Annotated in this window: 52 protein-coding genes and 1 pseudogene (1 of these 53 running past the window's edge); 19 read left to right on the plus strand and 34 right to left on the minus strand. The window is 72.5% G+C overall.

Annotated features, from left to right (window positions below; genetic code table 11):
• Positions 1–208 precede the first annotated feature (208 nt).
• The 4 genes from ACFC09_RS33785 (at position 209) to ACFC09_RS33800 (ending at position 5,186) form a co-directional block, all read left to right on the plus strand.
• Complete coding sequence (locus ACFC09_RS33785) at positions 209–2,437, plus strand: acetate--CoA ligase family protein (protein ID WP_376534620.1); 2,229 nt, start codon at positions 209–211, stop codon at positions 2,435–2,437.
• Positions 2,434–3,330, plus strand: coding sequence for an enoyl-CoA hydratase/isomerase family protein (locus ACFC09_RS33790; RefSeq protein ID WP_376534622.1), 897 nt, complete (start codon positions 2,434–2,436; stop codon positions 3,328–3,330). The genes ACFC09_RS33785 and ACFC09_RS33790 overlap by 4 nt, the downstream gene beginning before the upstream one ends.
• Before the next feature lie 144 nt (positions 3,331–3,474).
• Complete coding sequence (locus tag ACFC09_RS33795; RefSeq protein ID WP_376534624.1) at positions 3,475–4,410, plus strand: hypothetical protein; 936 nt, start codon at positions 3,475–3,477, stop codon at positions 4,408–4,410.
• 176 nt (positions 4,411–4,586) lie between these two features.
• Positions 4,587–5,186, plus strand: coding sequence for a flavin reductase family protein (locus ACFC09_RS33800; protein ID WP_376534626.1), 600 nt, complete (start codon positions 4,587–4,589; stop codon positions 5,184–5,186).
• Positions 5,187–5,394: 208 nt separating this feature from the next.
• On the opposite strand, the gene ACFC09_RS33805 is transcribed toward ACFC09_RS33800, so the two are convergent.
• Entirely contained in the window at positions 5,395–6,744 is a 1,350-nt protein-coding gene (locus ACFC09_RS33805; RefSeq protein ID WP_376534628.1) for an MFS transporter, read from the minus strand.
• 71 nt (positions 6,745–6,815) lie between these two features.
• Here ACFC09_RS33805 and ACFC09_RS33810 point away from each other — a divergent pair.
• Positions 6,816–6,977 (plus strand): annotated as a pseudogene (locus ACFC09_RS33810) (AraC family transcriptional regulator); the annotation flags it as partial.
• Positions 6,978–7,195: 218 nt separating this feature from the next.
• Here ACFC09_RS33810 and ACFC09_RS33815 read toward each other — a convergent pair.
• The gene (locus ACFC09_RS33815) at positions 7,196–7,825 is read right to left on the minus strand and encodes a class I SAM-dependent methyltransferase (RefSeq protein ID WP_376534630.1); all 630 of its coding nucleotides are present in this window, start codon (positions 7,823–7,825) and stop codon (positions 7,196–7,198) included.
• Between the two features lie 75 nt (positions 7,826–7,900).
• Positions 7,901–8,386, minus strand: a complete 486-nt coding sequence (locus ACFC09_RS33820) for a glycine-rich domain-containing protein (RefSeq protein ID WP_376534632.1) — start codon at positions 8,384–8,386, stop codon at positions 7,901–7,903.
• A 27-nt stretch (positions 8,387–8,413) separates the two neighbouring features.
• Here ACFC09_RS33820 and ACFC09_RS33825 point away from each other — a divergent pair, with 27 nt between their 5' ends.
• Together ACFC09_RS33825 and ACFC09_RS33830 are read left to right on the plus strand one after the other, a co-directional pair.
• Positions 8,414–9,124 (plus strand): helix-turn-helix domain-containing protein, encoded by a 711-nt coding sequence (locus ACFC09_RS33825; RefSeq protein ID WP_376534634.1) that lies wholly within the window; start codon positions 8,414–8,416, stop codon positions 9,122–9,124.
• A gap of 213 nt (positions 9,125–9,337) precedes the next feature.
• Positions 9,338–10,474, plus strand: a complete 1,137-nt coding sequence (locus ACFC09_RS33830) for a GlxA family transcriptional regulator (RefSeq protein ID WP_376534636.1) — start codon at positions 9,338–9,340, stop codon at positions 10,472–10,474.
• Here the strand turns inward: ACFC09_RS33830 and ACFC09_RS33835 are convergent.
• From ACFC09_RS33835 to ACFC09_RS33845, 3 genes are all read right to left on the minus strand, one after another.
• Positions 10,396–11,445, minus strand: coding sequence for a Zn-dependent alcohol dehydrogenase (locus ACFC09_RS33835; protein WP_376534638.1), 1,050 nt, complete (start codon positions 11,443–11,445; stop codon positions 10,396–10,398). The two genes, ACFC09_RS33830 and ACFC09_RS33835, sit on opposite strands and share 79 nt — an antisense overlap.
• Positions 11,445–12,593: an acyl-CoA dehydrogenase family protein gene (locus tag ACFC09_RS33840; protein ID WP_376534640.1), complete on the minus strand. Its 1,149-nt coding sequence runs from the start codon at positions 12,591–12,593 to the stop codon at positions 11,445–11,447. The genes ACFC09_RS33835 and ACFC09_RS33840 overlap by 1 nt, the downstream gene beginning before the upstream one ends.
• Positions 12,594–13,135: 542 nt before the next feature.
• Positions 13,136–14,047 (minus strand): SDR family oxidoreductase, encoded by a 912-nt coding sequence (locus ACFC09_RS33845; protein WP_376534642.1) that lies wholly within the window; start codon positions 14,045–14,047, stop codon positions 13,136–13,138.
• Between the two features lie 84 nt (positions 14,048–14,131).
• Here ACFC09_RS33845 and ACFC09_RS33850 point away from each other — a divergent pair, with 84 nt between their 5' ends.
• A complete protein-coding gene (locus ACFC09_RS33850; RefSeq protein WP_376534644.1) occupies positions 14,132–15,058 on the plus strand; it encodes a cyclase family protein in 927 nt (308 codons plus the stop codon).
• A 206-nt stretch (positions 15,059–15,264) separates the two neighbouring features.
• Here the strand turns inward: ACFC09_RS33850 and ACFC09_RS33855 are convergent, their stop codons facing one another.
• The 4 genes from ACFC09_RS33855 to ACFC09_RS33870 form a co-directional block, all read right to left on the minus strand.
• Positions 15,265–15,729, minus strand: a complete 465-nt coding sequence (locus ACFC09_RS33855) for an ATP-binding protein (RefSeq protein ID WP_376534646.1) — start codon at positions 15,727–15,729, stop codon at positions 15,265–15,267.
• A 560-nt stretch (positions 15,730–16,289) separates the two neighbouring features.
• The gene (locus ACFC09_RS33860; protein ID WP_376534736.1) at positions 16,290–17,372 is read right to left on the minus strand and encodes an acyl-CoA dehydrogenase family protein; all 1,083 of its coding nucleotides are present in this window, start codon (positions 17,370–17,372) and stop codon (positions 16,290–16,292) included.
• Between the two features lie 8 nt (positions 17,373–17,380).
• Complete coding sequence (locus ACFC09_RS33865) at positions 17,381–18,514, minus strand: acyl-CoA dehydrogenase family protein (protein ID WP_376534648.1); 1,134 nt, start codon at positions 18,512–18,514, stop codon at positions 17,381–17,383.
• Positions 18,514–19,713: an amidohydrolase family protein gene (locus ACFC09_RS33870; protein ID WP_376534650.1), complete on the minus strand. Its 1,200-nt coding sequence runs from the start codon at positions 19,711–19,713 to the stop codon at positions 18,514–18,516. Before ACFC09_RS33870 ends, ACFC09_RS33865 begins: the two co-directional genes overlap by 1 nt.
• A gap of 171 nt (positions 19,714–19,884) precedes the next feature.
• On the opposite strand from ACFC09_RS33870, the gene ACFC09_RS33875 reads away from it, so the two are divergent.
• On the plus strand, positions 19,885–21,426 hold the full coding sequence (locus ACFC09_RS33875) for a class I adenylate-forming enzyme family protein (RefSeq protein ID WP_376534652.1): 1,542 nt from the start codon (positions 19,885–19,887) through the stop codon (positions 21,424–21,426).
• Between the two features lie 206 nt (positions 21,427–21,632).
• On the opposite strand, the gene ACFC09_RS33880 is transcribed toward ACFC09_RS33875, so the two are convergent.
• From ACFC09_RS33880 to ACFC09_RS33910, 7 genes are all read right to left on the minus strand, one after another.
• Positions 21,633–21,992, minus strand: coding sequence for a hypothetical protein (locus ACFC09_RS33880; RefSeq protein WP_376534654.1), 360 nt, complete (start codon positions 21,990–21,992; stop codon positions 21,633–21,635).
• Positions 21,989–22,228: a hypothetical protein gene (locus ACFC09_RS33885; protein ID WP_376534656.1), complete on the minus strand. Its 240-nt coding sequence runs from the start codon at positions 22,226–22,228 to the stop codon at positions 21,989–21,991. Before ACFC09_RS33885 ends, ACFC09_RS33880 begins: the two co-directional genes overlap by 4 nt.
• Positions 22,225–22,473: a hypothetical protein gene (locus tag ACFC09_RS33890; protein ID WP_376534658.1), complete on the minus strand. Its 249-nt coding sequence runs from the start codon at positions 22,471–22,473 to the stop codon at positions 22,225–22,227. Before ACFC09_RS33890 ends, ACFC09_RS33885 begins: the two co-directional genes overlap by 4 nt.
• Before the next feature lie 124 nt (positions 22,474–22,597).
• Positions 22,598–23,209, minus strand: coding sequence for a hypothetical protein (locus ACFC09_RS33895; RefSeq protein ID WP_376534744.1), 612 nt, complete (start codon positions 23,207–23,209; stop codon positions 22,598–22,600).
• Positions 23,157–23,381 (minus strand): helix-turn-helix transcriptional regulator, encoded by a 225-nt coding sequence (locus tag ACFC09_RS33900; RefSeq protein WP_376534660.1) that lies wholly within the window; start codon positions 23,379–23,381, stop codon positions 23,157–23,159. The genes ACFC09_RS33895 and ACFC09_RS33900 overlap by 53 nt, the downstream gene beginning before the upstream one ends.
• Positions 23,382–23,515: 134 nt before the next feature.
• Positions 23,516–24,028, minus strand: coding sequence for an EF-hand domain-containing protein (locus ACFC09_RS33905; RefSeq protein ID WP_376534662.1), 513 nt, complete (start codon positions 24,026–24,028; stop codon positions 23,516–23,518).
• Between the two features lie 124 nt (positions 24,029–24,152).
• Positions 24,153–24,533 (minus strand): STAS domain-containing protein, encoded by a 381-nt coding sequence (locus ACFC09_RS33910; protein ID WP_376534664.1) that lies wholly within the window; start codon positions 24,531–24,533, stop codon positions 24,153–24,155.
• A 305-nt stretch (positions 24,534–24,838) separates the two neighbouring features.
• Here ACFC09_RS33910 and ACFC09_RS33915 point away from each other — a divergent pair, with 305 nt between their 5' ends.
• Positions 24,839–25,477 (plus strand): sigma-70 family RNA polymerase sigma factor, encoded by a 639-nt coding sequence (locus ACFC09_RS33915; protein ID WP_376534666.1) that lies wholly within the window; start codon positions 24,839–24,841, stop codon positions 25,475–25,477.
• On the plus strand, positions 25,474–26,820 hold the full coding sequence (locus tag ACFC09_RS33920; RefSeq protein WP_376534668.1) for a zf-HC2 domain-containing protein: 1,347 nt from the start codon (positions 25,474–25,476) through the stop codon (positions 26,818–26,820). The genes ACFC09_RS33915 and ACFC09_RS33920 overlap by 4 nt, the downstream gene beginning before the upstream one ends.
• Positions 26,821–27,005: 185 nt before the next feature.
• Here the strand turns inward: ACFC09_RS33920 and ACFC09_RS33925 are convergent, their stop codons facing one another.
• The gene (locus ACFC09_RS33925; RefSeq protein ID WP_376534670.1) at positions 27,006–28,535 is read right to left on the minus strand and encodes an MFS transporter; all 1,530 of its coding nucleotides are present in this window, start codon (positions 28,533–28,535) and stop codon (positions 27,006–27,008) included.
• Between the two features lie 70 nt (positions 28,536–28,605).
• Here ACFC09_RS33925 and ACFC09_RS33930 point away from each other — a divergent pair, with 70 nt between their 5' ends.
• A complete protein-coding gene (locus ACFC09_RS33930) occupies positions 28,606–29,607 on the plus strand; it encodes a GlxA family transcriptional regulator (RefSeq protein ID WP_376534672.1) in 1,002 nt (333 codons plus the stop codon).
• A gap of 62 nt (positions 29,608–29,669) precedes the next feature.
• Here the strand turns inward: ACFC09_RS33930 and purU are convergent, their stop codons facing one another.
• Together purU and ACFC09_RS33940 are read right to left on the minus strand one after the other, a co-directional pair.
• Complete coding sequence (purU, locus tag ACFC09_RS33935) at positions 29,670–30,551, minus strand: formyltetrahydrofolate deformylase (protein ID WP_376534674.1); 882 nt, start codon at positions 30,549–30,551, stop codon at positions 29,670–29,672.
• 46 nt (positions 30,552–30,597) lie between these two features.
• Positions 30,598–31,098 carry a hypothetical protein gene (locus ACFC09_RS33940; RefSeq protein ID WP_376534738.1) on the minus strand — a complete coding sequence of 167 codons (501 nt, stop codon included), beginning with the start codon at positions 31,096–31,098 and terminating at the stop codon, positions 30,598–30,600.
• Between the two features lie 117 nt (positions 31,099–31,215).
• Here ACFC09_RS33940 and ACFC09_RS33945 point away from each other — a divergent pair, with 117 nt between their 5' ends.
• Entirely contained in the window at positions 31,216–32,529 is a 1,314-nt protein-coding gene (locus ACFC09_RS33945) for an ABC transporter substrate-binding protein (RefSeq protein WP_376534676.1), read from the plus strand.
• Positions 32,530–32,713: 184 nt separating this feature from the next.
• Here the strand turns inward: ACFC09_RS33945 and ACFC09_RS33950 are convergent, their stop codons facing one another.
• Positions 32,714–34,522: a hypothetical protein gene (locus ACFC09_RS33950; protein ID WP_376534678.1), complete on the minus strand. Its 1,809-nt coding sequence runs from the start codon at positions 34,520–34,522 to the stop codon at positions 32,714–32,716.
• A gap of 243 nt (positions 34,523–34,765) precedes the next feature.
• Complete coding sequence (locus ACFC09_RS33955; RefSeq protein ID WP_376534680.1) at positions 34,766–36,151, minus strand: transcriptional regulator; 1,386 nt, start codon at positions 36,149–36,151, stop codon at positions 34,766–34,768.
• Between the two features lie 274 nt (positions 36,152–36,425).
• Between ACFC09_RS33955 and ACFC09_RS33960 the strand changes: the two genes are divergently transcribed.
• The 3 genes from ACFC09_RS33960 (at position 36,426) to ACFC09_RS33970 (ending at position 39,657) form a co-directional block, all read left to right on the plus strand.
• Complete coding sequence (locus ACFC09_RS33960) at positions 36,426–37,079, plus strand: bifunctional DNA primase/polymerase (RefSeq protein ID WP_376534682.1); 654 nt, start codon at positions 36,426–36,428, stop codon at positions 37,077–37,079.
• A 203-nt stretch (positions 37,080–37,282) separates the two neighbouring features.
• Positions 37,283–38,074: an ABC transporter ATP-binding protein gene (locus ACFC09_RS33965; protein ID WP_376534684.1), complete on the plus strand. Its 792-nt coding sequence runs from the start codon at positions 37,283–37,285 to the stop codon at positions 38,072–38,074.
• Entirely contained in the window at positions 38,071–39,657 is a 1,587-nt protein-coding gene (locus tag ACFC09_RS33970) for a transporter (protein WP_376534686.1), read from the plus strand. The genes ACFC09_RS33965 and ACFC09_RS33970 overlap by 4 nt, the downstream gene beginning before the upstream one ends.
• Before the next feature lie 396 nt (positions 39,658–40,053).
• Here the strand turns inward: ACFC09_RS33970 and ACFC09_RS33975 are convergent, their stop codons facing one another.
• Both ACFC09_RS33975 and ACFC09_RS33980 read right to left on the minus strand, forming a co-directional pair.
• Complete coding sequence (locus ACFC09_RS33975; RefSeq protein ID WP_376534688.1) at positions 40,054–40,911, minus strand: alpha/beta fold hydrolase; 858 nt, start codon at positions 40,909–40,911, stop codon at positions 40,054–40,056.
• 627 nt (positions 40,912–41,538) lie between these two features.
• Positions 41,539–42,231, minus strand: coding sequence for a metal-dependent transcriptional regulator (locus ACFC09_RS33980; RefSeq protein WP_376534690.1), 693 nt, complete (start codon positions 42,229–42,231; stop codon positions 41,539–41,541).
• 276 nt (positions 42,232–42,507) lie between these two features.
• On the opposite strand from ACFC09_RS33980, the gene ACFC09_RS33985 reads away from it, so the two are divergent.
• A complete protein-coding gene (locus tag ACFC09_RS33985; protein WP_376534692.1) occupies positions 42,508–43,263 on the plus strand; it encodes an SIS domain-containing protein in 756 nt (251 codons plus the stop codon).
• A 55-nt stretch (positions 43,264–43,318) separates the two neighbouring features.
• Here the strand turns inward: ACFC09_RS33985 and ACFC09_RS33990 are convergent, their stop codons facing one another.
• Together ACFC09_RS33990 and pdxH are read right to left on the minus strand one after the other, a co-directional pair.
• Positions 43,319–44,746, minus strand: coding sequence for a PAS domain-containing protein (locus ACFC09_RS33990; protein ID WP_376534694.1), 1,428 nt, complete (start codon positions 44,744–44,746; stop codon positions 43,319–43,321).
• Positions 44,747–45,260: 514 nt separating this feature from the next.
• Entirely contained in the window at positions 45,261–45,935 is a 675-nt protein-coding gene (gene pdxH, locus ACFC09_RS33995) for a pyridoxamine 5'-phosphate oxidase (RefSeq protein ID WP_376534697.1), read from the minus strand.
• A gap of 257 nt (positions 45,936–46,192) precedes the next feature.
• Here pdxH and ACFC09_RS34000 point away from each other — a divergent pair, with 257 nt between their 5' ends.
• The gene (locus ACFC09_RS34000; RefSeq protein WP_376534699.1) at positions 46,193–47,293 is read left to right on the plus strand and encodes a citrate synthase 2; all 1,101 of its coding nucleotides are present in this window, start codon (positions 46,193–46,195) and stop codon (positions 47,291–47,293) included.
• Positions 47,294–47,426: 133 nt separating this feature from the next.
• Here the strand turns inward: ACFC09_RS34000 and ACFC09_RS34005 are convergent, their stop codons facing one another.
• The gene (locus ACFC09_RS34005; RefSeq protein ID WP_376534701.1) at positions 47,427–48,533 is read right to left on the minus strand and encodes an isopenicillin N synthase family dioxygenase; all 1,107 of its coding nucleotides are present in this window, start codon (positions 48,531–48,533) and stop codon (positions 47,427–47,429) included.
• A 443-nt stretch (positions 48,534–48,976) separates the two neighbouring features.
• Complete coding sequence (locus tag ACFC09_RS34010) at positions 48,977–49,360, minus strand: winged helix-turn-helix transcriptional regulator (protein ID WP_376534703.1); 384 nt, start codon at positions 49,358–49,360, stop codon at positions 48,977–48,979.
• A 101-nt stretch (positions 49,361–49,461) separates the two neighbouring features.
• Between ACFC09_RS34010 and ACFC09_RS34015 the strand changes: the two genes are divergently transcribed.
• Entirely contained in the window at positions 49,462–49,863 is a 402-nt protein-coding gene (locus ACFC09_RS34015; RefSeq protein WP_376534705.1) for a RidA family protein, read from the plus strand.
• A gap of 71 nt (positions 49,864–49,934) precedes the next feature.
• On the opposite strand, the gene ACFC09_RS34020 is transcribed toward ACFC09_RS34015, so the two are convergent.
• The 6 genes from ACFC09_RS34020 to ACFC09_RS34045 all read right to left on the minus strand — a co-directional run.
• Entirely contained in the window at positions 49,935–50,543 is a 609-nt protein-coding gene (locus ACFC09_RS34020) for a TetR/AcrR family transcriptional regulator (protein ID WP_376534707.1), read from the minus strand.
• Positions 50,531–51,265, minus strand: coding sequence for an enoyl-CoA hydratase family protein (locus ACFC09_RS34025; RefSeq protein WP_376534709.1), 735 nt, complete (start codon positions 51,263–51,265; stop codon positions 50,531–50,533). The genes ACFC09_RS34020 and ACFC09_RS34025 overlap by 13 nt, the downstream gene beginning before the upstream one ends.
• Complete coding sequence (locus ACFC09_RS34030; RefSeq protein WP_376534711.1) at positions 51,262–52,845, minus strand: 4-coumarate--CoA ligase family protein; 1,584 nt, start codon at positions 52,843–52,845, stop codon at positions 51,262–51,264. The genes ACFC09_RS34025 and ACFC09_RS34030 overlap by 4 nt, the downstream gene beginning before the upstream one ends.
• 26 nt (positions 52,846–52,871) lie before the next feature.
• Positions 52,872–54,038, minus strand: coding sequence for an acyl-CoA dehydrogenase family protein (locus ACFC09_RS34035; RefSeq protein ID WP_376534714.1), 1,167 nt, complete (start codon positions 54,036–54,038; stop codon positions 52,872–52,874).
• 109 nt (positions 54,039–54,147) lie between these two features.
• The gene (locus ACFC09_RS34040) at positions 54,148–55,992 is read right to left on the minus strand and encodes an acetyl/propionyl/methylcrotonyl-CoA carboxylase subunit alpha (protein WP_376534716.1); all 1,845 of its coding nucleotides are present in this window, start codon (positions 55,990–55,992) and stop codon (positions 54,148–54,150) included.
• Between the two features lie 10 nt (positions 55,993–56,002).
• Positions 56,003–56,363: the end of an acyl-CoA carboxylase subunit beta gene (locus ACFC09_RS34045; protein ID WP_376534718.1), read on the minus strand. Its footprint extends 1,280 nt past the window's final position; the window shows 361 of its 1,641 coding nt (coding positions 1,281–1,641); its start codon lies beyond the right edge, outside the window; its stop codon occupies positions 56,003–56,005.

The following is a 56,363-nucleotide window of genomic DNA, read 5'->3' on the forward strand; positions in this document are numbered from 1 at the left end:
GAACATCCCGCTTCGCTGGACGCTCCCGAAAAACATGACCAACCCCCATGAACCAACCCTGCCGGGATTGACGAAACAGATAGGGGCACCCCCCCGTTCGCCGACTTTGCCTGCACACCCGTTCCTGACACTTCCTGACACTGTGTCAGTTCCAGTAATCTGACAGTGCGTCAGTTAATTGTGCTGTCACACAGGAGCGGGCGGAACGATGCTTGGATCTACCCACGGCACCCTCACCACCGACTCCCGCCGGGCCCGGATCATCGCCTGCGGTGAGCAGCGGCCCGGACCCGCCGTCCACGGCCGGGCGGCCGACGCGGACGACCTCGACGTCAGCGGCCGGCCGCTGTACGCGGACGTACCCGATCTGGACCGGTTCTTCCGGCCCCGGTCCGTCGCCGTGATCGGCGCCTCGGACACGGAGGGGCGGCCGAACACCGGTATCACCCGGCAACTGCTGGCCTGGGCCGAGCGGGTGGGGGCGCGGGTGCACCCGGTGCATCCGACCCGGCCCGCCGTCTTCGGCATCCCCTGCGCCGCCACCGTCGCCGACCTGCCCGGACCGGTCGACCTCGCGGTGCTGCTGGTCGCCGACCCGCTGCCGCTGGTCGCGGAACTCGCCGAGGCCAAGGTGCGGTTCGCGGTCGCCTTCGCCTCCGGGTTCGCGGAGACCGGCGTGGCGGGGGCCGCGGCCCAGGCGGAACTGGCCGACGCGGTCCGGGCGTCCGGGCTGCGGCTGCTCGGCCCGAACACCAACCTCAACGCCTTCGAACGGTTCCGGGACGACCTCGACGGGCCCGCCATCGCCCTCATCACCCAGTCCGGGCACCAGGGACGGCCCGTCTTCGCCCTCCAGGAGCTGGGCGTACGGCTCTCCCACTGGGCGCCCACCGGCAACGAGGCCGACCTGGAGACCGCCGACTTCATCTCGTACTTCGCCGAGCGCCCCGAGGTCGGGGCCATCGCCTGCTACGTGGAAGGTCTCAAGGACGGCCGTTCCTTCCTGCTGGCCGCCGACCGGGCCGCCCGGCACGGGGTACCGGTGGTCGCGGTCAAGGTGGGGCGTACGGAGGCGGGCGCGCGCACCGCCGCCTCCCACACCGGCAAGCTGACCGGCGCGGACGACGTGATCGACGCGGCCATGCGGCAGTACGGGGTGATCCGCGTCGACGGGCTCGACGAACTCCAGGACACCGCCACCCTGCTGGCTCGGGCACAGCCGCCGCGCGCCGACGGCGTCGTCGTCTACTCCATCTCCGGTGGCACGGGCGCACACGTCGCCGATCTCGCGACCGGTGCGGGACTGCGGCTGCCGGTGCTGTCCGAGGGCCGGCAGGCCGAGCTGCACCAGTGGATACCCGAGTACCTGAGCGTGGCCAACCCGGTCGACAACGGCGGCCATCCGGTCGGCGACGAACGCGGCCGGAAGATCATCGAAGCGATCCTCGCCGACCCCGGGGTGGGGGTGCTCATCTGCCCGGTCACCGGGCCGTTCCCACCGCTGAGCGACCGGCTCGTACGGGATCTGGTGGACGCGGCGGAGACCACGGACAAGCTGGTGTGCGTGGTGTGGGGGTCGCCGGTGGGCACCGAACCGGCCTACCGCGAGGTGCTGCTCGGCTCCTCCCGGGTGGCCACCTTCCGCACGGTCGGCAACTGCCTCACCGCGGTCCGCGCCTACCTCGACCACCACCGCTTCACGGCCGCCTACCGCTCCCCGTTCGACGAGGCGCCGCGCTCCCCCTCGCCCTCCTTCCGCAAGGCGCGGGCGCTGCTGCGGCCGGGCGAGCAGCTGAGCGAGCACGCGGCGAAGCAACTGCTGCGCGCGTACGGCATCCGGGTGCCGCGGGAACAACTGGTCAGCAGCGCGGCGGGCGCCGTGCGCGCGGCGGCGCAGGTCGGCTATCCCGTGGTGATGAAGGCGTCCGGGACGCGCATCGCGCACAAGACCGAGCTGGGCCTGGTGCGGATCGGACTGACGTCGGCGAGCCAGGTGCGGGACGCCTACCGCGAGCTGACCGACACCGCGCGGTACGAGGACGTCGAACTGGACGGGATCCTGGTGTGCCAGATGGTCGAGGCGGGCGTGGAGATGGTGGTCGGCGTCACCCACGACGACCTGTTCGGGCCGACCGTGACCGTGGGGCTCGGCGGGGTACTGGTCGAGGTGCTGCGGGACACGGCCGTACGCGTGCCGCCGTTCGGCGAGGAACAGGCCCGGGACATGGTCCGCGAGCTGCGCGGGCGAACCCTGCTCGACGGGGTGCGGGGACGGCCGCCCGCCGATCTCGACGCGCTCGTCGAGGTGGTCCTGCGGGTGCAGCGCATGGCCCTGGAACTCGGCGGTGAACTGGCCGAGTTGGACATCAACCCACTGGTGGTGCTGCCCAAGGGGCAGGGCGCGGTGGCGCTGGACGCACTGGCGGTGTGCCGGTGACCGCGGGGACGTCCGGAAGGGGGATCCGGCACGAGGTGCGCGCGGGCGTCTCGCGCATCACCCTCGACCGGCCCCAGGCCCTGAACGCCCTCACCCCCGGGCTGCGCGACCGCGTCATCGAGCTGCTGGCGGACGCGTCCGCCGATCCGGACATCCGGGCCGTGGTCCTCACCGGGACGGGCCGCGGCTTCTGCGCGGGAGCGGATCTGCGCGGCGGCGGCGCGGCGGGCGGTGAACGGGTCGCCGGTAGTCGAGCCGCCGGTGAACGGGTTCCCAGTGAACGAGCCGCCGGTGAACAGGTCCCCGGTGAACGGGTCGCCGGTGAACGGGTCGCCGGTGATGTGGCCCGGATGCTGCGGCTCGGGGCGCAGCGGCTGGTCGCGGCCGTACTGGACTGCGAGAAGCCGGTGCTGGCCGCGGTGAACGGTACGGCGGCCGGGCTCGGCGCGCATCTCGCGTTCGCCTGTGACCTGGTGCTGGCCGCCGAGTCGGCCCGGTTCATCGAGGTGTTCGTGCGCCGCGGCCTGGTACCGGACGGCGGCGGCGCCTACCTCCTCCCCCGCCTGGTCGGCCCGCAGCGGGCCAAGGAGCTGATGTTCTTCGGCGACGCGCTGCAGGCGGCGGACGCCGAACGGCTCGGACTCGTCAACCGGGTCGTACCGGACGAGGAGTTGGCGGGTGCGGCCGAGGAGTGGGCGGCGCGGCTGGCCGCCGGGCCGACCCGGGCACTGGCGCTCACCAAACAGCTCGTCAACGCCTCCCTCGACGGCGACCGCGGCGCCGCCTTCGCCGCCGAGGCCGCCGCACAGGAGATCAACATGACGACGGCGGACGCCCGGGAAGGCGTGGCGGCGTTCGTGGCGCGTCGGGACACCGAGTTCCGGGGACGCTGAGCTTGTTCTGTATCTACCAAGATCTCCCGGGTTTCCACGGGCGGCCTTCTGTAGAGATCGCTGCGGTCGTGATAGGTGAACCGGGCCGGGGGCGTGGACGTTGCACAAGAGGAGACCACTGTTACCAGAGACCAGGAGAGTCGCGTGTCCGAGTACAACCAGTATGCGGGGCGGCCGTACGGCCAGTATGAGTGGGAAGTACCTCTGGAGTGGCCGAGGTCACCGTATCCGGAAAGCGCCGGCCCGGCACTCCCACACGAAACGCCGGAACAGAGTAGCCACGAACAGCGCAACACATACAACCCGACATCAGTAGCGCAGCATGCCCCTTATTCGTCGTATACCCCCGAACGGGCGTATCACGCATGGAAGGAAACTCAGCCGGACCTGCGTCCCGCCCCGACATGGTGGGTCATTGCCGGGCACGTCGGGCGCCGTAGGCCACGTCACCTGACGCGCGGACATCTCCGGGCCTTTGAAGTGAGCGAAGGCATCCCCTCCGGGACATTGGAATACGTCCGCGGCAAAGATAAGAGGCCTGCTGGGGTCCAGGTGGCGAAAGGGGCAACCTGGACGCCCGGAGCGTACCAGGCGCCAGCAGATCTCGATTCGCAGACTTTGGCCGTCACCGCGTACATCAACATGAAGTCGACGAGCCAGACCGAAGCATACCGGCAATGGGACAACCTGCCACCGCATCTACGACCAGCCCCAAACGAGAAAGTTATACAGGGCTACAAAGAAAAGAAATGGGGTTTGACTTATAGAGATTTGGACGACTTCGCGCTTGCGAAGAATATCCCCCGGGGGGATATGATTGTTCATAAAGATTCCACACGTCACATAAAAAGTATAGAGATGAAGCAGTGGCCGCCGCTCAATACCTTTTACACCGCTCCATCGCAGCAGGATGTCTATCCAGTTCCCGTGCTCGGCACTGCGGAGTACAGCATGCCGCAAGGGGAGGGGCGTCATATTCCCTCGTCGCCTTCCCAGCAGGCTGGCCCACCTTCGCCCTCCGCCACTGGATGGGGGCATTTCGGGTCCGGTTCGGGCACACGGCACGGGCCCCACAGATGACGGGCGAGGGATATACCCGGGAGCCGAGAAGGGTGCGCTGCGCCCCGGGTCCGGTTCCCCTTCCAGACTTCCGGGGATGCCGTCTTCCGGGGACGCCGTCCCAGTGCCGACCCTCCCCATCCGGCCCGGTACCGGCCCTTCCCATCTGATGACCAGTCAGCTTCAATGATGGGGTGATGGGACACGCAGGGATGGCGGCAGCCGCCGTCCGTTACCTCAGGCCCGTACCGCACACCGCCGGCCCGGTCGAGCCACTGCCGCGCCCCGACCTGCGGTGCGTGCGCGACGACGAGCCGGTGCCGGTGGACCGTACGGAGTTCCGCAGGGTGCTGGGGAACTTCGCGACCGGCGTCACCGTGATCACGGCGCCGGCCGCCGAAGGCGAGACCTCCCCGGCGGGGTTCGCCTGCCAGTCCTTCTCCTCCCTCTCCCTCGATCCTCCGCTGATCGCCTTCATGGTCGGCCGTACGTCGACGACGTGGCCGCGTATCGCCCGTGTGGGCGTCTTCTGCGTCAACGTGCTCGCCGCCGGCCAGGGCGAGTTGTGCCGCGCCTTCGCGGTGAGCGGCGCGGACAAGTTCGCGGGCGTGCCCCACGACGCGGCGCCGGTCTCCGGCTCCCCCCGGCTGACCGGCGTCGCCGCATGGATCGACTGCACGATCCACGCGGTGCACACCGGAGGCGACCACCTGATCGTGGTGGGCCGGGTGGATGCCCTGGGGGCACCCGAGACGGAGTGCGCGCCCCTGCTGTTCCACCGGGGGCGGTTCCTTTAGGGCACGCACGCCCCGCGGGTGCGGCGGGTCGGGCGGGTGCGGCAGGCCCCAACGGGTACGGCACGCCACCGCGGGTGCGCGACGCACTCGCCGGGCAGACCACGTCGGGAGCGACGGGTGGGGGTCGACGGGCGGGGGTCGACGGGCGGGGCCGGCCGGTCCCCGTCGGTGGGCGGGCGGGCCGTGGCGGTCAGGCTGACCGTGCCGGTCAGGCGGGCTGTGCCGATCCTGCGGTGCCCGGCTGCGGGATCTCCGGCCGGCGTCGGATCACCAGGGCCATCAGGGCCGCCGCCGCGCACAGGGTGCCGGAGGCGTACCAGACCATGTCGTAGCTGCCGAAGACGTCGCGGGCGACTCCGCCGAGGAAGGCCACCAGGGCCGCGCCGACCTGGTGGGAGGCGAGCACCCAGCCGAAGACTATGGCACTGTCCGCGCCGTACTGCTCGCGGCACAGGGCGAGGGTGGGCGGCACGGTGGCGACCCAGTCGAGGCCGTAGAAGACGATGAAGAACACCATCGGCGGATGGACGCTCGGCCCCAGCAGCATCGGCAGGAAGAGGAGCGAGATCCCGCGCAGGGCGTAGTACACGGCGAGCAGGCGGCGCGGTTCGAAGCGGTCGGTGAACCAGCCGGAGGCGACCGTGCCGACCACGTCGAACACGCCGATGACCGCGAGCAGCGAGGCCGCCGCCGTGATGGGCATGCCGTGGTCGTGGGCGGCGGGCACGAAGTGGGTCTGGACGAGGCCGTTGGTGGAGGCGCCGCAGATCGCGAAGGTGCCGGCGAGCAGCCAGAAGGGTCCGGTGCGCACGGCGGAGGCCAGTACCGTGAGCGCGCGCCGGGCGGCGCCGGTGACCGGCGGCGGCTTGGGCACGAACTCCGGTGCGCCGTACGGCTTGAGGCCCACGTCGGCCGGATGGTCGCGCAGCAGCAGCCAGACGAACGGGACGACCGCGAGCGCGGCGAGCGCGACGGTCACGGCGGCCGGCCGCCAGTCGTAGGTCTCGACCATCCAGGACAGCACCGGCAGGAAGATCAGCTGACCGGAGGCGGAGGCGGCGGTGAGGATGCCGGTGACCAGGCCGCGGCGCTCGGTGAACCAGCGGTTGGTGACGGTGGCGGCGAAGGCGAGGGCCATGGAGCCGGAGCCGAGCCCGACCAGCAGGCCCCAGCAGAGCAGCAGTTGCCAGGCCGTCGTCATGAACACGGTCAGACCGGAGCCCAGTGCGATCACGGTCAGCGCGACGGCGACCACCCTGCGGATGCCGAAGCGGTCCATCAGCGCGGCGGCGAACGGCGCGGTGAGCCCGTACAGCGCGAGGTTGACGGAGACCGCCGCGCCGACCGTCCCGCGTGACCAGCCGAATTCCTGGTGCAGCGGGTCGATGAGCAGGCCGGGCAGGGAACGGAAGGCCGCCGCGCCGATGATGGTGACGAAGGTGACGGCGGCGACGAACCAGGCGCGGTGCACCGGCGTACGGCGTCCCCGCCACGGACGCTTCGCCCCGGGCCCGCCCGGCCGCCGGACGGTCGCTGCGGCATCGCTTGTCTGTGTCACGTCATAGAGCATCCGGCGCGGGATCACCTCCGACGAGTGGCCCGGAGGACAGCATTCGCTAGGATCGGGCCATGACCGCCGACCCGGATCTCCCAACACCTCCGGACATCCCGGAACCTTCGGACATCCCGGAGTTCCCGGAGTTCCCGGAGTTCCCGGAGTTCCGCCCGCACCGCGTCGCCGTCCTCGCGCTGGACGGGCTGCTCCCGTTCGAGCTGGGCATCCCGCACCGGAGAGGGGCGAGGACGTGACGCGGCCCCAACCCCACGGAACAGGCTGCACAGGCCCGCGTACTCGAACTGGGGGCGGAGGGGATGAGCTACCGGGCCATCGGCGCGCGGCTCGACACGGAGGGCCTGCCCCACGCAGGGCCGCGAAGTGGAGCGCCATGACGGTTCGCTCCGTCTGCCAGAAGGCCGGGATCTGCTGAGCCAGGCGCACAGCCGCGCGGTCAGTCCGCCAAGGCACGGACAAGCATCGTGCCCACAACCCTGCCCTCTGGCGGGTCGATCAGAGACACACGCACGTCGGAGAATCCGCGCCCGGTCAGGATGCGCCCCCACTCATCCGGGGTGCGGTCGTGCCGCAGTCCGGCTTTGGCGGGCTTGGGTCCCTGGCTTCCTGGGGGCAAGTGCGAGAAGGCCAGGATTCCGCCCGGCGCCAGGCGCGAGCGGATCAGCGGGAGCAGAGTGTCCGGATCGACGAACCACACGGCACCGAAGATCGAGAGCACGACATCGAAGGTCGCGTCCGTCTCGTTCAGGAACGCCGTCGCCTCCGCCGTACGGAACTCAAGGCCCGGCAGATCGCCCCAGCGCTCCCGCGCGACGGCCTCACGGGCGGGGGCGATATCCACCCCTTGACCAGTCGCACCAAGCGTCACGAGGTGCGCGAGGTTACTACCGCTCCCAGAGCCGAGTTCCAGCACCCGGCGTCCGGCCACGGGACCCAGAACGTTCTCGTTCGGCCCGTGATCGGCGTACTGGGTCCAGTTCAGCCAGGTCGTATCACCCTTGGCGTTCACGGTCCTGCGTGGCTTGCTCCCGACGGCGTACCTGTCCCAGGACTCAGCCAATGACATGCGGTGATCCTTTCCGGCATGAGGGGCCCACCCCCAACGTACGGGGGCAGGCCCCAACTCATGTGCTGGCCACCACTACTTGGGTGAGTCGTGGCACCCGGCGTGGCACTGGTTGCAGCCGGCCGCGTCCTCCATGCCCCGCAGGTCGGGGTCGATCCCGAACCCCGCCGCCTTGATGGCCTTGATCGTCTGTTCCAGGACGAGCGGGCCGCCGGTCTTGAGGTCATGGCCGTCCAGCGTCGCCTTGTCGTCGCTGACGCACCGGACACCAGCCGCCGACCCCGGAAGTTCCGGCACGTGGTGGATGTACCGGCCGAAGTGGCGGCTGGTGAAGTGGTGGTACAGGATCGAGTCGAGCATGAACGAGTGCCATGCCTCGTCCACCTGCTTGGACGGGCCCATGAGAAGGTCCGGGTTCTCGCCGCACGTGACCAGATAGGCGATGGCCTGTCCGAACTTGGCCTCTGCCAGTTCGCGCGTGTTCTCCGGGTTGCGGAGGAGGAGGGCCACCTCCCGCTCCCACACGTCCGGGGTGACGTACGCCTTGGGGTCGCGGATCACTACTGCCGTGCCTCCGTACGCAAGTCGATGAACCTCAGCCAAGACGAGTTCGCCCGGCGCTTACGTGACGCGGGCGAGGAGTTGGGGGAACCGAACGACGCCTCCAAGCGACTCGTGCAACGCTGGGAGTCCGGGGAGACCAGGACATGCCGCCCGCTGTACGCGCGGGCACTGAAGCGGTTCACCGGCCGCGCACCCGAGTCGCTGGGGTTCGCAATCCCGATGACACGCGTCCACTCGGACGGGACAGGAGGCCACGACATGGAGGCTGGGGCAGTCGGCACGACCGACGCTGCCACAAACCCTGAGCCAGAGCCGCAGAGCGATCACGCGGGCATCTGGCTGTCCCGGTACGAGTTCTACTCGTCCAGCCGTGACGAGACGTTCGACTGTAAGCACCACGTCGTGATCGTCCAGCACGGCAACCGGCTGACAGCCCAGAGCCTGCCCGGAGCGTCGACCAACCCGGACAGCCCGCTGTCCCTGGATCTCACTGTTGATCGGAACGTCGTCACTGGTACGTGGACCGAGCAGACGGCGGCTGACGGGTACTACCAGGGCGCCAGGTACCACGGTGCGATTCAGCTACTCGTCGAGCCGACGGGCCGACGTATGGCGGGCAAGTGGGTCGGGTTCGGCAAGGACTTCGATGTGAACACGGGCCCGTGGGAGCTGCGCCTACTCGACCGATCGACAGGCCGCGCGAGTATCGAGCGGTACTCGGCCATCCCGCAGTGAGGGATCGGGGCGCTTACCTCACCATGACGGCGGCGACGAACCAGGCGCGGTGCACCGGCGTACGGCGTCCCCGCCACGGACGCTTCGCCCCGGGCCCGCCCGGCCGCCGGACGGTCGCTGCGGCATCGCTTGTCTGTGTCACGTCATAGAGCATCCGGCGCGGGATCACCTCCGGCGAGTGGCCCGGAGGACAGCATTCGCTAGGATCGGGCCATGACCGCCGACCCGGATCTCCCAACACCTCCGGACATCCCGGAACCTCCGGACATCCCGGATCTCCCGGAGTTCCCGGAGTTCCCGGAGTTCCGTCCGCACCGCGTCGCCGTCCTCGCGCTGGACGGACTGCTCCCGTTCGAGCTGGGCATCCCGCACCGGATCTTCGGCCGCCCCAAGGACGCCCTGGGACGGCCGCTGTACGAGGTCGTCACCTGCTCGGTCCGGCCGCCGGGGCCGGTGACGACGGACGCCGACTTCACCATCCACGTCACGCACGGGCCCGAGGCCCTGGCCACCGCGGACACGGTCGTCGTCCCGGCCTCCTACGAACTGGGCCCCGTCTTCGAGCAGGGCGTGCTCACCGAGGAGCTGGCCGCGGCGCTCGCCCGCATCCGGCCCGGCACCCGGCTCGCCTCCATCTGCACGGGCGCCTACGTCCTGGCCGCCGCCGGCTACCTCGACGGCCGTCCGGCGACCACCCACTGGGCCGACACCGACCGCTTCCAACGGCTGTTCCCGCAGGTCGACGTGGACGCCGACGTGCTGTTCATCGACGACGGTGACGTGCTGACCTCGGCGGGGGTCGCCGCCGGGCTCGACCTGTGCCTGCACATCGTGCGCCGCGACCACGGCACCGCCGTCGCCAACGAGGTGGCCCGCCGCACGGTCGTACCGCCGCACCGCGACGGCGGGCAGGCGCAGTACATCCACCGTCCGCTGCCTGACCCGCAGCTGGCCACCACCACCGCCGCCCGCGCCTGGGCACTGAGCCGTCTGCACGAGCCGATCCAACTGCGCGACCTGGCCGAGCAGGAGGCCATGTCCGTACGCACCTTCACCCGCCGCTTCCGCGAGGAGGTCGGTGTCAGCCCGGGGCAGTGGCTCACCCAGCAGCGGGTCGAGCGCGCCCGGCACCTGCTGGAGTCCACCGACCTCTCGGTCGACCAGGTGGCACAGGAGGCGGGTTTCGGCACGGCCCAGTCGATGCGCCAGCACCTCCAGACGGCGCTCGGCCTCACCCCCACCGCCTACCGGCGTACCTTCCGACCCGATGGTCAGAAGGTCAGCACCGCGCGCGCCAGCCGTCCCGCCTCCGCGTCCGCGCGCGCCTTGTCGAAGTCCTCGACCGGATAGGTACCGGTCACCAACTCGTCGAGCAGCAGCCGCCCCTGGCGGTACAGCTCGGCGTACAGGGCGATGTCGCGCTGGGGGCGGGCGGAGCCGTAGCGGCAGCCGAGGATGGACTTGTCCAGGTACATGGACGAGACCAGGAAGGACGCCTCGGCCGTGGCGGGCGGCACCCCGAGCAGGATCGCCTGGCCGTGCCGGTCGAGGAGGTCGATCGCCTGGCGGATCAGCTCGGTCCTGCCGACGCACTCGAAGGCGTGGTCGGCGCCGTTCGGCAGCACCTCCCGGACACCGTCCGCCGAGGTCAGGAAGTCGGTCGCGCCGAACTGCCGGGCCACCGCCTCCTTCGCCGGGTTGGCGTCCACCGCCACGATCCGCAGCGCGCCCGCGATCCTGGCACCCTGGATGACGTTCAGGCCGATCCCGCCGGTCCCGATGACCAGCACACTGTCGCCGCGCTCCACCCGGGCCCGGTTGAGCACGGCGCCCACGCCGGTCAGCACCCCGCAGCCGATCAGCGCGGCGCTCGGCAGCGGGACGTCCGCGGGGATCCGGACCGCCTGCACCGCCTTGACGAGGGTGCGTTCCGCGAAGGCCGAGTTGGACGCGAACTGGAACAGCGGCTTTCCGCCCCGGGTGAACGGCCGGCCCGGACGGCCGATGGCCCGGCGGCACATGGTCGGCCGGCCCCGGTCGCAGTCCGCGCAGGTGCCGCAGTTCGCGAGCGTGGACAGCGCCACGTGGTCGCCGGGCGCCACGTGGGAGACCCCGGCGCCGACCGCCTCCACCACCCCCGCGCCCTCGTGACCCAGCACCACCGGGACCGGGAAGGGTATGGTCCCGTCCACCACCGACAGATCGCTGTGGCACAGCCCGGCCGCGGAGACCGCGACCAGTACCTCACCGGGTCCCGGATCCCGGATCTCCAGGTCCTCCACGACCTGGACCCGCTCGCCGTCGAACACCACACCGCGCATCACACGGCTCCCTTCGGCTCCCTCGGCAGACCGAGCACGCGCTCGGCGATGATGGTGCGCTGGATCTGGTCCGAGCCGCCGTAGATGGTGTCGGCCCGGGAGAACAGGAACAGGTGCTGCGCGGGGTCCAGTGCGTACGGTTCCTGCGGGGACCAGTCCGCCGGCCCGGCGGAGGCCGCCGCGCCCCGCACCCGTACGGCCAGTTCGCCCAGCCGCTGGTGCCAGCCCGCCCACAGCAGTTTGGCCACGCTGGGCGCGCCCGGATCGCCCGAACCGCCCAGGGTGCGCAGGGCGTTCCAGCGCATGGTGCGCAGCTCGGCCCACTGCCGGACGATCAGGTTGCGGACGACCGGGTCGGCCGCCGCGCCGTTCTCCAGCGCCGCGCGCACGACCTGCTCCAGTTCCTTCGCGAAGCCGATCTGCTGGGCGAGCGTCGACACCCCGCGTTCGAAGCCGAGCAGGCTCATCGCCACCCGCCAGCCCGCGCCCTCGCCGCCGACGACGTGTTCCACGCGCGCGTGCGCCCCGTCGAAGAAGACCTCGTTGAACTCGCTCGTGCCGGTCAGCTGCCGGATCGGGCGGACCTCGATCCGGCCCGGCTGGTCCATGGGGACCAGCAGGAAGCTGAGCCCGTGGTGGCGGCGGGAGTCCGGGTCGGTACGGGCCAGTACGAAGCACCAGTCGGCCTCGTGGGCCAGGGAGGTCCAGATCTTCTGGCCGGTGATGCGGTAGCCGTCCGGCCCGCGTACGGCGGTGGTGCGCAGACCGGCCAGGTCGGAACCGGCGCCGGGTTCGCTGTAGCCCTGGCACCACAGTTCCTCGCCGGCCGCGACGGGCGGCAGGAAACGGGCCTTCTGCTCGTCACTGCCGTGGGCGATCAGGGTGGGGGCGAACAGGTTCTCGCCGATGTGCCCGGAACGCGGGGGCGCGCCCGAGCGGGCGTACTCCTCCGCCCAGGCGACCTGCTGGGTGAGACCGGCGGTGCGGTTGCCGTAGCCCGGCTCCGGCCAGCCCAGTCCTATCCAGCCCGCCTTGCCGAGCGTGCGTTCCCAGGAGCGGCGGTCCTGGGCGGTGTTGACGTGCGCGGTGAGCCAGTCGCGGGCCTCGGTGCGGAATGTCTTGTCTTCGGCGTTGAACCCGAACTCCACGCGGTCCTCCGGAGGTTTGGGGGGGTGGTGGGTGGGGGTGGTGCTACGTGGTCGGGTGCGGCGGCGTCGTGGTTGCTCGCGCCCGCGCGGCGGAGCCGCATGTCGATACCGCCCCGCGCCCCCAAACGGGGCGCTGCCCCCCGTCGAGCGACTGCGGCGGCGTCCTGGTTGCTCGCGCCCGCGCCCCCAAGCAGGGCGCTGCCCCCGTCCAGCGGCTGCGGCGGCGTCGTGGTTGCTCGCGCAGTTCCCCGCGCCCCCAAACAGGGCGCTGCCCCCCGTCGAGCGACTGCGGCGGCGTCCTGGTTGCTCGCGCCCGCGCCCCCAAGCAGGGCGCTGCCCCCCTCCAGCGGCTGCGGCGGCGTCGTGGTTGCTCGCGCAGTTCCCCGCGCCCCCAAACAGGGGGCGCTGCCCCCCTCCAGCGGCTGCGGCGGCGTCGTGGTTGCTCGCGCCCGCGCGGCGGAGCCGCATGTCGATACCGCCCCGCGCCCCCCAAACGGGGGGCGCTTGCCCCCCGTCCAACGGGTGCGGCGCCGTCGTGGGGGTCATGTGTTCGGGCGGGTTCCTGCTCGGGCCGCTTGTTCCATTGCTGTGAGTTGTTCCAGCAGCGGCATGGGGTCGACGCCCACCGTGCCGGGGAGGAAGTCCGCGATCCGTTCCGGGGTCCAGGAGCCCTCGGCGTAACCGGCGCGCAGTTCGCGCGGTTGGGCCCAGACGGCGATCTTGGGTCCGGCGATCGTGTACACCTGGCCGGTGATGGCGTGCTCGCGGGCCCGGTCGGACAGCAGGTAGACGACGAGCGCGGCGACGTCCTCGGGGTCGCCGATCTCCTTCAGTTCCGTCGGGACGCCGGCCGACATGCGGGTCCGGGCCACCGGGGCCACCGCGTTGGCGGTCACCCCGTACTTGTGCAGGCCGAGCGCCGCGCTGCGCACCAGGGAGATGATCCCGCCCTTCGCGGCGCTGTAGTTGGCCTGGGACACCGAGCCCTGGTGGTTGCCGCTGGTGAAGCCGATCAGCGTGCCCGACCGCTGCTTGCGCATGACCGCGCCGGCGGCGCGGAACACGGTGAAGGTGCCCTTGAGGTGGGTCGCGAGGACCGGGTCCCATTCCTCCTCGGACATGTTGAACAGCATCCGCTCGCGCAGGATCCCGGCGACGCAGACCACCCCGTCGAGCCGCCCGAACTCCGACAGGGCCGTCTCGACGACCCGCCGGCCGCCGGCCATCGTGGAGATGTCGTCGGCCACCGCCACCGCCGTGCCGCCCGCCGCCTCGATCTCCTTGACGACGGCGTCGGCGACCGCGCTGGTCGGCTCGGTGCCGTCGGTCGCCACGCCGTAGTCGTTGACAACGACCCGCGCTCCCTCAGCCGCCGCCGCGAGCGCGACCGCGCGGCCGATGCCGCGTCCGGCGCCCGTCACCGCGACGGCCTTGCCTGCCAAGAAGTTCCCCACGCCCGGCCCCTTCCCGTGGTTTCTGACGGACCGTTAGATTTTATGGCGCGGCAGACAGCCTGAGACAACCCCCGGGAGGCCACGATGTCCCTGCCCGACGAGTTCCACGCCATCGCGAAGCGGGTGAACAACTGGGGCCGCTGGGGGCAGCACGACGAGATCGGCACCCTGAACCTGATCACCGACGAGGTGGTCCGGGACGCCGCGGCCACCGTCCGCTCCGGGCGCCGCGTCCCGCTCGCGCTGCCGCTGCGGGCCGACGGGGTGCAGACCGGAATGATCCCCGGGCGGGTCAACCCGCTGCACGCGATGGTGCAGATCAACCAGGAGATCTTCGGGCCCGGGACGATCGCTTGCAGCGACGACGCCGTGACGATGGGCCTCCAGGCCGGCACGCACTGGGACGCGCTGACCCACGTCTCGCACTCCGGGAAGCTCTACAACGGACGGCCCGCCCACACGGTGACCGCGCACGGCGGCGCGGAGTTCGGCGGGATCGACAAGATCCCGCACCTCGTCTCCCGCGGGGTGCTGCTGGACGTGGCACGCGCGCGTGGCGTGGAGCGACTGGCGGGCGATCACGCGGTCACACCGGAGGACCTGGACGCGGCCGAGGAACTGGCCGGCACCCGGGTGCGGGCCGGCGACGTCGTACTGGTGCGGACGGGGCAGATGCAGGCGTACCTCGCGGGCGACAAGCACGGTTACGCCCATCCGTCGCCGGGACTGTCGGTGCGCACCCCGGAGTGGTTCCACGCGCGCGATGTCGCGGCCGTGGCGAACGACACCCTCACGTTCGAGATCTTCCCGCCCGAGATCGACGGGCTGTGGCTGCCCGTGCACGCCCTGGACCTGGTGGAGATGGGCATGCTCCAGGGCCAGAACTGGAATCTCGAAGAGTTGTCCACAGCCTGTGGAGAAGTGGGCCGGTACGCGTTCCTGCTGTCGGCGATGCCCGAACCGTTCGCCGGAGCCACGGGTACGCCGGTCGCCCCGGTGGCCGTCCTCTGAGGCGTCTCCCGGGGCTCCGGCCCGACCCACACTCGACGAGGGCTTCCGTCACCGAGCCCTTGCCGTCCCCTCGCGGCGAATCGCAGACCACAAGCGTGATCAGACCGTGACGATGCGTCAACACCTGTTCAGAAATTTATTACTTATGCCCTCTTCTCACCGGGTGCGCATGGATGCACGGCCCGGCGCACAGCCGTACGGCCGGACTACACCGCCTCGAAGGCCAGCCCCTCGTAGGCGGACATCCCGCCTCCGTACGCCACCGCCGCGCTCCCCCGGGGCCGGTCGCACCGGTCGAGTTCGCACCAGATGCGCTTGCCCGCGCCCTCCTGGCTCCAGCCCCAGCGGTCGGCGAGGCCGTCGACGAGCGCGAGGCCCCGGCCGCCGGTCGCGTCGCCGTCCGCGCACCGCGGCACCGGGGCACGGGCGCTGGTGTCGGCGACCTCCAGGCGCACCGGCGCCCATTCCGCCGCCGCACCGGGCAGCGAGAGCCTGACGACGGCCGGGCAGCCGGTGTGCACCACGGCGTTGGTCACCAGCTCGGAGACGAGCAGGATCAGCGTCTCGGCCAGCGGCTCGTCGGCCGCTATCCCGGACCCGGCGAGCCGCGAACGGGCCCATCGCCGGGCCCGCCCCACCTCCGCGGGGTCGGGCCGGATCTCCAGCTGCACTTGAAGCACCTGCACCTGCACCGCTCACACCATCCGAACCGGCGGACACATGACCCGACGCCGGGCGAGCGCCACGGCGAGGGCCGTGACGAGCATCACGACGAAGGCCACGATCGTAGCCATTTTCTGCATGGCCAGGACAACGACCACAGCAGGGGTCACGGAATGTGACTCCCCTGCGAGACAGCATGGTTGACGTACAGTCACCCCTACAAGCGCTTCGGGCATATTCCAGCGCGAAGGAGTACGCGTGCGGCATACTGTGCGACGCTCGCCGCGGAGGGTCGCACCGGCAGGGGAAAAAGCCCTGGTCGCCCCGCGAGCAGCGGCACATACCGCCGCATACGGAGCCGCCCCCTGGGCATCACCGGCATGGCTCGTACTCGGAACCATTCGCATCCCACACAAGGTACCGGAGCGGACGACTGACTCCAGGCCGTGACGAGTCACGCATAGGGAACAACCCGATATCAACGCTCCGTGACACGACATTGCCACGCTCTGCAACATCCGCAGCACGCGTCACGGCAATCGGGCGGTCCAGCGGGGTTCCGGACGGCTCAGGCGGTCAGATCGGCGGCGAGCAGTTCCTCACTTTCCGTGCCGCCGCCGCGACGCCGTGCTCGCAGCCACGCCCGTTTCAGGTGCAGATGTACCTCGGACTCCCAGGTGAAGCCCATGCCGCCGTGTACCTGGAGGCAGTCGCGGGCACCGCGGACGGCCGCCTCGTCGGCGAGCAGCCGGGCCGCCGCGATGTCCACCGGGTCGCCGGTGACGGCCGCCGCGTACACCGCCGCGCGCGCCGTCTCGGCCCGCACCAGCATGTCCGCGCACAGGTGTTTGACCGCCTGGAAGGCCCCGATGGGCTGTCCGAACTGCTCCCGCGTCCGGGCGTGTTGCACGGCGAGTTCGCACACACGGGTCGCCGTACCGAGTTGCTCGGCCGCGGTGAGCAGCACCGCCGTGGGGTCCGGCGGGGTCGGGATCGGTGCGGACGGGATCGGTGCGGACGGGATCGGTGCGGACGGGATCGGTGCGGACGGGATCGGTGGGGACGGGATCGGTGGGGACGGGATCGGCAGGGCCGGGATCGGCGGGGCCGGGGCCGTCGGTGGCGAGCCCGGCACCCGGTGCAGTGGTGTCAGCGGGTCCACCGACCGGACCGGTACCGCGCCGGACGCGTCCCCGCGTACCACGTCGGCCGCTGCCAGCCACTCCACCAGCGGGCCGTCCACGGCCGTCACCACGGTCTCCCCGGTGGCCGCGCCGGGCACGGCGCCGGCCGCGAGGTGCGTGGCGACCAGCGGGCCGGGCAGCAGCGCCCGGCCGGCCTCCTCGAAGGCGAGTACCGCCTCCGCGAGCCCGGCGCCCGCCCCGCCGTCCGCCTCGGGCAGCCGCAGCGCGAAGAAGCCGGCGGCGCCCAGCTCCCGCCACAGCGCCCGGTCCAGCTCGGGCGGGTCGACGGGCGCATCGGCAGCGGCGGGCGGATCGAGGGTGACCGGCGGATCGGGTGTGGCCTGCGGATCGAGGGCGGTCGGCGGATCGAGGGCGGCGGGCGCCCGTCGCGCGTCCCAGTGCCGGGCCAGCAACTGCCGTACCCCGTCCCGCAACGCCCGCTGTTCCTCGGTGAGTTGGAAACGCATCCGGACGCTCACCGCCCCTTCGGCAGGCCGAGGATCCGCTCGGCCACGATGTTCCGCTGGATCTGCGAGGTGCCGGCGGCGATGGTGTACGACAGTGAGGACAGCCGGTCGAGCACCCACGGCCGGTCGAGGTCGAGGCAGTCCGCGCCGAGCACGTCGGCCGCCGTGTCGTACAGCTCCAGACGGGCGTGCGAGTACCTCAGCTTGAAGACCGAACCACCGGTCCCGGGCACCCCGCCGCCCTGTTCGGCCTCGCTCACGTTCCACTGCGTCAGCCGCCACAGCGCCCGGAACTCCGCGTTGAGCGCGCCGAGCCTGCGGCGCACCCCCGCGTCGTCCCAGCGACCGCTCGCGCGGGCCGCGCGGGCGAGGTCGCCCAGCACCCGGCGGCAGGCGACGACCTCGCCGACGAAGGCGGTGCCGCGCTCGAAGGACAGCGTCACCATGGTCACCCGCCAGCCGTCGTTCTCCGCGCCGACCCGGTTGGCCACCGGCACCCGCACCTCGTCCAGGAAGACCTGCGCGAACTCCGCCGACCCGGCGAGCGTGCGCAACGGCCGTACGGTGATGCCCGGGGCGTCCATGGGCATCGCCAGCCAGGTGATGCCCCGGTGCCGGGGCGCGTCGGGGTCGGTGCGGACCAGCAGTTCGCACCAGTCGGCGACCTCGGCGTGCGAGGTCCAGATCTTGGCTCCGCTCACCACGTAGTCGTCGCCGTCCCGCCACGCGCGCGTGCGCAGCGCGGCGAGGTCGGATCCGGCGTCCGGTTCGCTGAAGCCCTGGCACCACACCTCGTCGCCGCGCAGGATCGGCGGCAGCCAGCGCTCCCGCTGCGCCGCGGTGCCCTCGGCGGCGATCGTCGGGCCCGCGTGCAGCAGCCCGACGAAGTTCGCGCCCACGTAGGGTGCGCCCGCCCGCTCCGTCTCCTCCAGGAAGATCATCCGCAGTGTCGGGGGCGCGTCCCAGTGCACGTCCGCGTAGCCGGCGTCGTGGAGCATCCGCTGCCAGCCGAGGTCGTAGGCGCGGCGGGCGGGCCAGTCCGTCGGGGAGGGCCTGGCCGGCAGCGTGGGCAGCGCCTCGGCCAGCCACTTGCGCAGCCGCGCCCGGAAGTCCTCCTCCTGCGGTGTGTACGACAGGTCCACTAGCGGTCCCGGTCGAGATCGAGGCCGAGCATGCGGATCGCGTTGCCCCGCATCAGCTTGTAGACGGTCTCGTCGTCGAGGCCCTTGACGTGGTCGAGGGCGACCTCCTTGGTGTGCGGGAAGGTCGAGTCGACGTGCGGGTAGTCGGTCTCGAAGGTGGCGTTGTCGCGGCCCACGGAGTCGATGGACGCGATGCCGTGCTTGTCGCGGAAGAAGCAGCAGAAGATCTGCCGGTAGTAGTACGTCGACGGCGGCTCCGGGACCAGGTCGCGGACCCCGCCCCAGGCGCGGTGCTCCGCCCAGACGTCGTCGGCGCGTTCCAGGGCGTACGGGACCCAGCCCATCTGGCCCTCGGAGTAGGCGAGTTTGAGCCGCGGGAACTTGACCAGGACGCCACTGAACAGGAAGTCCATCATCGAGGCCATCGCGTTGTTGAAGCTGAGCGACGCCTGGACGGCGGGGGGCGCGTCCGGGGAGGCGGCCGGCATCTGCGAGGACGAGCCGATGTGCATGTTGACGACCGTGCCGGTGTCCTGGCAGGCCGCGAAGAACGGGTCCCAGTGGCCGGAGTGGATGGAGGGCAGTCCGAGGTGGGTGGGGATCTCGGAGAAGGTCACCGCCCGCACCCCGCGCTCGGCGTTGCGCCGGATCTCCGCGACCGCGAGGTCCACGTCCCACAGCGGGATCAGGCAGAGCGGGATGAGCCGGCCGCCGCTGCCGCCGCACCACTCCTCGACCATCCAGTCGTTGTAGGCGCGCACGCAGGCGAGCGCGACCTCCTTGTCGTGGGCCTCGGCGAAGGTCTGGCCGCAAAAACGCGGGAAGGTCGGGAAGCAGAGGCTGGCCTCGACGTGGTTGAGGTCCATGTCCCGCAGCCGCTCGGCGGGGTCCCAGCAGCCGGGCCGCATCTGCTCCCGGGTGATGCCCTCCAGGGTCATCTCGTCGCGGTCGAAGCCGACGGCGGCGATGTTGCGCTTGTAGGGGAACTTCAGGTCCTCGTAGATCCACCAGTCGGTGGGCGGCCCGTCCGGGTCCATGGTGATCCGGTACTTGCCGCCGACGTAGGCCAGCTCGCCGATCCCGGCGGTCAGCGGCTTGGGACCGCGGTCCCGGTACGTCGCCGGCAGCCAGGCCTCGAAGAGGTGGGCGGGCTCGATCACGTGGTCGTCGACGCTGATGATGCGGGGCAGTTCGGGCATGGTCCCCTCCGTCTGACGTGATGATGACGGCAGTCCCATCCGATAGCGCATCTGATGGTCCGTCAGATCTTCTCCGCCCAGCAGGCTAGTCCCGCACCCCTGGACCGACAAGGCGCACGGCTCTACGCTCTCCGCACTATCTGACGCATCGTCAGTTCAGAGGGGGCCGGGATGCACACGGGAACGGACGCCGGAACCGACACCACCGCACACCGCCTGGGCACGTCGCGCACGCTCTGGGACCTGGTCGCGAGCCGTGCCGCGCTCACCCCCGACCGCCCGGTGTTCCTCCAGGGCGACCGGACGCTGACCTTCGGCGAGCTGCGCGCGGGCGCCGAGCGGGTGGCGGCGGGCCTGTACGCGAGGGGCGTCCGGCCCGGCACGGTGGTCGCCTGGCAGCTGCCCACCCGCGTCGAGACCGTCCTGCTGTCCTTCGCGCTGGCCCGGCTCGGCGCGGTGCAGTCGCCGGTCATCCCCTTCTACCGGGACCGGGAGGTCGGCTTCGCGCTCCGGGCGGCCGAGGCGGAGTTCTTCGCCGTACCGGGCACCTGGCGCGGGTTCGACCACACGGGGATGGCACGGCGGCTGGGCGCGAAAGGGGTCTTCGAGGCGTACGACGCACTGCCCGAGGGCGATCCCGCGCGGCTGCCGCCGCCGCCCGCCGAGGGCACCTCGGTGCGCTGGATCTACTGGACCTCGGGCACCACCTCCGCCCCGAAGGGCGTCCTGCACACGGACCGCTCGCTGATCGCGGGCGGCGCCTGCCTCGCCCACGCGCTGCGCCTCGCCCCCGGCGACGTGGGCTCGGTGGCCTTCCCCTACGCGCACATCGGCGGCCCCGACTACACGGTGATGCTGCTCCTGTACGGCATCCCGGCGGTGCTGTTCGAGCACTTCGCGCTGCCGGCGGCGCTGCCGGACTACCGCAGGCACGGGGTCACGGTGGCGGGCGGCTCGACCGCCTTCTACTCGATGTTCCTCGCCGAGCAGCGCAAACAGCCGGGCGAGAGGATCATCCCGACACTGCGGCTGCTGGCCGGCGGCGGGGCGCCGAAGCCGCCCGAGGTGTACCACGCCGTGGTCCGCGAGATGGGCGTGCAACTCGCCCACGGCTACGGGATGACCGAGGTGCCGATGATCACCATGGGCGACCCGGAGGACACCGCCGAGAACCTGGCGACGACGGAGGGACGGCCGCCCGGGGGGATGGAGGTACGCATCGTCGACGGCGAGGTGCGGCTGCGCGGAGAGGCCGTCTGCCGCGGCTATCTGGATCCGGCGCAGACCGCGGAGAGCTTCGACGAGGACGGGTTCCTGCGCACCGGCGACCTCGGGCACCTGACCGGCGGCGGGCATCTGGTGCTCACCGGCCGGCGCAAGGACGTGATCATCCGCAAGGGCGAGAACATCTCCGCGAAGGAGATCGAGGACCTGCTGCACCGGTACCCGGGCGTCGGGGACGTGGCGGTGATCGGGCTGCCGGACGCGGAGCGCGGGGAGCGGGTGTGCGCGGTGGTCGAACCCGCCGTACCGCCCTCGGGGGACGGGGAGTTGACCCTGGAGGCGGTGACGGAGTACCTGCGCGCGGCGGGCCTGTCGGTGCACAAGCTGCCGGAACAACTGGAGGTGGTGGACGCCCTGCCACGGGGGGCGACGCTGCGGAAGGTGCTCAAGTACCGGTTGCGGGAGCGCTTCGCCGACGGGGGGCGGTGAGCGGGGCCGGGGCGGGGTGGAGTCGAGTGGGTCGATGGCGTCGCCCTGGCCGGTGCCTGTGGCCTGGCCCGGCCACATCAGATCCGGTACGAACAGCTCGCGCGGGACGGCCGCGCAGGCCGGCAGCCAGTCCGGCGTCAGCGCGCCTGCCTCCTTGAGCCGGGAGGTCAACCCTTCGCGGCCGACCTCCCGCACGTCATGCTCGGTCACTTGCCGAAGCCACCGTTCGTGTCCGCGTGGCCCGAGTCGTCGCCCTCGCTGCCGCCACCACCGTGTTTGTTGCCCGAATCGCTGTCGTCCTCTCCTCCGGCGACGATCCAGGGACGCGCGTCGTCCGTCTGACACTCCTCGATTCCGTAGGGATGGTGCAGTTCACTTGCCGGCCCACCTCGGTTCAGGGGTGGGGGTTGGGCGGTCCCGCCCAAGCGCCACGGGGGAACGAAGCTCGAACGGGACCGGTCACATGGCCGCATCGCCGCTACATCGGCGAGCAGAAGGCCGATCGACCCGGCCGTCATGAAGATGAGCAGGAAGCCGCCGTACCGCCGGATCAGTCGCGTGATCACGGCTGCATCCAGGTGCGCCACGGCCTGGAGATGATCTCCTCGTAGCTGAGGTGGGTCGGGTTCCGTCCTGAGTGGTCGAGCGCCCACGTCTGGGGCGACTCCCACCCACCGTCAGGGGCCGAGGCGTCGCCGCACACGGAGCACTTCATCCTGTGCGTCACCTCGGGCGCGTCCGGCTCCCTGTCGGGCTGCAAGGTCCACTGCCTGAAGGCGATGACGGTGTGCGGCCCGCTCATGAGCCGGACTTCACGAACGCGGCCGTGACCGTCAGTCGATTGCGGGCCTGATTGCGTGCTCCCAGCGCCTCCGCGGGCGTCAGCGGTCTGACGTCGCCGGGCTGTGCGTCCCACTCCCGACCGCCGCCCAGCGGGCGCATCTGGACGAGGCCACCGACCCTGCCCATGATCTCGCCGACCGTGTTCCTGCCGGCGTCTCTGGCCAGGTCGCTGACGCCCGGCACACTCCGTTCGTGACTGTCCATGACGACGAAACTACGGACCGTGATGATGGATGCCCAGCACATGCCGCCTCACTTCGATTGACGGACCATCAGAAGTGCATCGGCACAGTGCAGTTAGGCGAATACGGCCAGGTGAGCGCCAACCTCACGCATCTCCGTCGTGAGGGTTCGACGCTTCTTGGTGATCTCCTCGAAGGTGACGGCGGCGGACGCCTGGTGTCGGAACCACTCGGGAGCGATCTCGTCGAGGCGTGCAAGCCTCCTCCGCCTCGTCGAACCGGTCGGTCCGGATGAGGACGAAGCACATCGCCCCGACACTCGAAGCCGCTACAAGCTGATCGCCGGCGGCCTTGGCGTCCGCGATGGCCTCCCGGATGGCACCGTGCGCGAGATCGTACTGCCTGATCTGCGTCAGGTACCGACCGGCCACTTGGAGGGCCTGCGAGCGGGCGACGAGGGCCTGGGCGTGTTCCTCTCCGGAGTCGTAGTAGGCGACCGCATCGTTCGCGGCACGAATCAAGGCCGGCAGGTCCGCGGCGATGCTCTTGTAGCTGTCCTCGAAGTACAAGACGCTGTTGTCGCGCGTCATCCGCCGCAGCCGACGCAGATCCGGCTCCTCGCCGACCGCGGCGACCACGGGGACAAGCCCGATGGCCGGCGTAAGAGCGATCCTCAGCTCACGCAGGTTGAGGCTGTTCGGATCGTCATGCCTCACCGGCTCGGGCGGACCCGCCGCCATCAGATCCGAGGTCTTCACCCCGAGGGCTCGCGCGATGGCGTGAAGGGGTCTCCATGCGGACCCCGTCGTCGCCCTGCTCGATCCTTCGAACGGGTCCGACCGAAAGGTCGGCGCGATGAGCAAGTTGCTCTTGGCTGAGCCCCTCCGCGCGCCGGTATCGCCTTAGATTGTCCGCGAGTTCATCCGACATGCGTCACCACCCTTCCCAACCAGCGTACGACGGGAAGGGACAGCGCAAGCCCTTCGCAGGGATGCCTCAGACGTGCCGGAGGGCCAAGCCCGAACACGTCGCGTCTGGCCCTTCTTTGATCCCGCCCCTTCGCCCTACTCCGGCACCGTGAAGTACCGCGCGACCGCCGGAACGATCTCCGCCTCCCCCAGCCTGCCGTCGCCGTCGGTGTCGAGCGTCGCCGCCACCTGTCCGGCGATGTCCTCCCGGACGCCGAGGGCCAGCAGGACGCGCACGATGTCGGCGACCGCGGCCGATCCGTCGCCGACGGGGGCCGCGAGGGCGAGGGCGGCGTGCAGGAAGGGGCGGGCGATCTCGGCGAACCGGTCCGGGTTGTCGCGCAGTCGCTTGACCGCGCCGGAGACGAACTCCTGGCGGGTGATGCGCTGGTCGCCGTCCCGGTCCGCTATCCCGGCCATGCCCTGCCAGAACGCCTCGGCGCCCGCGTACAGCGCCTGGCCCTTGGCGGAGCGGGCCGGCGTGGCGAACTCGGCGAGCAGTGCCTTGGCCGCGACGTTGAAGTCCTCCCGGTCGATCCAGCCGTTGCCGTCCTGGTCGAAGGTGGCGAACCGGGCGGCGATCCTGCGCTCGTACTCGGTACTGACCATGTCTGTTAGGGCCGCCTCACATCACGTCGGGTAGCTCTCGCACGGAGCGTACGACGACCCGGCCGGTCACGGAGCGGGAAAGCGACTTTTGTGCCAAGACCGGGGGAATTCCGCAACAACAGTGTCATGCCGAGAGGGGACCGGCCTCGTCCTCGGTCGCCGAGGCGACGTCGGGATGGATGTCGAAGAGCCGGCGCACGCCGAGCGCGCCGAGGACCCGGTTGACGTGCGAGCCGTCGTCGGCCCCGCGGGCGGGCAGGATCAGCCGGAGCCGCCCGCGGCAGGAACGCAGCAGGCGCCGGGTGCCTATCAGTACGCCGACACCGCTGGAGTCGCAGAAGAAGACCTCGGAGAGGTCCACCACGAGTTGCCGCCGGCCTTCGGCCACCGCGTCGTGCACCCGCTGGCGCAGCACCGGCGAGGTCACCAGATCCAGTTCGCCCGACACCTGGAGCACGGCCCAGCCACCGCGCTCGTCCTCGGTCACGTTGAACGCCACCACCACGCCTTTCGCTCGCCGGATCGTCCCGGAACCGTCGAGAAACGGAGGGTTTTACGCCGCTTCCTTGCAGCGCGGCTGCCCAGCGGCCGTTCCCTGAAACACGGCAACAGAAACAGAAAACGGACAGAACAGGCTTGTTTTAGTCGCCTTCGATCCTGTTCGATCGATTGTGGAACGGGTACGCGACGGTCCATTACCACCTGCGGTCCGCCTGAGGCAGGCAATACGCAAAGGAGCGTGCCCGGTCGGAGCCGCCGACTACATTCGAGAAGACGGTGGACGCACGCTGGGCAGGGGGAGGGGGCCGCATGGCGACGAAGGGCGTACCGCCCCGCTGGGACCGCAAGATGCAGCAGCGGCTCGCGCGCGGCGAAGCGGCGGCCCTCGGCGAGCTGTACGACCGGTACGCCTCCCTCGTGCACGCCCTCGCCCACCGCGTGCTCGCCGACGACGCGGCGGCCGACGGCGTCACCCGCGAGGTCTTCGTCCACGTCTGGGAACACCCGGACTCCTACGATCCCCGGCAGGGCGCGCTGCGCTCCTGGATGGCCGCGCTGACCCACCGGCTCGCCGTACGGCGGCTGCGCGCCACCGGGTCCGCCGCGCTCGCCGACGACGGGGCCGGCGCGCACACCGACGAAGCCGACGAAGCCGGGGAAGCCCGGGAAGCCCTGGAAGCCCTGGAAGCCCGGGAAGCCGAGGAACTGGAAGGCAAGGTGCGGCACGCCTCGGTCGCCGCCCGTGCCGACTACATCGTCCAGTCGATGCCCGCGCCGCTGCGCGCCGCCCTGGACCTGGCCTACTTCCAGCGCCGCGACTACCGGCAGACCGCCGCCGACCTCGGCGTCACCGAGGACGAGGCCCGCCGCCGGCTCCGCCTGGGCCTGCAACTGCTGTCCACCGCGCACGACGCCGGGACACCCCCGGGGTACGGGGGTTCGGTGTGAGCGGAGCGGAGCGGTTCGATGCACAGGGCGGGTACGAGGGACCGGGCCGGACGGGCACCGGCGACGGTGCCGGTGACCTGCCGCCGGGGCCGAACGGCCGGGACGACCCGCCGCGCGGCGCGGGAACCGGACCGGAACCACTGGACGGCCCGCCGCCGCGCATCCCGCTGCCCCGGGCCTCCGTCGAGGACACCGGACGGCCGCTGCCGGACCTGGACGACGTGGCGCCCGTCCCGCCGGAGCTGCCGCACGGCGTGCTGAGGTCACTGCTCGGGGCCTGGGCGCTGGCCGCCTGTTCGGCCGCCGAGACGGCCGCGGTGGAACTGCACCTCGGCGAGTGCGGCTCCTGCGCGGACGAGGCACGGCGGCTGCGCGAGGCGGTCGGCCTGCTGCACCAGCCCGAGAACCTCGACCTGGACCCGGCGCTGCGCACCCGCGTCCTCGCGCACTGCCTCGACCGGCGCCCGCCGCGCGTCCCGCTGCCCGAGTGGGCGACGCCGTACGACGCGGAGACCGCCCGGCTCGACGCGCTGCTCCAGGACATCGGGGACGCCGAGTGGCACGCACCGGTGCGGCTGCGCTGGTTCGAGAGCGACGCGGCCACGAGCCGCCGTACCACCGTCGCCGGGGCGATCGCGCATCTGCTGTCGGTGGACGGGCTGGTCGCGGTGGCGCTCGGCCTGGCGGACCCGCTGGCCGAGGAGGGCATGGCGGGCCCGGCCCCGCGCACCGAGGCGTACTGGCGGGCCTCGCACTTCCCGCTGACCCGGTCGGTGCGGGCACCGTGGCGTGAGCAGAGTCACAACCTGGTGCGGACGGTGTCCTTCACCGGCGGCGGCGCCGGCAAGCTGCCCGTCCCGTACGGCGACTTCACGCTGCCGCTGCACGACGCGATGCTGGACCGGGCGTTCGAGTGCTGGGTGCACGCGGAGGACATCGCGGAAGCGGTGGACTACCCGTACGACCCGCCCGCGCCGCGCCATCTGCACCGCATGATCGACCTCGCCGCCCGGATGCTGCCGGAGGCGCTGGCGGCCCGCCGCCAGGCGGGACTGGCCGCGAAGGGCGACACCCCGCACCTGGTCGCGGCCGGCGAGCCGGGCCGCACCCTCCGGCTGGAGATCGAGGGCGACGGCGGCGGCGAGTGGCTGATCCCACTCGACTCCCCCGGCGCGGTGGGCTCCGCCGAACTGGAGGTGGCCCGGCTCGCCCTGGACGGCGTGGAGTTCTGCCGCCTGGCCGCGGGCCACGTCCCGCCGCAGGAGGCCGCGGCGGGACAGCTCGGGGACCGGGAGGCGATCAGGGACGTCCTGTTCGCCGCGGCGGGGTTGAGCCGGATGTAGCCCACGACGGGGGCGGGTCGGGGCCGTGGCGGGGCCCCGTCGGATTCCCGGCGGGGGCCGAGGACCCGGCGGGGCGGGTCGGGACCGTGGCGGGGCCCCGACGGGTTCACGGCGGGGGCCGAGGACCGGGACGGGTTCACGACATGGCGGGCCGGGACGGGTTCACGACGCGGCGGGACGGGAGTTCAGGACGGGCGCTCGCCGGGGTCCGTGGTCGGCTGCGGGTCCGGGTCCGGGTCCGTATGCGTTGCTGCCCGCGTGGTTCCCCGCGCTCCCGCCCCCTGCGCACGGGGCCCGCCCGACCGGTTCGTGGACAGCAGTCCCAGCAGGGCCGCGAGGGCGAGGACGATGACGAAGAACTCGTAGTCGCGGGCCGTGCCGAGGAGTCCGCCGCCGTGCACGACCAGGAACCCGGCGGCGACGGAGGGCGCGCCCATGCCCAGGTAGCAGACGACGTAGAGGACCGACAGCACGCCGGCCCGTTCGTGCGGGGCGGCGAGCGGCACCACGGTGCGCATACCGCCCTGGAACCCGGCCCCGAAGCCGATGCCCGCGACGACGGTGCAGCCGAAGAAGCCGACGGTCGAGGACTGTCCGACCGCGGCCACCGTGCCTCCCGCGGCCAGCACGAGCATGACGATGCCGACCCGCATCACGGTGCGGGGTGCCACCCGGCCGAGCACGCCGGTCGTCACCGATCCGACCACGGCGAGCAGGAAGAATCCGAAGCCGCCCAGCACCACCGAGGAGGAGCCGGACAACTGCCTCACCAGCGCCGGACCGAGCGACCCGTAGAAACCCGCGAGCGCCCACACGGCGAACAGGATCGGTGCCGCCGCGACCACCGGGCCGCGCAGCCCGGCGGGCACCGTGAACTCGGGTACGAGCGCGGCGCGCGCCCCGGGCTTGCGGGTCACGGTCTCCGGCATCAGGAACACTCCGACGCCCTGCACGACGAAGACGCCGACGAGCACGAGGTAGACCAGGCGGGTGGGCGCCGGCGCGTACTGGACCAGCAGCCCGGACAGCAGCGCTCCGGTGCCGGTGCCGAATCCCGGCGCCGCCGCGTTGGCCATCGTGCCGCGTCTGCGGTCCGCGTCGACCATCGCCGCGCCGAGCGCGCCGAGCGCCCCACCGGTGGCGACGCCCTGCAACACCCGGCCGGCCACCAGTGCACCGACCCCGCCCGCGGTGATGAGCACGGCCAGCGCGACCGCCTGCACCGCGAGCGCGGCCAGCAGCACCGGCCGGCGGCCGACGTGGTCGGACAGCCGGCCGAGCACGAGCAGGGCGAGCAGTACGGCGATCGCGTACACGCCGAAGACGACGGTGGTGGTGATCGGCGAGAAGCCCCATCTGCCGGCGTAGGTCGCGTAGAGGGGGGTCGGCGCGCTGGAGGCGGCCAGGAACGAGACGACGATCGAGGCCGGCAGCATCAGGCTCGCGGTTCTCGGGCCGTCGCCGGTCCCGGCCGTGCCGCGCTTCCGCAGCGCCGTACCACCGGGGTTCGCGAGTGCGGGGGTCGCGGGTGCGGGGGTCGCGGGTGGGCGGTTCGCGGGTGGGCGGTTCGCGGGTGCGGAGTTCATGGGCGCGGAGTTCATGGGCGTGGAGTTCATGGGTACGGAGTTCATGGGTGCGGAGTTCATGGGTGCGGGCGCGCCGGGCACCGGATCGGCCGCCGTATCGGGCAGGGGCCGCTGCACGGGTCGGGTCATGCCTTGAGCCTCGCGCCGTCACGCCGCACCGACGAGTGGCAAAAATGCTGTGTTTCATTAGGATGCTGCCATGGCTGTTCATCGTGTGGCCGTGGTGGTGCTGGACGGGGTGACCCCGCTCGACCTGGCCATCCCGACCCAGGTTTTCTCCCCGCGTCCGGAGACCCCCTACGAGCTGACCATGTGCGCCCTGTCCGGTCAGGTCACGACCACCGGCGGTTTCAAGCTGCTGGTCGATGCCGGGCTGGACCAAGTGCGCACCGCCGACACCGTGATCGTGCCCGGCGTCGACCCGCCCCTGCGCCCGGTGCCCCCGGCGGTGCTCGACACCCTGCGAGAGGCCCGCGGCCGGGGGCGGCGCGTGGTGTCGATCTGCACCGGCGCGTTCGCGCTGGCCGCCGCCGGCGTACTGGACGGCCTGCACGCCACCACCCACTGGCAGTACATCGACGACCTGGAGCAGCGTTTCCCGGCCGTGGCGGTGGACCGCGACGTGCTCTACGTCGACGAGGGCGAGGTGCTCACCTCGGCCGGGGCGTGCTGCGGCATCGACCTGTGCCTGCACATCGTGCGCCGCGACCTGGGCGCCGTCGCCGCCAACCGGATCGCCCGCGGCCTGGTCGCCGCCCCCCACCGGGACGGCGGGCAGGCCCAGTACGTACCGGCGCCCGTGGCGGTCGCCGGTGACACCTCGCTGGCCGGGACGCGGGCCTGGGCCCTGGAGCGCCTCGCGGAGCCGCTCTCCATCGGCGAACTCGCCCGGCACGCCCGTATGTCACAGCGCTCGTTCATGCGCCACTTCACCGAGGAGACCGGCACGACACCGCTGCAATGGCTGGTCAACGCCCGGGTGAACGCCGCCCGCGAACTGCTGGAGGCCACCGACCAGTCGATCGACCAGGTGGCACAGGACTGCGGACTGGGCTCGGCGGCCAACCTCCGGCTGCACTTCCGGCGCGTCCTGCACACCACGCCGACCGCCTACCGGCGCACCTTCACCCGCCGTCCCCCGGCGGACGCCGCCCTCGTCCCCGCCGCGCCTGCGGGCGAGGGCGCCGGGCCGACGGCGTGACGGCGCGGGCCCGGGTTCCGGGTGCCGCGGACGCCGTCCGGCACCCTCGGCCGGTGCGGGGCCTAGGCGAACACCACCGTCCGCCGCCCGTTGAGCAGGATCCGGCGCTCCGCGTGCCACTGCACGGCCCGCGCCAGCGCCTGGCACTCCACGTCCCGTCCGATCGCGACCAGCTGGTCCGGAGTGACGTCGTGCCGCACCCGCTCCACCTCCTGCTCGATGATCGGGCCCTCGTCGAGGTCGGCGGTCACGTAGTGCGCCGTGGCACCGATCAGCTTCACCCCACGGGCGTGCGCCTGGTGGTAGGGCTTCGCGCCCTTGAAGCTCGGCAGGAAGGAGTGGTGGATGTTGATGATCCGGCCGCTGAGCTGCTTGCACAGCTCGTCCGAGAGGACCTGCATGTAGCGGGCGAGCACCACCAGCTCGACCTGCTGCTCGCGGACGATCTCCAGCAGCCGTTCCTCGGACTGCGTCTTGGTGTCCTTCGTCACCGGGAGGTGGTGGAAGGGGATGCGGTACGACTCCACCAGCCCGGCGAACTCCCGGTGGTTGGAGACGACCGCGGCGATCTCCACCGGCAGCGCACCGGTCCCGGCGCGGAACAGCAGGTCGTTGAGGCAGTGGCCGAACTTGCTGACCATCAGGACGATGCGCATCTTCGCGTCCGCGCGGTTGATCTGCCAGTCCATCTGGAAGGAGTCGCCGACCGCCGCGAAGCTCGCCCGCAGTTTGTCCACGGTGACCGGCGCCTGAGCCGAAAAGTGGACGCGCATGAAGAACAGACCCGTGTCGTGGTCGCCGAACTGCTGGCTGTCCTCGATGTTGCACCCGGTCATGAACAGATAGCTCGACACGGCGTGCACGATGCCCTTCTTGTCAGGGCACGAGAGCGTCAGGACGTACTGGTCGGCCAGGGCCGCGGCTCGGGTGGGCTGGTCGTTCATGCGGGACAGGGTCCCACATCCGCCTCGCCGTACCGAGCACGGTCCGCTACGCGGACCGCGTCATGATCTGGAGCACCTCAAGGCTCCGCGGCGGCGCGTCGGGGTCGTCGCCGTCGCTCACCGACATCCGGACGTGGGCGTCCCGGGCCGCCCGCACCGCCTCCGGCCAGCCCTGGTTCTCCAGGTAGGCGGCGACCGGCGCGTCCGGGCCCACCGCGTGCATGATCCGCAGCACCCGCAGGACGGCGGTGTCGACGAGCGCCGCCTCCTGGGAGTCCCGGAAGATCGTGCCGACGTACTTCTCGGCGGACCAGTTGTCCAGCCAGGTGTCCTCCACCAGCCGGTACACGGCGTCGGTCACGTCCCCGTACCCGTCGACGCCGACCAGCCAGACGTCTCGTTGGAACGCCTGGTCGGAGAGCATGTGCAGCGCGGAACGCACATTGCTGCGCCAGCGCCACCACGGCATGTCATTCTGCGGCATGCCGCCCATGGTGGGGGAGCGACGGCCGCGACGGGAAGAGTTCTCCGAACCTTGCACGGTCACCGATCGTACGTTCTTCACAGCGCGCTCCCCACCGACCCCCGCAATTCACCTCCAAGTCACCACTGGTTGACCGTGGGTCATGCACGGGTTAGCGGTGTGACGGAATCGTCCGTGAACATGACCGGCAGGCGACGCTCTCGCGATACGTTCCTCCCCCCACGCACCCGCCCTGCCCGAGCCTCCGTGCTGTCCGCGGCTGCGCTCGTGGCCTGTGCCTCGCTCGCCGCCGGATGCGGGGTCATTCCCGGAACGGGCGGTTCCGGGGACGACACGATCAAGGTGATGACCTGGGCACCGCAGGGCACCGACGCCGCCGACATGGACGGCATGCCCGCCGTGGCCGAGGCGTACGCCCGCTGGATCAACGCCGAGGGCGGTCTCGCCGGCCGCAAGCTGAAGGTCCTGACCTGCAACGACGGCAACGACGCCGTGGGCGCGGCGAAGTGCGCCCGCCGCGCGGTGGACGAGAACGTGGTGGCGGTCGTCGGCTCCTACAGCGAGTTCGGCGACTCGTACTTCGCGCCGCTGGAGAGCGCCGGCATCCCGTACATAGGCGGCTACGGCGTGACGACCGAGGAGTTCACCAGCGCCCTGTCCTACCCGGTCAACGGCGGCCAGGCCAGCCTGCTGGCCGGCCTCGGGAAGGCCCTCGCCGGCACCTGCGGCCCCGTCGCCCTGGTCCGCCCGGACAGCATCGCGGGCGACGAGCTGCCCCCGCTGCTCAACTCGGGGCTCGGCGCGGGCAAGCACGACAAGGCGAAGGACCAGCTGGCCCCCGAGGACGTCGGCGAGTACGGCCGGCAGGCCGACCAGGCGCTCAGGGAAGCGACGTCGGACCCACTGGCGCAGGGCTGTGTGGTGCCGGCGCTCGGCGGCTCCACCGCGACCTTCATGGACTCCTTCCGGCGGGCCCGCGACGACTATCCGCGGGTGAGCACCGCGACCGTGCTCGGCAGCGTCGACCAGAGCGTGATCAACGCGTCGGGCGGCGCGAGCGGGCCGTACGAGGGCTCGTACGTCACCGGCTGGTACCCGGTGGCCACCGACACGCGCTGGAAGCCGATGAAGGAGGTGATCGACAAGCAAGCCTTCGGCGACAACCGCATCGACCCCGCGGACGCCGGAGTGCAGACCACGTGGATCGCCTACACCGTGCTGCGGGCCGTCCTGCGGAAGATCGGCGGCGGCGAGGTGAGCGCCGACAGCGTGCGGGCCACCCTGGACTCCGGCATCAAGATCGCCACGGGCGGGCTCACCCCGACCCTGAGTTGGCCCGCCCGTGGCCAGGGCAAGCTCGCCGCCGTCGGTCTGCCCCGGCTGGTCAACGCGGACGTCACGCTTCAGGTCGTACGCGCCGGACAGCTGGTGGCGGCCAGGGGCGGGGGCCTCACGGACGTCACCGGCACGCTCCAGAACGCGAACCTCGGCTGAGTCCGGGCCGGCCGGCCCGGAGGCGTCCGGTGCGGCCGGGTCGGCCCCTGGCGGACCGACGCCCGCCGGTCCGGGCCCGTCCCGTCAGTTCCAGTCAGTTCCAGTCAGTTCCAGCCGGACCGGCGCCGCCCGCCAGGTCCGGCCGCGCCGCGCCCGGCGTACCGGCCGGGCCCGGCGCCCGGGGTCACAGCTGGGTCGCCTGGCGCTCGGTCAGGCCGTACTTCTTGGCGATCGCGTTCCACAGCCGGGCCGCCTTGCTCTTCTCGGTGCTCGCGGTACCGCTGTCCCGGTTGGCCTCCTGGGCCTGGCCAGTGGTGCGGGCCTGGCCCTTCTTGCAGCCGTTCTTCTTGGCGGCCTGGTCGGCCCAGGCCGCGTAGTGATTGTCGGCCGACGCCGACGCCTGCCACGCCTTGGTGAGGGCGGTGGTCAGCTCGGCGTGGTCGGGCAGCTGGTCCACGGCCAGCTGCGACAGGCGGGAGACCAGATCGGTGCGCTGCTTGGCCGCCGCCCGCAGGGCCGCGGCGGCCTCGCCCTGGTTGCGGCACGCCTTCACGTCGGCCACCGCCTTGATCACCGAGGCGCGGCTGCCGCCGCTGTCGGCGAGCAGCTTGTCCAGGGCAGCGGCCTGCGGCTGGGCCGGATCGGCGGCCGCGGACGGCGATCCGCTGTCCGCGGGGGCCGAGGCGGCGACGGTCTTCTTGTTGTCGCCCTTGTCATCGCCGCCGCCGCTGCTGAGCAGCGCGCCCGCGCCGATCCCGAGGACGACGATGCCGACGCCCGCGGCCGCGATGAGCGGCACCCGGGAACCGCCGCGGCGCCCACCGCGCCCGCCGCCGTCCTGCGCACCGCGCCGCCCGCCGCCCCCGCCCGGTCCCTGCGGGGTGTACGCGGGCTGCGGCTGCCCCGCGTAGGCGGTCGGCGGCTGCTGGAAGGGCGGCATCTGCTGGGTGGGCGGGGCCGCCGCGGGACCGCCCCCGGCACTGCGGAAGAGGTTGTCGAACTCGGCGGGCGGCTGCCGGTCCCCGCCCTGCTCGCCGCCGTACGGCGCGGCCACCGGGGGGATGTACTGCGTGGCCTCGGCGTCGGAGCCGGGCGCGGCGGGCTGCGGCTGCTCCGCCCGCCCCAGGAAGCGGGTGTCCTGCCCCGACGCCTCGGGCGGCAGCGGGCCCGCAGCCACCGGCGGTATGTACTGCGTGGCGCCCTCGCTCGCGGGAGCGGGCCCGGGACCCGGGCCGCCCGCGGCGACCGGCGGTATGTACTGCGTGGCGGCCTGCTCCGCGGGCGCGACCGGCGGTATGTACTGGGTGGCGGCCTGCTCCGCCGGCGCGGACGGCGGCATGTACTGCGTGGCGGCCTGCTCCGCGGGGGCGGCCGGGGGAAGCGGAGCGCCGTACGACTGCTGGGCGCCGCCACCTCCGTACGACTGCTGCTGGGCGCCACCGTCCCCGTACGACTGCTGCTGAGCGCCACCGTCCCCGTACGACTGCTGCTGAGCGCCGCCACCTCCGTACGGCAGCGGCGCCGCGTCGCCGCCCGAGCCGTACGGCAGCTGCGCCGCGCCGGTCGCGCCGGAACCGTAGGCCCCGGCCGCCGGGTCCTGCGGGGCCGCGCCGCCGTGCGGCGGTGTCGGGGAACCCTCCGGGGGCAGCGGGCCCGCACCGGGGCCGTGCTGCACCTGGGGCGTCCACGGAGTGGGCTGGTTCGTGGTCCCCCACTCCAGCGCCGGGGCCGGGGGCCAGCCCTGGTCGGGCTGGGGGGCGGCGGCCGACTGCTGCTCCGGGCCCCAGGGCTGCCCCCACGCCTGACCGCCGGGCGGGGCGGCCGACTGGGGGCCGCTCGGCTGCGGTCCGGACGGCTGCCCCGGGCCGGAGGGCTGCGGGCGGGTCGGCTGAGGTGCGGATCCGCCCGTCATACCCGGCAGCAGCGGCTCGCCACCGTCGGAGGGCAGCACGATGCCTTCGCGCGCGGGCTCGCCCTGTCCACTCTGCGTCACCGGGACTCCTACGATTGGGGGACCTTCGGAATCGTCGGCTCACGCTACCGGGTCCCCCGAGCCGGGTGCCACGCAGCTCAGGGGGCGATCGTCCTCCCTGCGCCGGCTGTAACGGAACCACCCCGTGAGGCGCTGTTAATGGCCCCGTCCCCACGCCAACACTTCGATTTCCCGTGCGTTCACGCTCCGTCCCGTTCCGTGTTCACCCGCGTCGCGGGCGGCCGTACTACGCGGCCTGCCGTCTCACGCGGCCTGTTGCAGGTCGAGCCGCGCCCCGAACTCCCGCACCACCGGCTCGTCCCGGTACGGCTCCAGCCGCTGCTGGAAGTCGTCCAGGTACTCGGCGCCGCGGTTGGAGCGGAGCGATTCCAGCAGTTCCACCGCTTTCAGGCCGGTGTGGCAGCCCTGTTCGACCTCGCGCTGCTGCACCTGCGCTGTGGCGAGAAGCACATAACCGATGGCCCGCCTGCGCACCCGCCCCTCGGGATGCCCGGCCAGCGACTGCTGCGCGTACCGCGCCGCCGCCTCGGACTGCCCGAGGTCGCGGTGGCAGTGCGCCAACTCGTCCGCCAGATAAGCCTCGTCGAAGTGCGCGATCCACGCCGGGTCGTCCCCGGAGTCCGCGTGCGCCGACTCCATCGCCGTGACCGCCCGCTCGGACGCCGACTGCGCCGCCCGCACATCGCCCAGCAGCGCGTGTCCGCGCGCCTCGGCCGCGTGGAACATCGCCTCCGCGCGCGGGGTGACCCGGCCCCGTGCCCCTTCCTGCGCCGCGCGCGCCAACTGCGCGATCTCGCGCGGGTTTCCGAGCTGGGCGGCCAGGTGGCTCATGGACGAGGCGAGCACGTAGCCGCCGTACCCGCGGTCGCCCGCCGCCTGGGCCAGCCTGAGCGACTGGATGTAGTAGCGCTGGGCGAGGCCCGGTTGGCCGGTGTCGACGGCCATGTACCCGGCCAGCTCGGTCAGTCGGGCCACCGCGGCGAACAAGTCGCGGCCGACGGCCTCCCGGTAGGAACCGGCCAGCAGCCCGGAGACGACGCTGTTGAGGTAGTGCACGACCACCGGGCGGACATGCCCGCTGCCGTACTGGTGGTCGAGGTCCACCAGCGCCTGGGTCATCGCGAGCACGGCCGCCACGTCCGACTGCCCCACCCGCGGGCCCGCCTGCCGCGCCACCTGGGCGTCCGGCGCCGAGATCAGCCAGTCGCGGCTCGGCTCCACCAGCGCGGACGCCGCGACCGACGAACCGGACAGGAAGTCCCTGCGGCCCACGTCGCTGCGCCACAGCTCGCAGACCTGCTCGATGGCTCCCAGCACCGTCGGCGAGAACTGGAGACCGACGCCCGAGGCGAGGTTCTTGCCGTTGGCCATCCCGATCTCGTCGATGGTGACCGTACGGCCCAGCTTGCGGCCCAGTGCCTCGGCGATGATGGCGGGCGCCCGGCCCCGCGGCTGCTGACCGCGCAGCCAACGGGCCACGGACGTCTTGTCGTAGCGCAGGTCGAGGCCGTGCTCGGCGCCGCACATGTTGACCCGGCGGGCGAGCCCGGCGTTCGAGCACCCCGCCTCCTGGATGAGCGCCTGCAGCCGTTCGTTCGGCTGCCGCGCGACGAGTGGCCTTGCGGCCATGGCGTACCCCCTGCCAACCCCTGAAGCGAAAAGATCCGGCCCTGAAGATCAATGCCCCGCTTCGTACCGAAAATGCGAGTCATGCGAGGATTGCCGGAGTAAAGGCTGATCCCGACCCCCAACGGTGGCTACCCCGGCCACGACGGGCTTCCTCCCGCGCGCCCCCGGACATGCATCCATGCGCCCCAATTACGGAACCGATGCTCCTCCCCCGCGCGCGGTCCTGTCATCGCACTGGCCGTAACCCGAGGTGGGCGCGGGAGTTGAGTGGGGCGTGGAAGAGACGATCGCTGGACCCGAAGCCGCCCAGATTCCGAAGCAGCGCGGGGAATCGCTGCTGGAGAACGCCGTTCGCTACGCCGAGGAGCGCCACTGGGACGTGGTACCCGGCACCTGGCTGGAAGCCGCCGACGGGGAGCAGCACTGCTCCTGCGGCGACGCCGCGTGCGCCGCCCCCGGCGCACACCCGGGGCGCGCGGACTGGGCGACCCTGGCGACCGGGAGCGCGACCGTCGCCCGGCGGATGTGGCAGAAGCAGCCGACGGCGTCCATCCTGCTGCCGACGGGCCGTACCTTCGACGCGTTGTCCGTCCCGGAGTCGGCCGGCTTCCTGGCGCTGGCCCGGATGGAGCGGATGGAGCTGACGCTCGGGCCGGTGACGCGCACCCCCGACCGGCGGATGAACTTCTTCGTCCTGCCGGGTGCCTCGCTGAAGCTCGCGGAACTGCTGCGCAAGCTGAGCTGGTCGCTGGGGTCGCTCGATCTGGTCGCGCTCGGCGAGGGGTCGTATGTGGCTGCGCCGCCCACGCGGTTCGGGTCGCAGGGGGCCGTGCAGTGGGCCTGCCGGCCGACGGCTGCGAATCGGTGGTTGCCGGATGTGGAGGAGTTGATCTCGCCGTTGGCGTATGCGTGCGGGAGGGACCGGTAGGGGTGGTTGTCGGGTGGTTGGGGTTGGGGGGGCGGGTGCGGGTGCGGGTGCGGATGAGTGGGGGGTGTTCGCGCAGTTCCCCGCGCCCCTGGGGGCTTGGGTGGCTGCTTCGTTGAGGTTGGGGGCGGGTGCGGGGCCGTGGGGGGGTTCGCGTCGTTCTCCGTGCCTCTTGGGGGATGGGGTTTGCACCGTAGGGTGCTCGTATGACGGAGCAAACGGGAGTGGGCGGCGCGGCCGTGTCTGTGCGCGGGCTCTGGAAGCGGTTCGGGCAGCAGGTCGCTGTCGCCGGGATCGATCTGGAGTTGCCGGCGGGAAAGTTCATCGGGCTGGTGGGGCCCAACGGAGCCGGTAAGACCACCACCCTCTCGATGGTGACCGGGCTGCTCCGGCCCGACCAGGGGTCCGTCGAGGTGGTCGGCCACGACGTGTGGCGGGACCCGGTGGCCGTCAAGGCACGGATCGGCGTGCTGCCGGAGGGGCTGCGGCTGTTCGAGCGGCTGTCGGGGCGCGAACTGCTCGGTTACACCGGACGGCTGCGGGGGCTGCCCGGGGCCGAGGTCGACAAGCGGGCCTCCCAGCTGCTGGACGTGCTCGATCTCGCCGGTGCCCAGCACAAGCTCGTCGTCGACTACTCCACCGGCATGCGCAAGAAGATCGGGCTGGCCGCGGCCCTCCTGCACAATCCCGAAGTCCTCTTCCTCGACGAGCCGTTCGAGGGCGTCGACCCGGTGTCCGCGCAGACCATCCGGGGCGTCCTGGAGCGGTACACGGGCTCCGGCGCCACCGTCGTCTTCTCCTCCCACGTCATGGAACTCGTCGAGTCGCTGTGCGACTGGGTGGCCGTGCTGGCGGCGGGCCGCATCCGCGCGACCGGTCCGCTGCCCGAAGTGCGCGGCGCGCACACCACCCTCCAGGGGGCGTTCCTGGAACTGGTCGGCGCGCAGGGCCGCGACGCCGGCTCCGACCTGGACTGGCTGGGCGGCGGGGCCCGATGACGGACGTCACCGCCACCGTCGTACGGCTGAAGCTGTCCCTGCTGCGCAACGGGCTCAGGCAGTCCGGCGGACGGCGGGCCGCGTTCGTCGCCTCGGCCGTCGTCGCGCTGCTGTTCGCCGCGCTGCAACTGCTCGGCCTGATCGCGCTGCGCGGCAACGCCCACGCCGACGCCGTCGCCCTCCTGGCGACAGCCGTACTGGCGCTGGGCTGGGCCGTGATGCCGCTGTTCTTCCCGAGCGGCGACGAGACGCTCGACCCGACCCGGCTGGTGATGCTGCCGCTGCGCCCGCGCCCGCTGGTACGGGCCCTGCTGGCGGCCTCGCTGGTCGGCATCGGGCCGGCGTTCACGCTGCTCCTGCTGGTCGGCTGTGCCCTGTCGGTCGCCCACGGCGCCGCGGCCTACGTCACCGCGGTCCTCGCGACCGTCCTCGGGGTGCTGGTCTGCGTGGCCCTCGCGCGGGCCGTGGCCGCGGCCAACGTACGGCTGCTGACCAGCCGCAAGGGCCGCGATCTCGCGGTGCTCAGCGGGCTGGTCGTCGCGGTCGGCGCGCAACTGGTCAACTTCGGCGCGCAGCGGCTCGGCTCGGCCGGGCTCGGCCAGCTCGCCCCGGCCGCCGACGTGCTGCGCTGGGTGCCGCCCGCCTCGGCGGTGGGCGCGGTGCACGCGGTGAGCGAGGGGGCGTACGGCCGGGCCGCCGCCCAGGTGCTGCTGACCGTGGCGGCGCTGGCGCTGCTGCTCGCCCTGTGGGCGCGCAGCCTGACCCGCCTGATGACCGCGCCCGACGGCTCCACCTTGCAGGCCGCCGACAGCGGCGCCCGCGCGCGCACCTCGACCGGGCTCGGCCGGCTGCTGCCGACGGGCCGCACGGGTACGGTCATGGAGCGCTCCCTGCGCTACGTCTGGCGCGATCCCAAGACCAAGGCGGCGTGGGTGACCTCGCTGGCCATCGGGCTGATCGTGCCGGTGTTCAACGCGGTGCAGGGCACCGGGACGGTCTACTTCGCGTGCTTCGCCGCCGGGATGCTCGGCATCCAGATGTACAACCAGTTCGGGCAGGACACGTCCGCGTTCTGGATGGTGGCCATGACCATCTCCTCCGCCCGGGACGCGTACGTCGAACTGCGCGGCCGGGCACTGGCGCTGCTGGTGATCACCCTGCCGTACGCGGTTGTGGTGACCGTCCTGACGACGGCCCTGCTGGGCGACTGGCACCGGCTGTCCGAGACGCTCGGCCTGTCCTTCGCGCTGCTCGGCGCGATGCTGGCGACCGGGGCGTGGACCTCGGCCCGCTTCCCGTACTCCATCCCGCAGGAGGGCTACAAGAACGTGGCACCCGGGCAGGGCGGCCTGGCCTGGATCGCGATCTTCGGCGGCATGGTCTCGGCGGCCCTGCTGTGCACGCCCGTCATCACGCTCGCCATCGCGCTGAACGTGAGCGCGGGCGGCGGTGCCTGGACCTGGCTGCTGCTGCCGGTCGGCGCCGCCTACGGCGCGGGAATCACCGTATGGGGCCTGCGGCTGGCGGCACCGCGGACGGCGGCGTACCTGCCGGAGATACTGGCCGCGGTCAGCAAGGGGTGACGAAGGAGACAGGGGGGATGGAGGGGATGGAGGGCGTGGAGGAGGGGGGAAGGACCGGCGAGGGGCGGTGGGGAGGTTGGTGACCGGCTGACGTACGAAGGCGGCCGGGGCGGCGGAGCAGCAGGGGCCTACCGAGGTGGCTGAGACGGCCGCCGGGCGGTCAGGATCCAGCCGCCCGCCCGGACCCGTCAGCCGCCCCGCTCGGGCCCGCCAGAGCCGCCGCCCTGCCCGGACCGGTCGGCCACCTCGCCCTGACCCGTCGGCCACCGGACCCGGACCGGTCGGCCACCTCGCCCTGACCCGTCGACCACCGGACCCGGACCGGCCGCCGCGTCCGACGGGGCTCGGTGCTCCCCCCGCGTTCGGATGCGCCCCGTCCTCAGCCCGCTCCCGCCCTCACTGGGTGAGGACCGTGTCCAGGAACGGTTCGATCGCCGTGCGCCAGGCGGCCGGCTGGTCGTAGTGGATGAGGTGGCCGGCGTCGGCGACCTCCGCGTACTGGCCGCGGGGCAGGACCCGGACCATCTCCTGGGCCTCGGCGCGGCCCAGCTCGCCGTCGAGGCCGCGGACGACCAGGGCGGGGCAGCCGACGTGGGTCAGCTCCTCCCAGTGGGCGTCGTGCACCCAGGTCTCGCGGGACTTCAGCATCCGGTCGGGGTCGAAGACGGGCCGCCAGCCGTCCGCGGACTCGTGCATGATCTCGGCGTAGAACTCGCCGCGGGCCGGATTCGGACGGTCCACCCAGGGGTCGTCCTCGCCGAACCACTTGCGGACGTCGGCGAGCGTGGCGAACGGTACGGGCCAGGACTTGAACCAGTTGGCCCACTCGCGCTGCGAGGCCCCGCCGAGGGCGGAGGCCCGCATGTCGCAGATGACCAGGGCGCGCACCAGGTCGGGGCGTTTGGCGGCGAGCTGCCAGGCGGTCAGCGCGCCCATGGCGTGTCCGATGACCACGGCTGGGGCGAGGCCGAGCTGTTCGACGGCCGCCTCGGCGTCCTCGATGTAGGCGTCACGGGTGTACGCGGCCGGCGGGGGCTTGTCGCTCTGGCCGTGGCCGCGCTGGTCCAGCGCGACGGCGCGGTGGCGCTCGGAGAGCCAGCGGGCGGTGGCCGCCCAGTGCGAGGCCCGGCCCATCAGGCCGTGCAGTAACAACACCCCGGGCCCGGGTTCCGGATCCGTCTTGGGAGGGTCGGCGAACTCCCAGGCGGCCAGCCCCACGCCGCCCGCTCCCCTCACGTCGATACGCCGTGCCATGCGCCGGCACCCCCCTAGCTCCGCTCGGACCGTACCGCTGTGTCCTGCCGTCGTACCGCTGCGTTGCGCAGATGCTGCCGTAGTTTGCCGTAGTTTCCCCGTAGATTGCCCTAGATTATCGAATAACTTTTCGAAACCGGTGCCTCTGCAGACAACACCCCTCATTCGAGTGACCCCCGACGAGGAATGATCGTCGCCGCCGAGGGGAGTTGTTACGCGGGAGGCGGACCGCTCGGGGAAACCGGTCCGCGGGGAATGACCCTGAGAGCTCGGGGCTCCGGGTCAGCACAGGGGAGGACAGGCCCCGGCGCCGCAGGGTGCCGGGGCCCTCTCCCTGTCTGCGGCACATCCTCCCCGCCCCCCTCCGGTCATATGCCTCTCGCGACAGCCTTGCACGAGATACGGCCGAGCGCTGCCGTTCGGAGCACCGAATCCGGGATTTCGGCGCCACTCGGTCCGGCCCCAACCGGCGCTCCAGCCACGGGAGTTGACGCCGAACCTGGGGCTGCCCAGACGCCGCGCGCGGCCGGCGTCCGACGCGCCGCCCTTGCGTTCGACGAGCCACCCGCGCCGTGCCCGGCGGCGCCCCGGCGCCCGGCTCCGCGCCCTCGCGCCGGGCTTCGCGCCTCAGCGCTTGGCCACGAACACATGGGAGGCGGTGTCCGCCTCCAGCTCGGCCGCCTCACCGCTGCTGCCCACCAGCACACCGCCCGCCGACTCGGTCACGCTCACCACCGAACCGGGCTGCACGCCCGCCCGGCGCAGCGTGTACATCAGCTGCGCGTCGGTCTGGATCGGCTCGCCGATACGGCGCACCACGACCGTCTTGCCGTCCGCGCCCGGGTCGAGGTCCGCCAGCGACACCATGCCCTCGTCGAGGAACGGGTCGGCCCCGTCCTTCTCGCCCAGCTCCTCCAGGCCCGGGATGGGGTTGCCGTACGGCGACTCGGTCGGATGGCGCAGCAGCTCCAGGACGCGGCGCTCCACCGCCTCGCTCATCACGTGCTCCCAGCGACACGCCTCGGCGTGCACCTGCTCCCACTCCAGGCCGATCACGTCGACCAGCAGGCACTCCGCGAGCCGGTGCTTGCGCATCACGCGCGTGGCCAGCCGGCGGCCCTCGTCGGTCAGCTCCAGATGCCGGTCGGTCGCCACCGAGACCAGGCCGTCGCGCTCCATCCGCGCGACCGTCTGGCTCACCGTCGGACCGCTCTGGTCCAGCCGCTCGGCGATGCGGGCGCGCATCGGGACCACGCCTTCCTCCTCCAGTTCGAGGATGGTGCGGAGGTACATCTCCGTGGTGTCGATCAGTCCGGACATACGTGCCCCTCGATTACCTCTGCCGGAAGCTGCCGCTCTCCGGCATGCGCTGGCCCTGGCCTCAATTCTGACGCATACCACCGACAACCGTCCCGCACCGCCGAAACAGCCGGGTTTCCAGCGCGTGTGCGCGGTGCGTCGGGAGCTGCCCGCCTCCGTACGGGACGGCGCACCGGCCGTATTGACAGCGCGCTGGTCCAGACCGCACGGTGATCCGCGACGATCCGCGACGATCCGCGACACAGACGCTGCGACGACGCTGCGAAAGGGCACCGCATGAGCGACGGCACACCGGCCGACCAGTTCTTCGACGCCGCCATCGGCCTGCTGCGACAGGTCCGCGAGGAGGAGTCCGCGGCCATCGCGGCGGCCGGTACGCTCCTCGCCGACACCGTCGAGGCCGGCGGCAGACTGTTCGCCTTCGGCGCCGGACACTCCTCCCTCGCCGCCCAGGACGTCGTCTACCGGGCCGGCGGTCTCGCCCTGATGAACCTGCTCCCGGTGCCCGGTGCCGTCGGCGTCGACGTCGTCCCCGCCACCCTCGGCTCCGCCCTGGAACGCGTGGACGGGCTGGCCAGTGCCGTCCTGGACACCTCACCCGTCCGGTCCGGCGACGTCCTCGTGATCATCTCCCTGTCGGGCCGCAACGCCCTCCCCGTGGAGATGGCCATGACCGCGCGCGGCCGGGGGGTCAGGGTCATCGGCGTGACGTCGGTGGCGTACGCCGCGCAGACCTCGTCCCGGCACGGCTCCGGCACATTCCTGAAGGACCACTGCGACATCGTCCTCGACTCGAAGATCGCGGTCGGCGACGCGGAACTCACCCTCGACACCATCCCGGCCCCCTTCGCCCCCGCCTCCACCGTCGTCACCACCGCGCTCCTCCAGGCGGTCATGGCCACGACAGCGCAGGCCCTCGCCGCCCGTGGCGTCGAGCCGCCGCTGCTGCGCTCCGGGAACGTCGACGGCGGACACGACTGGAACACCCGGATCATGGACGAGTACCGGGACCGGATCTTCTACCGGCGCTGAAACCTCCGCGGCAGCCGCGGCTCCCCGCGCCCCGCCGGGCGCGGCGCCGGCCTCCTCAGCGGTCCTGCGCCGTCGCCGCCGCCAGGTCCAGGGCCGCCGCGATGCGCGCCGCCACGTCTTCCGCGTACGTCGCGTCGAAGCGCTCGAAGGCGCTGCGCGCGGCCCCGCGCAGGAACGTCACGACGCCCAGCGTGCGCCCCCGGCTGCGCAGCACCGCGCACAGCGCGTGCACGCTGTCCCCGGGCCACTGCCGCTCCAGCGCCCACTCCCGGGCCCGCTCGGCGGACATGCCGCCGGCGTCGGCCCGCACCGTCCCGGACCGCTCGACGCACTGCACCGCGGGATGGCCGATCTCGTACCGCAGGGGCAGTCCGGCCGCGCCCGTGAGCAGGCTCGGTCCCGGCGCCCCGGCGGGGGTCGCGGCGATCCGCACCAGCCGCACCGCCGGCCGCACACCGCCGTCGGCGGGTGGCGGGCCCGCCACCCGGTCGATCAGCGCGTGGTCGGCGAACCCGGCGAGCGCGAAGTCGAGGTGGACGGTGGCCGCCTCCGCCGGGTCCTCGCACTCGGCCGCGGCACGGGCCGCCCGGTGCAGCTGGTTGGTACGGAAGCGCAGCAGCGACGCCTCCTGCTCGCCCTGCTTGGCCTCCGTCACGTCCTGGAACAGCCAGCCCACGCCGAGCGGCACCGGCTCCTCGGCGAGCGGCGAGGCGAGCCGCAGGAAGCCGCTGCGCCAGCACCGCCGCTTCTCGCCCTCCGGGGTCCGCACGGCCACCCACATCTCGGCCGGTGCGGGCGGTGCGCCTTCGGCCAGCACGTGGGTGAGCGCGCCCTCCAGGTCCTCCACGCCCTGGGTGAGCAGTTCACCGAGGGGCCGGCCGAGCACGGACGTGCGGCCTGTGCCCAGGGCGCGCGCCGCGTACGCGTTCACCACCGCGGGCCGCAGATCGGCGTCGATGAGCACGACGCCCCACGCCGCGTCCTCGAACAGCGCCTCGCTCAGGGCGATGGACCGCTCCAGGTCCATCTGCGCGTGCACCTCGCTGAAGGCGCAGTACACCCCGGCCGGCTTGCCGTCCGGACCGCGCACCGCCGCGGACTGGGTCCGCACCAGGACCCGCCCGCCGTCCTTCGTGACCAGCGCGAACTCGTGCACCTGCCGCCCGGGGGCGTGCATCGCGGACAGCAGCCGGCCCTCGACCTCCTCGGCGTCGGCGCTGCGCACCGCCCAGCCTGCGAACCCGTGCCGCCCCACGGCCTCCGCCGCGGTCCAGCCGAGGATCCGCTCCGCCTCCCGGTTCCAGTGGGTGACGACACCGTCCGCGTCGAAGGCGCACAGGGCCGCGTCCATCCCGTCCAGCAGCGCGGCGAGGAGATCGGAGCCGCCCGCGTCCTCCGGGCCGCACGTGCCCGCGCCGCCGGCCCGCTCGGGCTCGTCCGGCCCCAGCTCGTCGGTGGTCCCACTACGCCGGGAAGCACTCACCTGGACCCCCTGCAGGCTGCGTCCGCGGATACGGCGCGAAGGTTCGCTCTCTCTCCTCCATTCAACTCGAACGTGACGCAGCACACACTTGGTTCCCACAATCTTGCGGGAATCGTTGTACGCGCGCCCGCCGAACGCGGACGGCCGCCCCCGCCGGGCGCACGGAACCGGCGGTGGCGCGACACCGTGGAAAAAAGAGCTTGATCGGTGGCCGACCGCTTCCTAGTGTGTGGAGCACACGAGAAGGGAGGTGGTTCGGCAGATGTATGAAAACCGGACGCGTGAGGTGACTGCGGGCTAGCGGCTCGCCACCACACCGAGTGCGGTGCCGGACCAGCATGTGAAAGCAGCGTGCAGCCGGCCCAATCCCAAGCAGTCACCCGACCCGCGGGCTCGCCGGTACGTCCGGCCGGCTTCTTCGTCGTACGGCGAAGGACCCGAGCCCGCGGGTCGTCTGCGTGTGCGGGCGTTTTCCGCCGCGGTCAGGGGCTGAGGCGGTCAGGGTCCGCCGCGGTCAGGGGCTGAGGCGTTCCCGGCGCCAGCCGCCGTCCTCCTCGGCGACGTAGCGCAGCCGGTCGTGCAGGCGGTTCTCCCTCCCCTGCCAGAACTCGACCGTGCGCGGGGTGACGCGGAAGCCGCCCCAGTGCGGCGGCACCGGCACCTGCTCGCCCTGCGGATAGCGGGCCGCGAGTTCGGCGTAGGACTCCTCCAGGGCGGCCCGGGAGGGGATCACCGTGGACTGGGCGCTGGCCCAGGCGCCGAGCTGGGAGCCGTGCGGGCGGGTGCGGAAGTAGGCGGCGGTCTCGTCGCGACCGGTGCGGTGCGCGGTGCCCGTCACGATGACCTGGCGGGCCAGCGGGTGCCAGGGGAACAGCAGGGAGACCTGGGGGTTTTCGGCCAGTTCGCGGCCCTTGCGGGAGTCGTAGTTGGTGTAGAAGACGAAGCCCCGGTCGTCGTACTGCTTCAGCAGGACCGTGCGGGAGCTGGGGCGGCCCTCGGCGTCCGCCGTGGAGACGACCATCGCGTTGGGTTCGTAGACCGTCCCGTGTGCGGCGGCCAGCGCTGCGTGCTCGAACCAGCGGGCGAACTGCTCCATCGGGTGTGCGGCCAGGTCGGTCTCGTCGATGCCCTCCACGCGGTAGTGCTTGCGCATGGCGGCGGGGTCGAGGATGGGGTCGCGGTCGGTCACGCGGTCATCTTGCCGTATGCGTGTACGGACGCGCGGGGCGTGGAGTCGCGGCACGGACTGTGGCACGCAGTGCCGTACGGGCTCCCCTGCGGTGGCACCCGGCGCTATGGTGCTGATGCCCCGCCGGTTGGGTGAGCGTAGGCCGATCGGGGCATCACCGGGGTGACCGCCCGGACCGCGAGTCCTGAGAGCGACCGTGGAACCGTGGTAGTACCCGCGTCCGCCATGCGCCCGCACCCACCACGAGGAGCCGCCCCATGTCCGATTTCGTACCCGGACTCGAAGGAGTCGTCGCGTTCGAGACGGAGATCGCCGAACCGGACAAGGAAGGCGGTGCCCTGCGGTACCGGGGTGTCGACATCGAGGAGTTGGTCGGGCACGTCTCCTTCGGGAACGTGTGGGGGCTGCTCGTCGACGGCGCCTTCAACCCCGGTCTGCCGCCCGCCGAGCCGTTCCCGATCCCCGTGCACTCCGGTGACGTCCGGGTCGACGTGCAGTCGGCGCTCGCCATGCTGGCCCCGGTGTGGGGGCTGAAACCGCTGCTCGACATCGACGAGGAACAGGCCCGCGACGACCTGGCACGGGCGGCGGTGATGGCGCTGTCCTACGTCGCCCAGTCGGCGCGCGGGCAGGGGCTGCCGATGGTGCCGCAGCAGGAGATCGACAAGGCGTCCACGATCGTCGAACGGTTCATGATCCGCTGGCGGGGCGAGCCGGACCCGAAGCACGTCGCGGCCGTCGACGCGTACTGGACCTCGGCCGCCGAACACGGCATGAACGCCTCCACCTTCACCGCCCGGGTCATCGCCTCCACCGGTGCGGACGTGGCCGCCGCGCTGTCCGGCGCGGTGGGCGCCATGTCGGGTCCGCTGCACGGCGGCGCGCCCTCCCGGGTCCTCGGGATGATCGAGGAGATCGAGCGCACCGGCGACGCGGAGGCGTACGTCAAGCAGGCCCTGGACCGGGGTGAGCGGCTGATGGGCTTCGGGCACCGGGTGTACCGGGCCGAGGACCCCCGCGCGCGCGTGCTGCGGCGCACGGCCCGCGAGCTGGGCGCGCCGCGCTACGAGATCGCGGAGGCGCTGGAGAAGGCGGCCCTGGAGGAGTTGCACAACCGGCGTCCGGACCGGGTCCTCGCCACGAACGTCGAGTTCTGGGCGGCGATCATGCTGGACTTCGCCGAGGTTCCCGCGTCCATGTTCACGTCGATGTTCACCTGTGCGCGGACGGCTGGCTGGTCGGCGCACGTCCTGGAGCAGAAGCGGACGGGCCGGCTGGTGCGCCCGTCCGCCCGCTATGTGGGTCCGGGGTCGCGCAGCGTGCGGGACATCGAGGGGTACGCGGACATCTCGCACTGAGGGCGGGGACCGGCCGTCTCGTCCGGAAGACGGGGCCCGGCCGTCTCGTGTTGCGGGCGGGGCCCGGCCGTCTCGTGTTGCGGGCGGGGCACGGCCGTCTCGTGTTGCGGGCGGGGCCCGGCGGGGCGGGCGGTCAGGCCGGGGCGGGCAGGTCCCGGTGGTGGCGTCGTGCCACCAGGGGATGGGCGCGCAGCTCGCCCTTCAGCTCGTGGTGGCCGTACGCGGCGTACGGCGGTGCGGCCGGGTCCCCGGTGCTGTCGGGGGCCTCGGCCGCGTACGGCGCGTACGGCGCGTACGGGAAGGGCAGCGGCGGCACAGGGGCGTCGAGCCGCGGGTTGGCGAAGAACGGGACGGAGTACCGCTCGGCGGTGCCGGGCGGGGCGGCGGCCCGGTGGTCGGCGGCGATCAGGTAGCCGCCGGTCGCCGCCTCAAGGCGTGCACCGAGGTTGACCAGGAAGGCGTCGTCCGGCAGTGGTGCGGCGTGGCGGCGTTCGGCCGTCCCGTGCGCGTGGAGTTGCAGGGTCAGGAAGCCGCGGTCCTTGGACGGGCCGGCGCTGACGCCGGGGCCGGCGCCGTCCCGGCCCGTGACGCCGGGGCTCGCGATGCCGGTGCTCGCGGTGCCGAGGCTTGCGGTGCCGGTGCTCGCGGTGCCGAGGTGGCGTACGAGGCTGAGGCGCGGGTGGGCCCGGTCGCCGAAGAGGGGGTCGTAGAAGTCGGCGGGGGCGCCCACGGCGGTGAGCAGTTCGTGCAGCAGCCGCCGGGCCACGCCGCTGAGCCGGTCGAGCCAGGCGAGGGCGGCGGTACGCAGTTCGGGGAGGGCGGCGGGCCACTGGTTGGGGCCTTCGAGCCACCAGTACGCGGGCTCGCCCGGACCGGGGGCGCGGGCGGGGCGTTCGGCGCCCAGGTCCAGCCGGTCGCGTCGGCCATGGGCGCCGGGGGTGTGCTCGTCGCCGGTCCGGGAGTAGCCGCGGAAGTGGGGCGAGCCGGCGCTGTCGAGGGCGAGCCGGTCGGCCTCGGGGAGCGCGAAGAAGGCCCGTACGGCGGTGAGCAGCGCGGCCCGCTCGGCCCGTGGCACGCCGTGCCCGACGAGCTGGAAGAAGCCGATGTCGTGGGCGGCGCTGTGCAGTTGCGCGTGCAGCAGGGTGCGGGCCTGACGGCCGCGGTCGGCCGCCGAGAGGTCGATGATCGGCAGCTGGTCGTGCCACGAGGTCGTCGTGGTGCGCCGCTCGGGATGGGTCATGGGGCTGGGTCCGCGGGGTGGTGGGCCGCCCCGGGCAGCCGTCGTGGACGGGCGGCGGGGCCGCGGATGCCTCGGGGGGAAGCGCGAGTGGAGGAACGTAACGGGTGGAGGGACGGTGCGGGCGGCGGGGCCGGGTCAGGCGGAGCGCCGACAGCCCGTGCTCGTGACGAGGGCGTGGTCCACGTGACGGCGCCTGACGAGCATCAAGATCATGCGCCAAGGGTATCGCCCGCCGGACGCCTGCCCACGGGGGCGGCGCGGCCCGCCGCGCACCGCAGCCCGCGCACCGCGGCCTGCCGCACACCACGCCAACCGGCGAGCACCGCACACCACCGACCGCCAACCGCCGAGCACCGCACACCGCCGACCGCCGACCGCCCGCCGGACACCACGTCCCCTCCCCGGTCGGCCCGCCGCGCCGCCCGCTCCGGAGGTGACGCGCCTCAGGAGTCGAACCGGCCGCGGGCGTCCTCGATGTGGCCCAGGTACTGGCTGGTCCAGCCGCAGATGGCGTCGACCGTGGCGCGCAGGGCCCGTCCCGGCTCGGTGAGGGTGTACTCGACCCGCGGCGGCACGGTGGGGTGCACCTCGCGGTCGACCAGGCCGTTGCGCTCCAGCATGCGCAGGTTCTGGGTGAGCATCTTGTGGCTGACGCCCTCCACCTCGTCACGCAGTTCGCTGAAGCGCAGGGTGCGCTCGCCGAGCGCCTCGATGATCAGGAACGCCCACTTGTTGGCGACGTCCGAGAAGATCTCGCGCGCCAGGGAGTCCGCGCGCCTCAGGTCCGCGTCCGCGGGCAGAGACTTGAGCTGCTGCTTTGTCACCATGAGGTTCCTCAGTCACCAAAAAGTGCGTTCTTCCACGTCGGCCCTCACTTTCCTACAGTTCCTGAGTAACCACAAGAGAGCACGAGAGAAGGGCCACTCCCATGTCCGCCATCGACGCGTTCCGCTTCGGCATATCGGCCGAGACCGACTTCGGCTACTCCCAGGCGATCAGGTCCGGCGATCTGATCCACGCCTCCGGGCAGGTCTCGTTCGACGAGGCGGGCGAGTTCCGTCACGCGGACGACTTCGCCGCGCAGCTCAAGCTGACCTACGCCAACATGGACCGGATCCTCGACCACTACGGCGTCACCCGGAAGCAGATCGTCTCGCAGACCGTGTACCTGGTGGGCCTGCGGCAGCACGCCACGGCGATCGCGGAGGGCAACATGGCGTACTTCGGCGACCACTGCCCCGCCAGCACGGTCCTCGGCGTCAGCGAACTGACCCTCCCCGGCCAGCTCGTGGAGATCGCCTTCGTCGTCGACACGAAGCTGCCCGCCTGACCCGGTGCCGCGCCCCGGCCGGTGTCCCGCCTGACCCGGTGCCGCGCCCCGGCCGGTGTCCCGCCGGAGCCTCAGTCCGCACCACCCAGGGTCTCCTCCAGCAGCGCCGCCCACTGGGCGACCACGCGTCGGCGGCGGGCCGTGTCGTCGGTGAGGAGGTTGGCCAGGCCCAGCCCACGGGCCATGTCCAGCAGGCCCTGGACGGTCTCCCGGACGCCGGGCCGGGATTCGTCGGCGCCGAGCAGTTCGACCGCTATCCGGTGGGTCTCCCGGCCGACGCGGGCCTCCAGTTCGGTCACCCGGGGCCGTAGCGGCTCCTCGTCGCAGGCGGCCACCCACAGGTGCAGGGCGGCGCGGAAGAGGGGTCCCGTGTACAGGTCGACGAGGGCGGCGACGACGGCGGGGCGGGCCGCGGCGCCCTCCGGGAACAGGGTGCGCAGGGCGGCGGAGCGCTGCTCGGCGACGTACTCGACGGCCGCCGTGAACAGGTCCTCGCGGGTGCGGAAGTGGTGCTGGGCCGCGCCGCGGGAGACGCCCGCGCGTTCGGCGACGACGGTGACCGTGGAGCCCGCCCAGCCGTGCTCCACGAGGCAGGCCACGGCGGCCTCCAGGAGCCGCTGCCGGGTGGCCCGGCTGCGGTCCTGCTTGGGCAGGCGGTCCTCTGCGGTCACAGCACCCATGCGGCATCCCGTCGGTCGAGGAAGGCCGTCATCCCCTCCCGGGCCTGGGCGGAGGCGAACAGCCGGGCCGAGAGCGCGGTCAGGTCGGCTGCTTCCCGGTCGAATGTCTCCAGCACCTTAGCCGTGAGCAGGCGCTTCGTCTCGGCCAGACCCTGCGGCGCGGACCGGCGCAGGCCGTCGAGGACGGGGGCGAGCGCCGCGTCGACGTCGTCACCGGCGAGGGTCAGCAGGCCGATGCGGGCCGCTTCGGCGGCGTCGAACCGTTCGCCGGTGAGGCAGTAGCGGGCGAGGGCGCGCGGGTCGGCGCGTGGCACGAGCGGCAGGGAGATGACGGCGGGTGCCACGCCGATCCGGACTTCGGTGAAGGCGAACGTGGCCCCGGTGCCGGCGGCCGCGATGTCGCAGGCGGCGAGCAGGCCGAGGCCGCCCGCCCGGACGTGCCCGGTGACCCGGGCGACCACGGGCCGCTCCAGCTCGACGATCTGCCGGAGCAGGCCGACGACGGCGTCCGGGTGCGGGGGGTCGCGCAGGTCGGCGCCGGCGCAGAAGGTGCCGCCGGTGTGGGTGAGGACGACGGCCCGTACGCCGTCGTCCGCGCCGCACTCGGCCAGCGCGTCCGCGAGGTCGCCGACGAGGGCGGCGGACAGGGCGTTGCGGGTGTCGACCGAGTCCAGGCTGAGGGTTTCCACGCCACGCGCGCGTGTACGTCCGATCAGTGTCACGACCGCTCCCCCCGTTCGCGTTCGCGCAGTGCGCGGCGGAGGATCTTCCCGGAGGCGGACCGGGGCACTTCCGCGACGAGGGTGACCCGCCGTATCCGTTTGTAGGGGGCGACGCGTTCGGCGACGTAGTTCATGATTTCTCCTTCGGTCGGCCCGGCGGTGGCGGGCCGGTGGACCACGAAGGCGTGCGGGACCTCGTTGCCGTCCTGGTCGTGGACGCCGATGACGGCGGCGTCGGCGATGCCGGGGTGGGTCAGCAGCAGCGCCTCCAGTTCGGCGGGGGCGACCTGGAAGCCCTTGTACTTGATGAGTTCCTTGACCCGGTCGACGACGAACAGCCAGCCGTCCTCGTCCACCCGGCCCACGTCTCCCGTGTGCACCCAGCCGTCCGCGTCGATCAGGGCGGCGGTCTCCTCGGGACGGCCGAGGTAGCCCTTCATCACCTGGGGGCCGCGGATGAGGATCTCGCCGCTCTCGCCGGTGCCGAGGTCCGTGCCGGGGTCGTCGAGGGAGACGATGCGCATCTCGGTGCCGGCGATGAGCTTGCCGACGGTGCCGGCCGGCGCCCGTTCCATGGCGTCCAGCGGTACGACGTGGGTGCCGGGCGAGAGTTCCGTCATGCCGTACGCCTGGCCGACCGGTGGCAGGCCGAGCCGCCGCGAGCAGGCGGCGGCCAGCGAGGCGTCCAGCGGGGCGGCGGCGCTGAGGAGGTACTTCAGCGACGACAGGTCGTAGCGGGTGACCGCCGGGTGCTTGGCGAGGGCGAGGACGATCGGCGGGGCGACGTAGAGGCCGGTGATGCGGTGGGTCTCGATGGCCGCGAGGAACGTCTCCAGGTCGAAGCGGGGCAGCACGACGACGGCCGCGCCCTGTCTGAGGGGGGCGTTCATCAACGCGGTCAGACCGTAGATGTGGAAGAACGGCAGGACGGCGAGGATGCGTTCGTCGGGTCCGGCGGGGGCCGCGGGTTCCAGTTGGGCCAGGTTGGTGGCGATCTGCCGGTGGGTGAGCATCACGCCCTTGGGGGTGCCGGTCGTGCCGGACGAGTACGGCAGGACGGCCACGTCCTCGGCGGGGTCGATGGGCACGTCCGGGTCGGGTGCGGTGGAGGCGAGCAGGTCGAGCAGCGAGCGGTGGCCGGGCGCGCGGTCGCAGACGAGGACCTCCCGGATGCCGCCGGCGAGTTCGGCGGCCCGGCGGGCGGTCCGCAGGAGCGGTGCGACGGTGACGATCCAGCGGGCGGCCGAGTCGCGCAGCTGTTTCGCGAACTCCTCCGGAGTGGCGAGCGGGTGCACGGTGGTGACGGCGGCCCCCGCGCGCGTGGCCGCGTAGAAGACGGTCGGGAAGGCGACGGTGTTCGGGCTGTGCAGGGCGAGCACGTCGCCCTTGCGCAGCCCGGCGTCGGCGAGCGCGGCGGCGACGCGCCGGTGGAACCGGTCCAGCTGTGCGTACGTGAGGGTGGTGCCGTCCACGCCGTCGATCAGCGCGGTCCGGTCGCCGAACTCGGCGGCCCGGTTCAGGACGGCGTCGTGGATGGGGAGTTCGACGGCCGGGACGTCTGCGTACTCGCTGCGGAACACGGTTCCTCCAAGGCGGCCTGGTACGGCTAGTACGACTTGGGCAGACCGAGGGTCTGGTGGGAGACGTAGTTGAGGATCATCTCCCGGCTCACCGGGGCGATACGGGCCACCCGTGCGGCCGTTATCAGCGAGGCGAGCCCGAACTCCCGGGTGAGGCCGTTGCCGCCGAGGGTGTGCACGGCCTGGTCGACGGCCTTCACGCAGGCTTCCCCGGCGGCGTACTTGGCCATGTTGGCGGCCTCGCCGGCGCCGGCGTCGTCCCCGGCGTCGTAGAGGTGGGCGGCCCTCTGCATCATCAGCCGGGCCAGTTCGAGGTCGATGTGGGCCTGCGCGAGGGGGTGTGCGACAGCCTGGTGGGCGCCGATGGGGGTCTGCCAGACGGTGCGGTCCCGGGCGTACTCGACCGCCCTCGCCAGCGCGTAACGGCCCATGCCGATCGCGAACGCGGCCGTCATGATGCGTTCCGGGTTGAGTCCGGCGAAGAGTTGGAGCAGGCCCGCGTCCTCTTCACCGACGAGCGCGTCGGCGGGCAGCCGTACGTCGTCCAGGGTGAGTTCGAACTGCTTCTCGGCGGCGTTGATCTCCATGTCGATGGGCCGCCGCGTGAAGCCCTCCGTGTCGCGCGGGACGATGAACAGGCAGGGCTTCAGCCGTCCGGTGCGGGCGTCCTCGGTGCGGCCGACGATCAGCACCGCGTCGGCGATGTCCACACCGGAGATGAACACCTTGCGGCCGGTCAGCAGCCAGTCGCCGGTGCCGGGGTCGCGGTGGGCGGTGGTGGTGATGCGGTGCGAGTTGGAGCCGGCGTCGGGCTCGGTGATGCCGAAGGCCATGGTGCGGGTGCCGTCGGCCAGGCCGGGCAGCCAGGCGCGTTTCTGCTCCTCGGTGCCGAAGCGGGCGATGACCGTGCCGCAGATCGCGGGCGAGACGACCAGCATCAGCAGCGGGCAACCCGCGGCACCCAACTCCTCAAGGACTATGGAGAGTTCGGTGATGCCGCCGCCCCCGCCGCCGTGCTCCTCGGGCAGGTTGACGCCGAGGTAGCCGAGCTTGCCCGCTTCGGCCCACAGTTCCGCGGGGTGGCGGCCCTCGGCGACGGTGCGGGTGAGGTAGTCGCGGCCGTAGCGCCGCCCGAGGGCGGCTGCCGCGGCTCGTAGGGCCTTGTGCTCGTCGGACTCGATGAGGGTGGTCATGCGTTCCTCCGCGTACGGCTGATGTGTGGTGGCGCGCGCGGCGCCCCGGCTGCCCGGTGCGCCCGCGCCGTTCCCCTGTTCCCCGCTCGCCCTGGTGCCCCGACAGGCACTAGTGCCCCGGTTCGACCACCGCCAGCACCGCGCCCGGCTCCACCTGCTGTCCCGGTTTGACGTGCAGCGCGGTGAGGGTGCCGGTGACGGGTGCGGAGATCGGGTGCTGCATCTTCATCGCCTCCAGCCAGATCAGCGGCTGCCCGGCCTGGACGGGTGCGCCCTCGGTCAGGTCCTCGGCGACGCGTACGACCGTGCCCGGCATCGGGGCCGGCAGGGAGCCGGGGGCGAGCTGGGCGGCCGGGTCCGGGAAGCGCGGTAGCGCGGTGAGGGCGGTGGCGCCCACGTGGACCCGGTCGCCGTAGCGGGCGATCTCGAAGCGCCGCCGTACGCCGTCGGCTTCGAGTACGACCAGCCGCGCGTCGGCGTGCACGACCCGTACGCCGTCGGCCGCGAGCCCTTCGCGGGTGTGCCGGTAGTGGACCTCGTGTTCCTCACCCGCCATCAGGTAGCGCTTGGTCTGCGGCTGGGAGGGGACCGTGCGGAAGCCGCCGAAGCGGGAGCGGCCGTGGGCGTCGGCGAGCGCGGCGGCCAGCGGGGCGTACGGGTCGGGGGCGGGCTCGGTCAGTGCGGTGAGGTGGCGGTCGTAGAAGCCGGTGTCCATTCCGGCCGCGGCGAACTCCGGGTGCCGCAGGGACCGTACGAGCAGGTCGCGGTTGGTGGCCGGGCCGTGCACGGCCGCCCGCTCCAGCGCGCCGGACAGTCTGCGGACGGCCTCCGCGCGGGTGGGCGCGTGGGCGATGATCTTCGCGAGCATCGGGTCGTAGTGGACGCCGATCTCGTCGCCGTCGGTGTAGCCGGTGTCCAGGCGGACGCCGTCGGGTACGGCGAGGCGGTGCAGGGTGCCGGTCTGCGGGGCCCAGTCACGGGCCGGGTCCTCGGCGTACAGGCGGGCCTCGACCGCATGGCCACGCGCGTGTGGCGGCGCGTCCGGCAGGGCGTGGCCCTCGGCGACGCGGAGTTGCTCGGCCACCAGGTCGATGCCGAACACGGCCTCGGTGACGGGGTGTTCGACCTGGAGGCGGGTGTTCATCTCCAGGAAGTGGGCCCTGCCGTCGGCGACCAGGAACTCGACGGTGCCCGCGCCCACGTACGACACGGAGCGGGCGGCGCGCTCGGCCAGCGTGTACAACTCGTCGGTGAGCGCGGCGTCCAGGCGGGGCGCGGGGGCCTCCTCGACGACCTTCTGGTGACGGCGCTGGAGGGAGCAGTCGCGGGTGCCGAGCGTCCACACCGTGCCGTGCGTGTCGGCGAGGACCTGCACCTCGACGTGGCGGCCGTGCTCGACGTAGGGCTCCACGAACACCTCGCCGTCCCCGAAGGCGCTCTCCGCCTCGGCCCGCGCGCCCGCCAGCGCGTCGTCGAGCCGGTCCAGGGCGCGGACGATCCGCATGCCGCGTCCGCCGCCGCCCGCCGCCGCCTTGACCAGGACCGGCAGGTCGGCCTCGGTGACCTCGTCGAGCGGCGCGAGCCCCATCAGCCGCTTGGCGCGGGTCTTGGACGCCATCGCCTCGATCGCCTCCGGCGGCGGCCCGATCCAGACCAGGCCCGCGGCCAGGACGGCGCGCGCGAAGCCGGGGTTCTCGGACAGGAAGCCGTAGCCGGGGTGCACGGCGTCCGCGCCGGCTGCCACGGCGGCCCGCACGATCAGGTCGGCCCGCAGGTAGGTCTCGGCGGGCGTCGCGCCCGGCAGCCGTACGGCGGTGTCGGCCACGCGCGCGTGCAGCGCGTTCTCGTCGGCGTCCGAGTGCACGGCGATGGTCCTGATGCCCAGGTCGCGGCAGGTGCGGAAGATCCGGCAGGCGATCTCGCCCCGGTTGGCCACGAGGACAGAAGTGATCATTGCTGGTTCCTCACATCCGGAAGACGCCGAAGCCGCCCCGCGCGCCCTCGTAGGGCGCGGTGTGGAGGGCGGACAGGCACAGGCCGAGGACGGTGCGGGTGTCGCGCGGGTCGATGACGCCGTCGTCGTACAGCCGCCCCGACAGGAACATCGGCAGTGACTCGGACTCGATCTGCGCCTCCACCATGGCGCGCAGCCCGGCGTCGGCGTCCTCGTCGTACGGCTGCCCCTTCGCGGCGGCCGACTGCCGGGCCACGATCGACAGCACCCCGGCGAGCTGCTGCGGGCCCATGACGGCCGACTTGGCGCTGGGCCAGGCGAACAGGAACCGCGGGTCGTAGGCGCGTCCGCACATGCCGTAGTGCCCGGCG

This window comes from Streptomyces sp. NPDC056161, assembly GCF_042268025.1.
Lineage (GTDB): Bacteria > Actinomycetota > Actinomycetes > Streptomycetales > Streptomycetaceae > Streptomyces.

Bases quoted from the DNA above. Each gene is read 5' to 3' on its own strand.
- ACFC09_RS33785 (WP_376534620.1), top strand. From the start codon at position 209: ATGCTTGGATCTACCCACGGCACCCTCACCACCGACTCCCGCCGGGCC.
- ACFC09_RS33800 (WP_376534626.1), top strand. From the start codon at position 4,587: ATGGGACACGCAGGGATGGCGGCAGCCGCCGTCCGTTACCTCAGGCCC.
- ACFC09_RS33815 (WP_376534630.1), bottom strand. From the start codon at position 7,825: ATGTCATTGGCTGAGTCCTGGGACAGGTACGCCGTCGGGAGCAAGCCA.
- ACFC09_RS33825 (WP_376534634.1), top strand. From the start codon at position 8,414: ATGAACCTCAGCCAAGACGAGTTCGCCCGGCGCTTACGTGACGCGGGC.
- ACFC09_RS33830 (WP_376534636.1), top strand. From the start codon at position 9,338: ATGACCGCCGACCCGGATCTCCCAACACCTCCGGACATCCCGGAACCT.
- ACFC09_RS33835 (WP_376534638.1), bottom strand. From the start codon at position 11,445: ATGCGCGGTGTGGTGTTCGACGGCGAGCGGGTCCAGGTCGTGGAGGAC.
- ACFC09_RS33850 (WP_376534644.1), top strand. From the start codon at position 14,132: ATGTCCCTGCCCGACGAGTTCCACGCCATCGCGAAGCGGGTGAACAAC.
- ACFC09_RS33860 (WP_376534736.1), bottom strand. From the start codon at position 17,372: ATGCGTTTCCAACTCACCGAGGAACAGCGGGCGTTGCGGGACGGGGTA.
- ACFC09_RS33870 (WP_376534650.1), bottom strand. From the start codon at position 19,713: ATGCCCGAACTGCCCCGCATCATCAGCGTCGACGACCACGTGATCGAG.
- ACFC09_RS33875 (WP_376534652.1), top strand. From the start codon at position 19,885: ATGCACACGGGAACGGACGCCGGAACCGACACCACCGCACACCGCCTG.
- ACFC09_RS33885 (WP_376534656.1), bottom strand. From the start codon at position 22,228: ATGAGCGGGCCGCACACCGTCATCGCCTTCAGGCAGTGGACCTTGCAG.
- ACFC09_RS33890 (WP_376534658.1), bottom strand. From the start codon at position 22,473: ATGGACAGTCACGAACGGAGTGTGCCGGGCGTCAGCGACCTGGCCAGA.
- ACFC09_RS33900 (WP_376534660.1), bottom strand. From the start codon at position 23,381: ATGTCGGATGAACTCGCGGACAATCTAAGGCGATACCGGCGCGCGGAG.
- ACFC09_RS33905 (WP_376534662.1), bottom strand. From the start codon at position 24,028: ATGGTCAGTACCGAGTACGAGCGCAGGATCGCCGCCCGGTTCGCCACC.
- ACFC09_RS33915 (WP_376534666.1), top strand. From the start codon at position 24,839: ATGGCGACGAAGGGCGTACCGCCCCGCTGGGACCGCAAGATGCAGCAG.
- ACFC09_RS33925 (WP_376534670.1), bottom strand. From the start codon at position 28,535: ATGACCCGACCCGTGCAGCGGCCCCTGCCCGATACGGCGGCCGATCCG.
- ACFC09_RS33930 (WP_376534672.1), top strand. From the start codon at position 28,606: ATGGCTGTTCATCGTGTGGCCGTGGTGGTGCTGGACGGGGTGACCCCG.
- purU (WP_376534674.1), bottom strand. From the start codon at position 30,551: ATGAACGACCAGCCCACCCGAGCCGCGGCCCTGGCCGACCAGTACGTC.
- ACFC09_RS33945 (WP_376534676.1), top strand. From the start codon at position 31,216: ATGACCGGCAGGCGACGCTCTCGCGATACGTTCCTCCCCCCACGCACC.
- ACFC09_RS33955 (WP_376534680.1), bottom strand. From the start codon at position 36,151: ATGGCCGCAAGGCCACTCGTCGCGCGGCAGCCGAACGAACGGCTGCAG.
- ACFC09_RS33965 (WP_376534684.1), top strand. From the start codon at position 37,283: ATGACGGAGCAAACGGGAGTGGGCGGCGCGGCCGTGTCTGTGCGCGGG.
- ACFC09_RS33970 (WP_376534686.1), top strand. From the start codon at position 38,071: ATGACGGACGTCACCGCCACCGTCGTACGGCTGAAGCTGTCCCTGCTG.
- ACFC09_RS33975 (WP_376534688.1), bottom strand. From the start codon at position 40,911: ATGGCACGGCGTATCGACGTGAGGGGAGCGGGCGGCGTGGGGCTGGCC.
- ACFC09_RS33980 (WP_376534690.1), bottom strand. From the start codon at position 42,231: ATGTCCGGACTGATCGACACCACGGAGATGTACCTCCGCACCATCCTC.
- ACFC09_RS33985 (WP_376534692.1), top strand. From the start codon at position 42,508: ATGAGCGACGGCACACCGGCCGACCAGTTCTTCGACGCCGCCATCGGC.
- ACFC09_RS34000 (WP_376534699.1), top strand. From the start codon at position 46,193: ATGTCCGATTTCGTACCCGGACTCGAAGGAGTCGTCGCGTTCGAGACG.
- ACFC09_RS34005 (WP_376534701.1), bottom strand. From the start codon at position 48,533: ATGACCCATCCCGAGCGGCGCACCACGACGACCTCGTGGCACGACCAG.
- ACFC09_RS34010 (WP_376534703.1), bottom strand. From the start codon at position 49,360: ATGGTGACAAAGCAGCAGCTCAAGTCTCTGCCCGCGGACGCGGACCTG.
- ACFC09_RS34015 (WP_376534705.1), top strand. From the start codon at position 49,462: ATGTCCGCCATCGACGCGTTCCGCTTCGGCATATCGGCCGAGACCGAC.
- ACFC09_RS34020 (WP_376534707.1), bottom strand. From the start codon at position 50,543: ATGGGTGCTGTGACCGCAGAGGACCGCCTGCCCAAGCAGGACCGCAGC.
- ACFC09_RS34035 (WP_376534714.1), bottom strand. From the start codon at position 54,038: ATGACCACCCTCATCGAGTCCGACGAGCACAAGGCCCTACGAGCCGCG.
- ACFC09_RS34040 (WP_376534716.1), bottom strand. From the start codon at position 55,992: ATGATCACTTCTGTCCTCGTGGCCAACCGGGGCGAGATCGCCTGCCGG.